52 protein-coding genes, 2 tRNA genes and 1 other RNA gene (1 of these 55 cut by a window edge) are annotated in these 55,670 nt (G+C 71.6%); 21 read left to right on the top strand and 34 right to left on the bottom strand.

Translation table 11 applies throughout. The annotated features are described in order from the left end of the window. The first annotated feature begins 99 nt into the window (after window positions 1–99). Window positions 100–1,377, top strand: coding sequence for a cytochrome P450 (locus JK364_RS38965; protein WP_201856139.1), 1,278 nt, complete (start codon window positions 100–102; stop codon window positions 1,375–1,377). Window positions 1,378–1,487: 110 nt separating this feature from the next. On the opposite strand, the gene JK364_RS38970 is transcribed toward JK364_RS38965, so the two are convergent. Further along, window positions 1,488–1,862, bottom strand: coding sequence for a nuclear transport factor 2 family protein (locus tag JK364_RS38970; protein WP_201856140.1), 375 nt, complete (start codon window positions 1,860–1,862; stop codon window positions 1,488–1,490). A gap of 98 nt (window positions 1,863–1,960) precedes the next feature. Here JK364_RS38970 and JK364_RS38975 point away from each other — a divergent pair, with 98 nt between their 5' ends. Continuing rightward, a complete protein-coding gene (locus JK364_RS38975; protein WP_230993167.1) occupies window positions 1,961–3,844 on the top strand; it encodes a S9 family peptidase in 1,884 nt (627 codons plus the stop codon). Here the strand turns inward: JK364_RS38975 and JK364_RS38980 are convergent. The 14 genes from JK364_RS38980 to JK364_RS39045 all read right to left on the bottom strand — a co-directional run bounded on the left by JK364_RS38980 (window position 3,732) and on the right by JK364_RS39045 (window position 19,627). Further along, window positions 3,732–4,652 (bottom strand): SURF1 family protein, encoded by a 921-nt coding sequence (locus tag JK364_RS38980; RefSeq protein ID WP_201856141.1) that lies wholly within the window; start codon window positions 4,650–4,652, stop codon window positions 3,732–3,734. The genes JK364_RS38975 and JK364_RS38980 overlap by 113 nt on opposite strands. A 193-nt stretch (window positions 4,653–4,845) precedes the next feature. After that, the gene (locus tag JK364_RS38985; protein WP_230993168.1) at window positions 4,846–6,030 is read right to left on the bottom strand and encodes a DUF4232 domain-containing protein; all 1,185 of its coding nucleotides are present in this window, start codon (window positions 6,028–6,030) and stop codon (window positions 4,846–4,848) included. Window positions 6,031–6,131: 101 nt separating this feature from the next. Beyond that, on the bottom strand, window positions 6,132–6,707 hold the full coding sequence (locus tag JK364_RS38990) for a SigE family RNA polymerase sigma factor (RefSeq protein WP_030829843.1): 576 nt from the start codon (window positions 6,705–6,707) through the stop codon (window positions 6,132–6,134). 493 nt (window positions 6,708–7,200) lie between these two features. Next, the gene (locus JK364_RS38995) at window positions 7,201–8,325 is read right to left on the bottom strand and encodes an aspartate-semialdehyde dehydrogenase (protein WP_201856143.1); all 1,125 of its coding nucleotides are present in this window, start codon (window positions 8,323–8,325) and stop codon (window positions 7,201–7,203) included. After that, a complete protein-coding gene (locus JK364_RS39000) occupies window positions 8,322–9,602 on the bottom strand; it encodes an aspartate kinase (protein WP_201856144.1) in 1,281 nt (426 codons plus the stop codon). Before JK364_RS39000 ends, JK364_RS38995 begins: the two co-directional genes overlap by 4 nt. Before the next feature lie 369 nt (window positions 9,603–9,971). Then, complete coding sequence (locus JK364_RS39005) at window positions 9,972–10,637, bottom strand: DUF5063 domain-containing protein (protein WP_201856145.1); 666 nt, start codon at window positions 10,635–10,637, stop codon at window positions 9,972–9,974. Next, the gene (gene recR / locus JK364_RS39010) at window positions 10,630–11,229 is read right to left on the bottom strand and encodes a recombination mediator RecR (RefSeq protein ID WP_201856146.1); all 600 of its coding nucleotides are present in this window, start codon (window positions 11,227–11,229) and stop codon (window positions 10,630–10,632) included. The genes JK364_RS39005 and recR overlap by 8 nt, the downstream gene beginning before the upstream one ends. A 234-nt stretch (window positions 11,230–11,463) precedes the next feature. Beyond that, on the bottom strand, window positions 11,464–11,799 hold the full coding sequence (locus JK364_RS39015; RefSeq protein WP_137978608.1) for a YbaB/EbfC family nucleoid-associated protein: 336 nt from the start codon (window positions 11,797–11,799) through the stop codon (window positions 11,464–11,466). Between the two features lie 129 nt (window positions 11,800–11,928). Continuing rightward, entirely contained in the window at window positions 11,929–14,637 is a 2,709-nt protein-coding gene (locus JK364_RS39020) for a DNA polymerase III subunit gamma and tau (protein ID WP_201856147.1), read from the bottom strand. 75 nt (window positions 14,638–14,712) lie between these two features. After that, window positions 14,713–14,809, bottom strand: an RNA gene (ffs, locus tag JK364_RS39025) — signal recognition particle sRNA small type. A 215-nt stretch (window positions 14,810–15,024) separates the two neighbouring features. After that, window positions 15,025–16,467 carry an MFS transporter gene (locus tag JK364_RS39030; RefSeq protein WP_201856148.1) on the bottom strand — a complete coding sequence of 481 codons (1,443 nt, stop codon included), beginning with the start codon at window positions 16,465–16,467 and terminating at the stop codon, window positions 15,025–15,027. A 153-nt stretch (window positions 16,468–16,620) separates the two neighbouring features. Then, entirely contained in the window at window positions 16,621–18,006 is a 1,386-nt protein-coding gene (locus tag JK364_RS39035) for a lysophospholipid acyltransferase family protein (RefSeq protein ID WP_201856149.1), read from the bottom strand. Continuing rightward, window positions 18,003–18,779, bottom strand: a complete 777-nt coding sequence (locus JK364_RS39040; protein ID WP_307841509.1) for a phosphatidate cytidylyltransferase — start codon at window positions 18,777–18,779, stop codon at window positions 18,003–18,005. Before JK364_RS39040 ends, JK364_RS39035 begins: the two co-directional genes overlap by 4 nt. Window positions 18,780–18,847: 68 nt before the next feature. After that, window positions 18,848–19,627 carry a CDP-alcohol phosphatidyltransferase family protein gene (locus JK364_RS39045; RefSeq protein ID WP_230993169.1) on the bottom strand — a complete coding sequence of 260 codons (780 nt, stop codon included), beginning with the start codon at window positions 19,625–19,627 and terminating at the stop codon, window positions 18,848–18,850. 482 nt (window positions 19,628–20,109) lie between these two features. Between JK364_RS39045 and JK364_RS39050 the strand changes: the two genes are divergently transcribed. The 3 genes from JK364_RS39050 (at window position 20,110) to JK364_RS39060 (ending at window position 22,128) form a co-directional block, all read left to right on the top strand. Next, window positions 20,110–20,194, top strand: a tRNA-Ser gene (locus JK364_RS39050). 257 nt (window positions 20,195–20,451) lie between these two features. After that, window positions 20,452–21,507: a hypothetical protein gene (locus JK364_RS39055; protein ID WP_201856150.1), complete on the top strand. Its 1,056-nt coding sequence runs from the start codon at window positions 20,452–20,454 to the stop codon at window positions 21,505–21,507. A gap of 462 nt (window positions 21,508–21,969) precedes the next feature. Further along, window positions 21,970–22,128, top strand: a complete 159-nt coding sequence (locus JK364_RS39060; RefSeq protein ID WP_201856151.1) for a hypothetical protein — start codon at window positions 21,970–21,972, stop codon at window positions 22,126–22,128. Window positions 22,129–22,195: 67 nt separating this feature from the next. Here JK364_RS39060 and JK364_RS39065 read toward each other — a convergent pair whose 3' ends face one another. Next, complete coding sequence (locus JK364_RS39065) at window positions 22,196–22,363, bottom strand: hypothetical protein (protein WP_201856152.1); 168 nt, start codon at window positions 22,361–22,363, stop codon at window positions 22,196–22,198. 224 nt (window positions 22,364–22,587) lie between these two features. On the opposite strand from JK364_RS39065, the gene JK364_RS39070 reads away from it, so the two are divergent. Together JK364_RS39070 and JK364_RS39075 are read left to right on the top strand one after the other, a co-directional pair. Further along, window positions 22,588–23,754: a sensor histidine kinase gene (locus JK364_RS39070; protein ID WP_201856153.1), complete on the top strand. Its 1,167-nt coding sequence runs from the start codon at window positions 22,588–22,590 to the stop codon at window positions 23,752–23,754. Then, complete coding sequence (locus tag JK364_RS39075) at window positions 23,742–24,419, top strand: response regulator transcription factor (RefSeq protein WP_201856154.1); 678 nt, start codon at window positions 23,742–23,744, stop codon at window positions 24,417–24,419. The genes JK364_RS39070 and JK364_RS39075 overlap by 13 nt, the downstream gene beginning before the upstream one ends. Window positions 24,420–24,610: 191 nt before the next feature. On the opposite strand, the gene JK364_RS39080 is transcribed toward JK364_RS39075, so the two are convergent. Together JK364_RS39080 and JK364_RS39085 are read right to left on the bottom strand one after the other, a co-directional pair. Then, the gene (locus JK364_RS39080; RefSeq protein ID WP_201856155.1) at window positions 24,611–27,148 is read right to left on the bottom strand and encodes an FtsX-like permease family protein; all 2,538 of its coding nucleotides are present in this window, start codon (window positions 27,146–27,148) and stop codon (window positions 24,611–24,613) included. After that, on the bottom strand, window positions 27,145–27,921 hold the full coding sequence (locus tag JK364_RS39085) for an ABC transporter ATP-binding protein (protein WP_201856156.1): 777 nt from the start codon (window positions 27,919–27,921) through the stop codon (window positions 27,145–27,147). The genes JK364_RS39080 and JK364_RS39085 overlap by 4 nt, the downstream gene beginning before the upstream one ends. A gap of 348 nt (window positions 27,922–28,269) precedes the next feature. On the opposite strand from JK364_RS39085, the gene gdhA reads away from it, so the two are divergent. Next, window positions 28,270–29,616: an NADP-specific glutamate dehydrogenase gene (gdhA, locus tag JK364_RS39090; protein ID WP_201856198.1), complete on the top strand. Its 1,347-nt coding sequence runs from the start codon at window positions 28,270–28,272 to the stop codon at window positions 29,614–29,616. Window positions 29,617–29,727: 111 nt separating this feature from the next. On the opposite strand, the gene JK364_RS39095 is transcribed toward gdhA, so the two are convergent. From JK364_RS39095 to JK364_RS39140, 10 genes are all read right to left on the bottom strand, one after another. Next, window positions 29,728–30,843, bottom strand: coding sequence for a PP2C family protein-serine/threonine phosphatase (locus JK364_RS39095; RefSeq protein WP_201856157.1), 1,116 nt, complete (start codon window positions 30,841–30,843; stop codon window positions 29,728–29,730). 113 nt (window positions 30,844–30,956) lie between these two features. Continuing rightward, complete coding sequence (locus tag JK364_RS39100; protein WP_201856158.1) at window positions 30,957–31,736, bottom strand: IclR family transcriptional regulator; 780 nt, start codon at window positions 31,734–31,736, stop codon at window positions 30,957–30,959. A gap of 112 nt (window positions 31,737–31,848) precedes the next feature. After that, the gene (locus JK364_RS39105; protein WP_201856159.1) at window positions 31,849–32,307 is read right to left on the bottom strand and encodes an SRPBCC family protein; all 459 of its coding nucleotides are present in this window, start codon (window positions 32,305–32,307) and stop codon (window positions 31,849–31,851) included. A gap of 92 nt (window positions 32,308–32,399) precedes the next feature. Further along, window positions 32,400–32,957: an NAD(P)/FAD-dependent oxidoreductase gene (locus JK364_RS39110; protein WP_201856199.1), complete on the bottom strand. Its 558-nt coding sequence runs from the start codon at window positions 32,955–32,957 to the stop codon at window positions 32,400–32,402. A 225-nt stretch (window positions 32,958–33,182) separates the two neighbouring features. Continuing rightward, window positions 33,183–34,607, bottom strand: coding sequence for an amidase (locus tag JK364_RS39115; RefSeq protein ID WP_201856160.1), 1,425 nt, complete (start codon window positions 34,605–34,607; stop codon window positions 33,183–33,185). After that, complete coding sequence (locus JK364_RS39120) at window positions 34,604–35,041, bottom strand: SLC5/6 family protein (protein ID WP_201856161.1); 438 nt, start codon at window positions 35,039–35,041, stop codon at window positions 34,604–34,606. The genes JK364_RS39115 and JK364_RS39120 overlap by 4 nt, the downstream gene beginning before the upstream one ends. Beyond that, complete coding sequence (locus tag JK364_RS39125) at window positions 34,945–35,883, bottom strand: sodium:solute symporter family transporter (RefSeq protein ID WP_201856162.1); 939 nt, start codon at window positions 35,881–35,883, stop codon at window positions 34,945–34,947. The genes JK364_RS39120 and JK364_RS39125 overlap by 97 nt, the downstream gene beginning before the upstream one ends. Further along, window positions 35,880–36,050 carry a hypothetical protein gene (locus JK364_RS39130; RefSeq protein WP_201856163.1) on the bottom strand — a complete coding sequence of 57 codons (171 nt, stop codon included), beginning with the start codon at window positions 36,048–36,050 and terminating at the stop codon, window positions 35,880–35,882. The genes JK364_RS39125 and JK364_RS39130 overlap by 4 nt, the downstream gene beginning before the upstream one ends. Before the next feature lie 133 nt (window positions 36,051–36,183). Next, the gene (locus tag JK364_RS39135) at window positions 36,184–38,559 is read right to left on the bottom strand and encodes a terpene synthase family protein (RefSeq protein ID WP_307841510.1); all 2,376 of its coding nucleotides are present in this window, start codon (window positions 38,557–38,559) and stop codon (window positions 36,184–36,186) included. A gap of 192 nt (window positions 38,560–38,751) precedes the next feature. Continuing rightward, complete coding sequence (locus JK364_RS39140; protein WP_201856164.1) at window positions 38,752–39,846, bottom strand: acyltransferase family protein; 1,095 nt, start codon at window positions 39,844–39,846, stop codon at window positions 38,752–38,754. Between the two features lie 315 nt (window positions 39,847–40,161). Here JK364_RS39140 and JK364_RS39145 point away from each other — a divergent pair, with 315 nt between their 5' ends. Continuing rightward, window positions 40,162–40,617, top strand: a complete 456-nt coding sequence (locus JK364_RS39145; RefSeq protein WP_201856165.1) for a tellurite resistance TerB family protein — start codon at window positions 40,162–40,164, stop codon at window positions 40,615–40,617. Window positions 40,618–40,736: 119 nt separating this feature from the next. Here the strand turns inward: JK364_RS39145 and JK364_RS39150 are convergent, their stop codons facing one another. Both JK364_RS39150 and JK364_RS39155 read right to left on the bottom strand, forming a co-directional pair. Then, complete coding sequence (locus JK364_RS39150) at window positions 40,737–41,684, bottom strand: M56 family metallopeptidase (protein WP_201856166.1); 948 nt, start codon at window positions 41,682–41,684, stop codon at window positions 40,737–40,739. Between the two features lie 3 nt (window positions 41,685–41,687). Further along, entirely contained in the window at window positions 41,688–42,098 is a 411-nt protein-coding gene (locus tag JK364_RS39155) for a BlaI/MecI/CopY family transcriptional regulator (protein WP_037956803.1), read from the bottom strand. 183 nt (window positions 42,099–42,281) lie between these two features. On the opposite strand from JK364_RS39155, the gene JK364_RS39160 reads away from it, so the two are divergent. Continuing rightward, window positions 42,282–43,676 carry a cytochrome P450 gene (locus tag JK364_RS39160; protein ID WP_201856167.1) on the top strand — a complete coding sequence of 465 codons (1,395 nt, stop codon included), beginning with the start codon at window positions 42,282–42,284 and terminating at the stop codon, window positions 43,674–43,676. A gap of 57 nt (window positions 43,677–43,733) precedes the next feature. Here the strand turns inward: JK364_RS39160 and JK364_RS39165 are convergent, their stop codons facing one another. Beyond that, a complete protein-coding gene (locus JK364_RS39165; protein WP_201856168.1) occupies window positions 43,734–45,314 on the bottom strand; it encodes an SDR family oxidoreductase in 1,581 nt (526 codons plus the stop codon). Between the two features lie 409 nt (window positions 45,315–45,723). Here JK364_RS39165 and JK364_RS39170 point away from each other — a divergent pair, with 409 nt between their 5' ends. Next, complete coding sequence (locus tag JK364_RS39170) at window positions 45,724–46,023, top strand: type II toxin-antitoxin system VapB family antitoxin (RefSeq protein WP_014061825.1); 300 nt, start codon at window positions 45,724–45,726, stop codon at window positions 46,021–46,023. A 131-nt stretch (window positions 46,024–46,154) separates the two neighbouring features. Continuing rightward, the gene (locus tag JK364_RS39175; protein WP_201856169.1) at window positions 46,155–46,859 is read left to right on the top strand and encodes a LytR C-terminal domain-containing protein; all 705 of its coding nucleotides are present in this window, start codon (window positions 46,155–46,157) and stop codon (window positions 46,857–46,859) included. 12 nt (window positions 46,860–46,871) lie between these two features. On the opposite strand, the gene upp is transcribed toward JK364_RS39175, so the two are convergent. Beyond that, complete coding sequence (gene upp / locus JK364_RS39180; protein WP_201856170.1) at window positions 46,872–47,507, bottom strand: uracil phosphoribosyltransferase; 636 nt, start codon at window positions 47,505–47,507, stop codon at window positions 46,872–46,874. 177 nt (window positions 47,508–47,684) lie between these two features. Between upp and JK364_RS39185 the strand changes: the two genes are divergently transcribed. The 4 genes from JK364_RS39185 (at window position 47,685) to JK364_RS39200 (ending at window position 49,277) form a co-directional block, all read left to right on the top strand. After that, window positions 47,685–47,852 (top strand): hypothetical protein, encoded by a 168-nt coding sequence (locus JK364_RS39185; RefSeq protein ID WP_201856171.1) that lies wholly within the window; start codon window positions 47,685–47,687, stop codon window positions 47,850–47,852. Window positions 47,853–48,043: 191 nt separating this feature from the next. Further along, complete coding sequence (locus tag JK364_RS39190) at window positions 48,044–48,580, top strand: tRNA adenosine deaminase-associated protein (protein ID WP_165556255.1); 537 nt, start codon at window positions 48,044–48,046, stop codon at window positions 48,578–48,580. Window positions 48,581–48,598: 18 nt separating this feature from the next. Next, entirely contained in the window at window positions 48,599–49,099 is a 501-nt protein-coding gene (gene tadA / locus JK364_RS39195) for a tRNA adenosine(34) deaminase TadA (RefSeq protein ID WP_201856172.1), read from the top strand. Between the two features lie 91 nt (window positions 49,100–49,190). Beyond that, window positions 49,191–49,277, top strand: a tRNA-Ser gene (locus JK364_RS39200). A 98-nt stretch (window positions 49,278–49,375) separates the two neighbouring features. Here the strand turns inward: JK364_RS39200 and JK364_RS39205 are convergent. Next, entirely contained in the window at window positions 49,376–50,728 is a 1,353-nt protein-coding gene (locus tag JK364_RS39205) for a DUF6777 domain-containing protein (protein ID WP_201856173.1), read from the bottom strand. Between the two features lie 343 nt (window positions 50,729–51,071). Here JK364_RS39205 and JK364_RS39210 point away from each other — a divergent pair, with 343 nt between their 5' ends. Then, window positions 51,072–51,956: a universal stress protein gene (locus JK364_RS39210; protein ID WP_201856174.1), complete on the top strand. Its 885-nt coding sequence runs from the start codon at window positions 51,072–51,074 to the stop codon at window positions 51,954–51,956. 96 nt (window positions 51,957–52,052) lie between these two features. Here the strand turns inward: JK364_RS39210 and JK364_RS39215 are convergent, their stop codons facing one another. Continuing rightward, on the bottom strand, window positions 52,053–53,078 hold the full coding sequence (locus JK364_RS39215) for a 6-phosphofructokinase (RefSeq protein ID WP_201856175.1): 1,026 nt from the start codon (window positions 53,076–53,078) through the stop codon (window positions 52,053–52,055). A 229-nt stretch (window positions 53,079–53,307) separates the two neighbouring features. Here JK364_RS39215 and JK364_RS39220 point away from each other — a divergent pair, with 229 nt between their 5' ends. From JK364_RS39220 to JK364_RS39235, 4 genes are all read left to right on the top strand, one after another. Further along, a complete protein-coding gene (locus JK364_RS39220; RefSeq protein ID WP_201856176.1) occupies window positions 53,308–53,472 on the top strand; it encodes a hypothetical protein in 165 nt (54 codons plus the stop codon). A 161-nt stretch (window positions 53,473–53,633) separates the two neighbouring features. After that, window positions 53,634–54,467 carry an RNA polymerase sigma factor SigF gene (locus tag JK364_RS39225; RefSeq protein WP_201856177.1) on the top strand — a complete coding sequence of 278 codons (834 nt, stop codon included), beginning with the start codon at window positions 53,634–53,636 and terminating at the stop codon, window positions 54,465–54,467. A gap of 188 nt (window positions 54,468–54,655) precedes the next feature. Continuing rightward, complete coding sequence (locus JK364_RS39230) at window positions 54,656–55,486, top strand: RNA polymerase sigma factor SigF (RefSeq protein ID WP_020870119.1); 831 nt, start codon at window positions 54,656–54,658, stop codon at window positions 55,484–55,486. Window positions 55,487–55,552: 66 nt separating this feature from the next. Further along, window positions 55,553–55,670, top strand: the beginning of a protein-coding gene (locus tag JK364_RS39235) for a hypothetical protein (protein WP_201856178.1). 731 nt of this gene lie beyond the right edge of the window; 118 of the gene's 849 nt are visible here — the first part of the coding sequence; it begins with the start codon at window positions 55,553–55,555; the stop codon falls past the right edge of the window.

Below are 55,670 nucleotides of genomic sequence, written 5' to 3' on the forward strand. Positions count from 1 at the left end.
CCGCGCGGGGGCGGCGCACACGCCGCTGTGGCGCATCACACCGGGGCGCGTCCGGCATCGGAGCACGGCCACCCGGGCATGGCAGGGCAGTATTGCGCCATGTCGAATCTCCGCTCAAACATCGTCGCCTGGCTGGGCCGCAAGTACTTTTCGAGAATTCAGAAGAACGGCTTCGACTTGTCCAAGATGTCGTTCCTCCCGGACGCCACACTGGCACCGATGAGGCGCGACGGCCTCGACCCCATCGCCGATCTGTCCCGAACCAGGGCAAAGGAACCCATCAGCAAGATATGGCTACCTTTCGGCATCAATGCCTGGCTTGTCACCGGATATGACGAGACCAAGGCGGTGCTCGGAAAGGCGAAGGGCTTCAGCTCCGATTTCACCAACCTCGCGGAACGGAACATCGGCGTCGCCCCGCAGCAGAATCCAGGAGGTCTCGGCTTCAGCGATCCACCGACGCATACGAGACTGCGACGCCTGCTGACGCCCGAATTCACCATGCGGCGGCTCAGCAGGCTCACTCCGCGCATCCACTCCATCGTGGAGGAGCGCCTCGACGAGATGGCCGCGGCCGAGGGCCCGGTGGATCTCGTACAGGCTTTCGCGCTTCCCATTCCCGCGCTGGTCATCTGCGAACTGCTCGGTGTGCCGTACGAGGACCGCGATGACTTCCAGCGCCACAGCACGGCGCGGTTCGACCTCTTCGACGGGGCGAACGCCTCCCTCGGCGCGATGTCGGACTCGCTCTCCTATCTGCACGGGATCGTGCGGAAGCAGCGTGAGACGCCCGGCGACGGGCTGCTCGGCATGCTGGTGAAGGAGCACGGCGACGAGCTCGACGACCATGAGCTGGCCGGGCTCGCCGACGGGGTACTGACCGGCGGTCTGGAGACGACCGCGAGCATGCTGGCGCTCGGCACGCTGGTGCTGCTCCAGGCCCCCGAGCACTTCGCCGCGATACGTGACCAGGACGATGTCGTGGACCCGTTCGTGGAGGAGCTGCTGCGCTATCTCACCGTGGTGCAGGTGGCCTTCCCGCGGTTCGCCCGCGAGGACATGGAGATCGCGGGCACCCGGATATCCGCCGGTGATCTGGTGCTGTGCTCACTGAGCGGGGCCAACCGGGACGAGAAGCTGGGCCCGGACATGGAGCGGGTCGATCCGCACCGGCAGGCCCCCTCTCACCTGGCCTTCGGCTACGGCATCCACCGCTGCATCGGCGCCGAGCTGGCCAAGATGGAACTCCGGGCCGCCTACCCCGCGCTCGTACGGCGGTTCCCGGAGATGCGGCTCGCGGTACCGGCGGAGAAGCTCTCGTTCCGGAAGCTCTCCATCGTCTACGGCGTGGAGGAGCTGCCAGTGCTGCTGAAGTAGCCGAGCCCGGGGAGGGGACGGGGTGAACGGGAGGGGCAGGGGGCCGGAGGGGTGGGAGGGTATCGGGTACCGGGAGGGGTATCGGGTACCGGCGGGTATCGGGAGGGTTTTCAGAAGCGCTCGACCAAGTGCTCGCGCTCACGCGGGGGCTCGTACGACGTCGGCCAGAAATCGGTGATGGTCTGGATCCGGCCGTCCGCCGAGGCGGTGAAGAAACTGATCGCCTGTGTCTCCTCCTCGTCCACGCTGAAACTCACCCAGGAGACCGCCTGATCGCCGTCGGTGATGACGCGCTCGACCTTCAGGCTCCACTCGCCCACGTGCTCCGCGTTGAAGCGGACCACGCCGTCCCGGCCGAGCACCCGCTCGCGGGTCTGCGGCAGCTCGTAGCGGACGTCGTCGGCGAGGGTGGCGCCGAACGCCCGCCAGTCCCTGGCCTGGGCCGTTGCCCAGTACGTCTCCACCGTCGCGCCTATGTCGGCCATCAGCTCCCCCTCGGTATGCGGCCTGCCGTCCATCCCGTCGGGAACGTTATCCACAGGCGCGGGACGACGCCAGCGCGCATGTCGGGGTGCGGCGCAGAATGGTGGGCATGACTGAGAGCACGGAGTCCATGCCGGACTGGGAAAAGCGCTTCCGGGCGCCGCGAGTGGGGCTGCCCGACTGGGCGGAAGACGCCCCGGACCACTCGCTGTTCGTCTCGAACGCCACGGGTACGTACGAGCTGTACGCATGGGACCGGGCCACCGGTGCCCAGCGGCAGGTCACGGACCGGCCGAACGGGACGACCGACGGGGTGCTGTCGCCGGACGGCCGGTGGATCTGGTGGTTCTCGGACACCGACGGCGATGAGTTCGGGGTGTGGCTGCGCCAGCCGTTCAGCGGCGGCGAGGGTGACGAGGGTGACAAGCGCCCGGCCGACGAGCCCGCGACCCCGGGCCTGGAGCCCTCCTACCCCGCAGGGCTCGCGCTGGGCCGCGACGGCACGGCGGTCGTCGGGCGGTCCACCGACGAGGACGGCTCGACCATCCATGTGATGCGGCCGGGCGGCGAGTCCGAGGAGATCTACCGGCACCGCGAGTCCGCCGGAGTGGGCGATCTCTCCCATGACGGGACGCTGATCGCGATCGAGCACACCGAGCACGGCGACGCGATGCACTCGGCGATCCGGGTCCTGCGGCCGGACGGGACGTCCGTCGCGGAGCTGGACGACACCAAGGGCGGCACCGAGGAGCTGGGCCTGTCCGTGATGGGCTTCGCGCCCGTCGAGGGGGACACCCGGCTGTTGGTCGGGCATCAGCGGCGCGGCCGGTGGGAGCCCATGGTGTGGGATCCGACGACCGGTGTGGAGACGGCACTGGCGATCGACCTGCCCGGTGACGTCGGGGCCGACTGGTTCCCGGACGGATCGGCGCTGCTGGTCGAGCACAGCCATCAGGCCCGCAGCGAGCTCTGGCGGTACGACCTCGCCGCCGGTGAGCTGACCCGCCTGGAGACCCCGGCGGGCACGATCTCGGGCGCCACGGCGCGGCCGGACGGCACGGTGGAGTTCCTGTGGTCGTCGGCCGAGAAGCCGCCCCAGGTGCGGTCGACGAGCGGGCGGACGGTGCTGGACCCGCCCGGATTCACCGCCCCGGAGTCGGTGCCGGTCAGCGACGTCTGGGTGGACGGCCCCGGCGGGCGGGTGCACGCACTGGTGCAGAAGCCCGCGGGCGAGGGCCCCTTCCCCACGGTCTTCGACATCCACGGCGGGCCGACCTGGCACGACAGCGACGCCTTCGCGGCCGGCCCCGCGGCCTGGGTGGACCACGGCTTCGCCGTCGTGCGGGTCAACTACCGCGGCTCCACCGGCTATGGGCGGGCGTGGACGGACGCGCTCAAGCACCGGATCGGGCTGATCGAGCTGGAGGACATCGCGGCCGTGCGGGAGTGGGCGGTGGCCTCCGGGCTCGCCGACCCCGAGCGGCTGGTGCTGGCCGGCGGCTCCTGGGGCGGCTATCTCACGCTGCTGGGGCTCGGGACCCAGCCGGCTTCCTGGGCGCTGGGGCTCGCCGCGGTCCCGGTCGCGGACTATGTGACGGCCTACCACGACGAGATGGAGGCCCTGAAGGCGATGGACCGCACCCTGCTGGGCGGCACCCCGGAGGAGGTGCCGGAGCGGTTCGAGGCGTCATCCCCGCTGACCTATGTGGAGGAGGTGCGGGCGCCGGTCTACATCTCGGCCGGGGTGAACGACCCGCGCTGCCCCATACGGCAGATCGACAACTATGTGGAACGGCTCGAGCGGCGCGGCACCCCGCATGAGGTCTACCGCTATGACGCGGGGCACGGCTCGCTGGTCGTCGAGGAGCGGATCAAGCAGTTGCGCTTGGAGATCGAGTTCGCTCGGCGTCATCTGGGGTCGGGTCCGCACCCGGCGCCGTCGGAGCCGTCGGAGCCGTCGGAGCCGTCGGCTCGGCCGGTGTGATGCCGAGGGCCAGATCGCGGGCCGTCTCGGCCTCGCGGCGGAACAGCCGGAACCACATGAAGACCACGAAGCCCGCGAAGACGAACCACTCACCCGTGTAGCCCAGGTTCTGGAACGCCTTGATGTCGAGCCCGGTGCCCTCCGCCGCCGTGGGGGGCACCGGCTTCAGGGCCCCGGGAGCCTCGGCGGAGGTGACCCAGGCGTCGTACACCTGGTACGGCACCAGATTGACCAGAGAGGCAGCGCTGATCATGCCCAGCTGACCGCGGGGGAGACCGCCGCTCGTGCTCACCCCGTCGCCGCCCTGGTGCTCGGACGCCTGCAGCGCACCGGTGACGGTCACCTCGCCGGAGGGGGGTGCGGGCACCTTGGCGGTGACCGCCGGATCGTCGGCGTCGCCGGGGAGCCAGCCGCGGACGACGGGCAGCGCCTTGGCGCCGCCCTCGCCCCTGCCCCCGCCCTTGGCCCCGTCCTTGCCCTCATCCACGCGCAGCAGAGTCAGCACATAGAAGCCGTCGCGGCCGTCCAGCCGCCGGTCGGGCACGAGGAGTTGATGTGCGGTGTCGTATCGTCCGGTGGCGGTGGCCCGCTCCCCGGAGGTCTTCGCGGTGACCGGCAGCAGATCGCCCAGCGGCCGGGCCGCGGCCTTCCGCGCGGCGGAGGCCTCGTCCTGCTGCTGGTTGTGCGTATTGACACGCGTCTCGAAGCGGCTGAGCTGCCAGCTGCCCATGAAGAGACAGACCGGGATCGCCAGCAGGGTGAACACGTTGATCACCCACCAGCGGGGCGTCAGCAGAAACCGATACACACCCCCACGGTACGGGCTTCGCGTCCCGGCCCCGGCGGCGGGGCCGCCCCACAGAGCCCCGTGCCGCGGCCCCAGGATGCCCGCAGGGCGCGCCCGGACCGTGGCGGGACCTCCCGGGCTCGAGGCCCCGGGAGGCCGCTGCTCCGCGGCTCCGGAGAGCCGTCGGCGGGCTTTGGAGGGAGGGCAGCGGGCTCTAGGACGCCAGCAGACCGGTGCGGTAGATCGTTCCGGCGCAGGCGCCGCCGATCGTCACGCTCGCCGAGGCCGGGTCGCCCGCCTCCGGCGTATGGCTGACCAGGACGCTCGCGTCCTGCGGCTCACCGCCACCGCCGCCACCGCCGCCACCCGGGGTGCCGCCCGGATCGCCCGTGCTGGGGTCGTCCTGCGGCCCGTCCTGGGCCGCGTCCGTGGACGGGTCGGGGGTCGGGGTGCCGGTGGTGGAGCAGCCGCTGGTGCCGCCGCCCGACGTCGGGATCCAGGCGAACTTCACCTCGTACGCCTGGCCGGGCTTGAGGATGAGCGTGCCCGGCTGGATGGAGGGGTCGGGCAGCCCCGCCGCCGCGTCCCCCGCCGTATGGTCCACGACCAGGATCCGCGAGGCGTCCGCACCGCCCTGGGCACTCGCGCCCACCGAACCGCTGCCCTCGACCGTGCAGGCCCGGTCCGAGATGTTCACGACGCGGAACGAGCCGTAGACCCGCCCCTCGGCGTCGGCCGCCGCGACCGATCCGGCGCCACCGCTGGTGAGCTGGGCGCGGCTGCAGGTGGGGGAGGTGGCGTTCAGCGTGTTGGTGGGGTCGGGGACCGTACCGCCGGAGCCGCCCTCCTCGCCCTTCGGCGGCTTGTCCTTCTCCTTGTCCTTGCCCTTGTCGCCCTTGTGCTCCTCGACCATGTCGGAGGGCCCGTCGGCGTCCTTGCCGCCACTGCCCTCGCCATGCCGGCCGCCGCTGGTCTCAGGGGTGCGGTGGCTGCTGGCGGCGTTGGCCGGGCGCTCGTTCGAGCTGTCGCTGGTGGTCGCGACGTGCACCAGCGCCGGTACGGCCGCACAGCCCAGCACCAGCGCCGCGGCGGCCCCGATCAGGGCCTGGCGCCGCCGCGCACGGCGGGCGGGCACGGCACGCCGCAGATGGTCGAGGGAGTCGGACGACGGCTCGAGCTCGTCGACGGCGCGGTGCAGCAGCCGCCGCAGCGCCTCCTCGTTCTCACCGCTGGGCTCGTCGTCGTCCAGCTGAACGCGGAGCGGCGTCACCCGCCCCGGCCCGGCCCCGGCGGACTCACGGGCCTCCGGGGACTTCCCGGATCCGGCGGACTCCCCGTCAGCCGTGGACTCCGCGGCCTCCGCCGCCTCCGCGGGCTCCGTCGCCTCTACCGGCTCCATGGGCCCCGTGGTCTCCCTGGACTCCCCTGGCTCTCTGGATTCCGGCTCGTGGCCGTGCCGCCGGCCGGAATCCCCCGGGTCCGGCGTAGATGTGTCGTGGTTCATGCCGGAGCCTCCATGGCGACGCGGAGCGCCGCGATGCCGCGCGAGCCGTACGCCTTGACCGAGCCGAGCGAGATACCCAGCGTCTCGGCCACCTGGGCCTCGGTCATATCGGCGAAGTAGCGCAGCACGAGAACCTCGCGCTGACGGCGCTGAAGTCCCCTCATCGCCTTGATCAGTTGATCGCGTTCCAGCTGTTCGTACGCCCCCTCCTCGGCACTGGCCATATCGGGCATCGGCTTGGAGAGCAGCTTCAGCCCGAGGATGCGCCGGCGCAGCGCGGAGCGGGAGAGATTGACGACCGTCTGCCGCAGATAGGCGAGGGTCTTCTCGGGATCCCGGACTCTCTTGCGCGCCGAGTGCACACGGATGAACGCTTCCTGCACGACGTCCTCGCAGGACGCGGTGTCGTCGAGCAGGAGCGCGGCGAGACCGAGCAGCGACCGGTAATGGGCGCGGTAGGTCTCGGTGAGGTGATCGACTGTGGTGCCCGCTGCCATCGCGTCGTCAGTGTCCTCGCGCCCTGTTGTGATGTGCGCGGGGCGGGCCGTCGGCCATGGCGCGATCACCGGCATGCCACCTGGGGCACGCGGGGGGCGTACTGCCGCGCCGCCATGCCCTGGAACCGTTGCGATGCCGAATACCTCTGCCACGCCTGTTGGACACGCCGCCCCCTGTCAGGGTTGTACGCGTGAGGCACCGCTTTTGACGATGCGTTCAATGCCCCCATGCGCACCAACTCTTCCCCAATGCCCCAGTTATCCCAGTGCCCACTGCGGGGCGGCTGGAAAGACGCTCCCCGCCCACTGCCGGTTGCGGCGGGCGGGGAGCGAATACGTCGATCACATCAACGGCCCAGCTCAGCTGGTCCAGGCCAGTGACACGAGCACAGGATATTCACAATCTGCCGGACGACGCACTGGTGAAACGTCACTTTAAGACGATCGCTCACGTTACGGCGCCCCGGCCCCCTCTTAACTCAGTGGCGGGCCCTGCCCCAGTAGCGGGTCTCAACCCAGTAGCGGGCCTGACCCACTGGCGGACCCTGGGTCACTGGCGGACCCTGGGTCACCGCGCGGCGGCCCCGCCCGCCAGCTCTGCCGCGACGACCTCCGCGATCTGCGCGGTGTTCAGCGCCGCGCCCTTGCGCAGGTTGTCGCCGCAGACGAACAGCTCCAGCGCCTTCGGATCGTCCAGCGACCGCCGCACCCGGCCGACCCAGGTGGGGTCGGTGCCCACGGCGTCGGCGGGAGTCGGGAACTCGCCCTCCGCCGGGTTGTCGCACAGCACCACACCGGGGGCGCCCGCCAGGATCTCGTGCGCCGCCTCGACCGTCACCTCGTTCTCGAACCGCGCGTGCACGGCCAGCGAATGCGTGGTGATCACGGGCACCCGTACACAGGTCGCGGTGACCCTCAGCTCCGGCAGCCCCAGGATCTTGCGGGACTCGTTCCGCACCTTGAGCTCCTCGGAGGACCAGCCGTCCTCCTTGAGCGAACCGGCGAACGGCACCACATTGAGCGCCATCGGAGCCGGGAACGGCCCGGTGTCGCCCACCGCCCGCCGTACGTCCCCGGGGTGGGTGCCCAGCTCCGTACCGGCGACCAGCGCGATCTGCTCGCGCAGGGCGTCGATGCCGTCCTTGCCCGCACCGGAGACCGCCTGGTACGAGGAGACGATCATCTCGCTCAGCCCGAACTCGGCGTGCAGCGCGCCCATCGCGACGATCATCGACAGGGTGGTGCAGTTGGGGTTGGCGATGATGCCGCGCGGGCGGACCCGGGCCGCGTGCGCGTTCACCTCCGGCACCACCAGGGGGACATCGGGGTCCATCCGGAAGGCTCCGGAGTTGTCGACGGCCACCGCGCCCTTGCTCGCCGCGATGGGCGCCCACTGTGCCGAGACCTCGTCGGGGACGTCGAACATCGCGACGTCGACGCCCTCGAACGCCTCCTCGCTCAGCGCGACGACCTCGACCTGCTCACCCCGGACGGTCAGCTTCCGGCCGGCCGAGCGGGGCGAGGCGATCAGCCGGATCTCGCCCCAGATGTCGGCGCGTTCGGAGAGGATCGAGAGCATGACGGTGCCGACCGCGCCGGTGGCCCCGACGACCGCGAGGGTGGGCTTGTCGCCACCGCCGACCGCGAGGGTGGTGGGCTTGTCGCCCCGGCCGACACCGCCATGGCCGGTCATCGTCCGGTCCCTCCGTAGACCACCGCTTCGTCGGTCTCGCTGTCCAGGCCGAAGGCGCTGTGCACGGCCACGACCGCGTCCTTCACATCGTCGGCGCGGGTGACGACCGAGATGCGGATCTCGGAGGTCGAGATCAGCTCGATGTTGACCCCGGCGTTCGACAGCGCCTCGAAGAAGGTCGCGGTGACCCCCGGGTTGGTGCGCATACCGGCACCGATCAGGGAGATCTTGGCGATCTGGTCGTCGTAGCGCAGCGAGTCGAAGCCGATCAGCGACTTCGCCTTGGTCAGCGCCTCCATCGCCCGGTGGCCGTCCGTCTTCGGCAGCGTGAAGGAGATGTCGGTCAGTCCGGTCGACGCGGCGGAGACGTTCTGCACCACCATGTCGATGTTGATCTCGGCGTCGGAGATGGTGCGGAAGATGGCCGCGGCCTCACCCGGCTTGTCCGGCACCCCGACGACCGTGACCTTGGCCTCGGACGTGTCGTGCGCGACCCCGGAGATGATCGCCTGCTCCATGCCTTCTTCTCCTTCTCCCGCTTCCGGCCGGTTGCGCACCCAGGTGCCCTGGTGACCGGAGAAAGACGACCGTACGTGAATGGGGATGTTGTACCGGCGCGCGTACTCCACACAGCGCAGGTGCAGCACCTTGGAGCCGCTCGCGGCGAGCTCCAGCATGTCCTCGTACGGAATCTCGTTGATCTTGCGAGCCTTCTTCACCACGCGCGGATCGGACGTGAAAACGCCGTCCACGTCGGTGTAGATCTCGCACACCTCGGCGTCAAGGGCCGCGGCCAGCGCGACCGCGGTGGTGTCGGAACCGCCCCGGCCGAGGGTGGTGATGTCCTTGCTCTCCTGGGACACGCCCTGGAAGCCCGCGACGATCGCGACCGCGCCGAGTTCGAGGGCGTCACGGATGCGGCCCGGCGTGACGTCGATGATCCGTGCTTTGTTGTGAACCGCGTCGGTGATGACTCCCGCCTGGCTGCCGGTGAACGACAGCGCCTCGTGACCGAGGTTTTTGATCGCCATCGCCAGCAAGGCCATGGAGATCCGCTCTCCCGCGGTCAGCAGCATGTCGAACTCGCGCCCAGTAGGAATCGGGGATACCTGCTCGGCGAGATCGATCAGCTCGTCCGTCGTGTCGCCCATCGCGGAGACCACGACGACCACCTGGTGGCCGTTCTTCTTGGCTTCCACGATTCGCTTGGCGACCCGCTTGATGCCTTCGGCATCGGCAACGGAGGAGCCTCCGTACTTCTGCACGACAAGGCCCACGTGCGCTCCTCGCAGCTCTCAATAATGCGGTCGGCTCAGTCTAACGAGCGGCCGGAATATGCCCTCCCAATATCACATAGCGAGACGAATGCCTCGCAAGTGATCAGGGGAGGACGAGGGGCATCACACGGCGCAACGTCCACACACCCGCGAGATCCCCGCATCCCTCCCACCCGCTCAGCGACGAACCCTGCCCGCTTACCGCGGAAGCACACGGGAACGTAACCCAGCTCACAGGATCGGACGGCCTGCCGGACCGTCCGGCGGGCCGTCCGGCGGACCGCCAGGCGTGCCGTCCTGGCCGGCCGCTCCGCGGGCCGCGTCGCGGGGCGTCTCGTGGGCCCGCCCCGCGGCCGTCTCGAGCGTGCCTCAGCGCGGTCCCGAGTGCAGGCCGAGCGGTCCCGCGATCTCCGCCGCCATGACCCGGCCGGCCTCCTCCGCGAGCTCCTCGTCACCGCCCGCACTGCTGTCCGTGTCCAGGCCGTCCAGCTCGTCCAGCGGGCTGTCCAGCCGTACGTGCGCGACCAGCGACTGCAGCGCGCGCAGGGCCGCCGAGGCGGTCGTCCCCCAGTTGGAGAGGTACGAGAACTGCCACCACCACAGCGCCTCGCTGATCCGGCCCTCGCGGTAGTGCGCCATCCCGTGCCGCAGATCGGTGACGATCCCGGCCAGGTCGTCGGAGATCCGGCAGGCCACGGGCTGGCTGCGCGGCACGTACGGGTCGAAGACCTCCGAGTAGATGTCCACCGGCTCCAACAGCTGGGCGAAGCGCTCACGCAGCTCGTCGACGTCCGGCTCCGGGCCGACGTCCGGTTCGTACCGCTCGTCCGGGACGAAGTCCTCGTGCGCGCCGAGCCGGCCGCCCGCGAGAAGCAGCTGCGACAGCTCGAGCAGCAGGAACGGCACAGCGCTGTCCGGCTCGTCCCCCTTGGCGACTTCGGTGACCGCGACGATGAAGCTCTCGATCTGGTCGGAGATCTGGACCGCGAAGTCGTCCGGGTCCGGGTGGGCGTCGTGCAGCGTTGCGTCAGACATCGAGAAGTCTTCTCCCTTCGAAGGCACGACCCAGCGTGACCTCGTCGGCGTACTCCAGGTCTCCACCGACAGGGAGGCCGCTGGCCAGGCGGGTGACCTTCAAACCCATGGGCTTGATCATGCGCGCGAGGTACGTGGCGGTGGCTTCGCCCTCCAGATTCGGATCGGTGGCCAGGATGAGCTCGGTGACCGTACCGTCCGCGAGCCGCGCCAGCAGCTCCCTGATCCGCAAATCGTCCGGGCCCACGCCCTCGATGGGGCTGATCGCCCCGCCGAGCACGTGATAGCGGCCCCGGAACTCACGCGTCCGCTCGATCGCGACAACGTCCTTCGGCTCCTCGACCACGCAGATGACCGCGAGGTCGCGACGGGGGTCCTGGCAGACGCGGCACTGCTCGGCCTCGGCGACGTTCCCGCAGACCGCACAGAACCGCACCTTCTCCTTGACCTGCGTCAACGCTTGCGCGAGACGGCGGACATCGGTGGGCTCGGCCTGCAGGATGTGGAAGGCGATCCGCTGCGCGCTCTTGGGACCGACGCCGGGCAGCCTGCCCAACTCGTCGATGAGGTCCTGGACCACGCCCTCGTACACGCCTTCATCCAATCTCGCGCCGACACGCGGTGGCCGTACTTCACATGAATATTCGGTTGCGCCGTGCCCTCACGGCCAGGGGGCGTCACGCTCTTGCGGCCGGGCCGCCGCGACTCCTACGCGGTCGCCGCGACTCCTACGGTCGGTCCCGGGGAGCCCGGGAACCCGGGGGACCCGAGACCCTGGGGCACCCGAAGACTCCGGAGAACCCGAAGGCCCCGGAGAACCCGAAGGTCAGAACGGGAGTCCGGGCATACCGCCCAGCCCCTGGGCGAGCGGGCCGAGCTTCTGCTGCTGGAGCTCCTGCGCGGCGTGGTTGGCGTCACGGACGGCCGCGACGACCAGATCCGCGAGGGTCTCCGTGTCCTCAGGATCCACGGCCTTGGGATCGATGACCAGGCCCTGCAACTCACCGGAACCGGTAACGGTCGCCTTCACCAGGCCACCGCCCGCGGAACCCTCGACGTGGGTGCGGGCCAGCTCCTCCTGGGCCGCGGCGAGGTCCTGCTGCATCTTCTGAGCCTGCTGCAGCAGTTGCTGCATGTTCGGCTGGCCACCACCGGGGATCACGGCTTCGCTCCTGGCGCTCGACAGTCGTTCTCTTCGATAGCCCGAGCCTACGTGCTCCCAGAGCGCCTTGCTCTACGCCGTACGGAGGAGACGCGGCGACGTGAGACACGGGTGCGGAGCCCATGCCTCCTACTCGTTGACGATCTCCTCGATCACCGTGGCACCGAGCTCGCGGACGATCAGGTCGTGCCCGCTCAGCGCGGTCTCGTCCAGATCCGGATCGTCCTCGGCCGGCATGTCGTCCTCGATCGAGATCCGCGGCGGCTCGGGCTCCCGGTACACCGCCGCCTCGGGGGGCGGGCCCGCGTCCGCGGAGCCGGGCGGTGCGGAGGACGCGGAGGGCGCGGCCGGGGGTGGGGAGGCGGGAGCGGGCCGGGGCGCGGACTGGCGGGCCGGGGCGGACTGGCCACCGCCGCCGGGGCCGGGGCCGCTGCCGGAGCCCGGGCCGCTTCCGCCGCCGAAGCCGCCACCGCCGGTGGCGCCACCGCCACCGGAACCGGAACCCGCACCGCCGCCGCCGTAACTGCTGCCTCCGCCGTAGCCGCCAGGACCGCCCTGGCCACCGGCGCCACCGAAACCACCCGGACCACCGGCGCCACCGAAACCGCCCGGACCACCTGGGCCGCCGCCCTGCTGTCCGGCGCCGCCCGAGGGGTCGACGATCGACTCGATCCGCCACTGCACCCCTATGGCGTCCTGGAGCGCCTGCCGCAGGACGTCCTCGCTGCCGCCGCCCACAAAGCTGTCGCGCGCACCCGCGTTGGAGAAGCCGAGCTGGAGGGTGGTGCCGTCGAAGCCGGACACCGTCGCGTTCTGGCTCAGCAGGATCCAGGTGAAGCGGCGGCGGTTCTTGACCGCCTCAAGGATGTCCGGCCACATCTGCCGCACCTGCACGGCGCCCTGCGCCATGCTCGGCGCGCCCGGTGCGGGTGCGGAGGGCGCGGGGCCCGCGGCGGGGGCAGAAGGCGCGGTCGGGGCGCTCGGGGTGGTCGGCGCGGAGGGCGCCGCCGGTGACTGCGCGGAGGGGCCGCCGCCCTGCCCCGGCGCGGTGGCCGTGGGCCAGCCGCCGGGCTGCCGCGCGGGCGCCCCGGCGCCCTGTCCACCGCCACCACCAGAGGAACCGCCCGCACCGGACGCGCCGCCGGACGCACCGGACGCGCCACCGGCACCGGCACCGCCACCGGACGGTCCGCCCGCACCGGAAGCCCCGGAGCCGGGCGCGGATGGGGCGGGCCAGGCTCCGGGCCGCGATCCGCCGCCCTCGGCGGCCGGGGCCTGGGCCTGGGCCTGGGCACCCGACGGCCACGCTCCGGGCCGCTGCCCGCCACCGTCCTCCGGGGGCGCGGCCGCGGCCGGGGCACCGCCCTGCTGTCCACTGTCCACGGCGCCGCCCTGGCCACCGTCCGCGGCAGGCCGCGCCCCGGCAGGCCACCCACCAGGCGCCTCACCACTCCCCGAACTCCCCGAACTCTCCGGGGCCTGCCCCTGGCCGGGCCCGCCCCCGGTCATAGCCGCGCGCGCGGCGGCCGGACCGGACGGCCCCCCGGCGGGAGGAGCGACCGGAGCGTGAGCGTCGGGCCCCGGTACGTACCCCATGGCGGGCCCGGGCCCCCCGACGCCACCACCGCCGACGCCGGCACCGACACCACCACCGGCTCCACCGCCCAGGCCACCCGCGAGGGCCCCGCGCTCCAGCCGCTCCAGCCGCGACTGGACGGACCGCTCATCGTCGAAGGCGGCGGGCAGCAGCACCCGGGCGCAGATCAGCTCCAGCTGGAGCCGCGGCGAGGTGGCGCCGCGCATCTCCGTTAGACCCTCATTGACCAGGTCCGCCGCGCGGCTCAGCTCGGCGCCGCCGAAGACCGACGCCTGCGCCTGCATCCGCTCCACCACATCGGCCGGAGCGTCGATGAGCCCCTTCTCCGCCGCGTCCGGCACGGCGGCGAGGATCACCAGATCGCGCAGCCGCTCCAGCAGGTCGGCGACGAAGCGCCGGGGGTCGTTGCCCCCTTCGATCACGCGGTTGACGACCTCGAACGCCGCCGCCCCGTCGCTCGCCGCGAAGGCGTCCACGATCGAGTCCAGCAGCGAGCCGTCCGTATAACCGAGCAGCGAGGTCGCCATGGCGTACGTCACGCCGTCGTCGGCCGCGCCCGCGAGCAGCTGGTCCATCACCGACATCGAATCCCGCACGGACCCGGCCCCGGCCCGCACCACCAGCGGCAGCACCCCGTCCTCGATCGGAATCGCCTCGCGCCCGCAGACCTCTCCCAGATAGTCGCGGAGCGTCCCGGGCGGCACGAGCCGGAACGGATAGTGGTGGGTACGCGACCGGATCGTGCCGATGACCTTCTCCGGCTCGGTGGTCGCGAAGATGAACTTGAGGTGCTCCGGGGGCTCCTCGACCACCTTCAGCAGGGCGTTGAACCCCGCCGAGGTGACCATATGGGCCTCGTCGATGATGTAGATCTTGTAGCGGCTGGACGCGGGCCCGAAGAACGCCTTCTCCCTCAGCTCACGGGCGTCGTCCACACCACCGTGCGACGCGGCGTCGATCTCGATCACATCGATCGACCCCGGCCCGTTCCGCGCGAGGTCCTGGCACGACTGGCACTCGCCGCACGGCGCCGGGGTGGGGCCCTTCTCACAGTTCAGACAGCGGGCCAGGATGCGCGCGCTGGTCGTCTTGCCACACCCGCGGGGACCGCTGAAGAGATACGCGTGATTGACCCGGTTGTTGCGCAGCGCCTGCTGCAGCGGGCCGGTGACATGCTCCTGCCCGATGACCTCCGCGAAGGTCTCGGGGCGGTAGCGGCGGTACAGCGCGAGGGACGACACGCTTACGACGATATCGGGGACCACGGACAACGGGCCCACCCCCGCTTCCCCACAGCCCTTCACATCCCCACAGACGCAAGGGGCCCCTCACGCACCCGCCAGAGCCCACTTACCCTTGCTGCCTTCCGGCCCTGGGGGAGTTCGGTGAGATAGCGCCACGTGAGGGGCTGCGCCCCACCCTAGCGGATAGACCGGGGTGCGAACGACTCCGCGGGTGCCCCTCCCGGTCGTGGACCGTTTTCGGCCAGGATTCGGCCGAAGGCCGGTGGGGCACAGCCCCGGGGCGGCACCGGTGCGGCACGGCCCCGGGGCAGGGCGGCCCCGGGGCAGGGCGGCCCCGGGGCAGGGGCGCGGCACAGCCCCGGGACGGGGCGGCACCGGCAGGCGTCATCCGGTGGCTTCCGGCTCGCGATGGGTGGCGAGGTACGTCCCGGCGCTGATCACGGGGATCACGGCCAGCACCCACCAGACACGGTGGTAGTCCCCCAGGATCGTCGCGCTGGTCGGCGTCCCCAAGACGGCCACGAACACGCTGACGCCGAGCAGGGCGCCCAGCTGCCGGAAACTGTTGTTGATCGCGGTGCCGACGCCGAAGCGCTCCGGTGGCAGCGCCTTCGCCGCGGCGCTGTTGAGAGTGGAGAGGGCCAGGCCGACCCCGATGCCGTTGAGCACGAGGGTGGGAAGCCAGTGCGCGGCCCAGTGCGGTGAGGCGCCGGTGCGCAGGGCGAGAGCGGCGGCGCCCGCGGCGTAGAAGAGGGCGCCGGTGACGAAGACCGGGCGGTAGCCGAATCGTTCGGCCAGCCGGCCGGCCAGCGGGGCCACGAGCGCGGTGACGAGCGCGCTGGGGCTGACGGCCAGTGCGGACTTCAGCACGGAGTAGTGCCAGACGTTCTGGAGGAACAGCAGGCTGGAGAGCAGTACGGCGAAGAAGGCCACGGAGAAGACCAGTGTGGCGACGTTGGACGCCTGGAAGTTGCGAATCCGGAACAGGCTCAGGTCGAGTGCCGGCCGTGCGGCGCGCCGGGACCGGAGGATCAGCACCGGGATCAGGCCGACACCGGCCACAGCGGTCGCCAGGACACGCGGGTCGCCCCACCCCAGGCGCGGGCCGTAGATGACGGCGAAGCTGAGCAAGGCGGGCGCCGCGGCGCTGATGGCGACGCCGAGGGGGTCGGGGAAGCCTCCGTTCCGGGAGCCGCGGGTCTCGGTCAGCAGGCGCACGCCCCAGGCCGCGGTGAGCAGGCAGACGGGAACGTTGAGCAGGAAGACCCAGCGCCAGGTGGTGTATTCGATCAGGAGCGCGCCCAGGGTCGGGCCGATTGCGGTGGCGACGGCCGCCATGGCACCCCAGGTGCTGATGGCCGCGGCCCGGCGTTCCAGCGGGAAGGCCGGCAGGAGAAGCGCCAATGAGGCCGGAACGATGATGGCGCCGAAGACACCTTGGGCCGCCCGTGCGGCGATGAGAACGCCGAGCCCTGGGGCGAGACCGCACAGGGCACTGCTGAGCGCGAAGCCCACGAGACCGATCTGGAACAGGCGTTTGCGGCCGTAGGTGTCGGCCAGTTGCCCGGCCGGGATCAGGAACGCGGCGAAGACCAGGGTGTACGCGTTGAGGACCCATACGAGGCGGGTGATCTCGGCGTCGAAGCTGGTGCTGATCGTGTCGAAGGCGACATTCACGATCGTGGTGTCGAGGAAGACGATGAACACGCCGAGGCTGGTCAGCGCCAGGATGCGGCGGGCGTCCCGGTCCGGTACCGACGGGGCGGAGGCGACCGGGGGCGCCGCTCGCGGAGCGGACGGGATGGGCGGGGTGGACGGGCTGGACATCGGCGCGCGGCTCCTCATACGGCGGTCGGGGTCGTCCTCACACGGCTGTGCACGGCTGTTGACGGCTGTACGCAGCGCTCACGGCTGTCGGGTCCGGCGGCCGCGCACGCCGCGTCGGCAGGGGGCGCGATGGCCGTCCGACGGGGGTACGGGTCACCGCCACGAGCCGATGACCAGCGTGAACAACGCGATGAAGGCCACCCCCACGAAGATCAGGTACTGCGGGAAGAAACGCCGCCAACGCTGGGTGAGCACGCCGATCAGCGTGAGCACGACGCCGACGCCGACGATGCGCTGCCCCCGGGCGGCCGTGGAGCGCAGCACCCACTCGCCCGCGGGGACCCCGGCGCGCCCCGCCTCGGCCGCGTACACCTTGTAGGGGATGCCGCTGGCGGGCTGGTGCCGTACCGCGCGGGCGCCCTCCGAGCGGATCTCCTTCTGCGCCGTGGTGTGCATACGGGTGGTGGTGAGCGGCTGGGGCAGGTCGACGGAGGTCCCGGAGTACAGGGCGAGCGCGACCAGACCGCCGGCGACGCTGGCCACGGCGGCGCTCACGGTCAGCCGCAGCCCCGCCCTGGGCGCGGCGACACACAGCACGGCGAGGGCGAGCTCCGGCAGCAGCGGCCAGCTCAGCGCCTCGGTGAAGGACCAGGCGGCGACCAGGCCCAGGCCCGTCCAGGACATCGCCAGCCGGGCGATCCGACGCCGGACCCGGCTGTCACGGGGCCGGCACTCGGCAAGGAGTTCGAGGACCGCCGTGCGGGCGGTGTCGGCGTCGGGGTCCGTCAGCGGGCGCCCGATCCGCACCCGGACGGCGTGCGGACGCAACCGTCCGCGTTTGGGCAGCAGTTCCGCGGTGCCGGACAGGGCGACGGGCACCACCGGTACACCGTTGGAGACGGCCAGTTCGACCGCGCCCCGGCGGAACGTGCCCACGCGGCCCGCTCCTCGGGTGCCTTCGGGAAAGACGACGACCGCGTGTCCGGCGCGCAGCATGGGACCGGCGATGTCCTGGAGGTCGGAGTAACCGCCACCGTGGCGGCGTACGGGAAAGGCGGCGGCCAGCACCGAACACACCAGGCGGCGCACACGGTTCCGGAACCAGTAGTCGGCGGCTGCCGCCACGCGGGGAGCACGGGCGACGCCGAGGGCGGCCAGGAGCACTGCCGTGTCCGCGTGCGAGGAGTGGTTGGCCACCACCACACAACCGCTCTTCGGCAGCTTCCCCTTGACCGTGAGCCCACCGGTGAGGAAGAGGACGGTCCGCCAGAACCGCCGGCGCAGCCACGCCGCCACCAGAAGTCGGAACGCGGGCCGCGGAGGCCGCCCGGCGGCCCGCGCCGCGCCGGCGGCCTCGTCGGCGGCTCCGCCTGAGACCCCGCCCGAGACCCCGCCGGGGACCTCGCCGGGAACCTCGCCTGAGAGTCCGCCGTGGACCTCGCCCGAGACCTCGCCGGTAACGAGTCGTCCGGGCCGCGTATCGCCTCCCGTATCGCTCCGCACCGTGGATAACGATCCGGTCGGCGCGTCCTTCGTCATGGCAAGGCTCCCAACAGGAGAAGGGTCACGAGAAGCGAGTCGATGCGATCCAGGAGCCCCCCGAATCCGGGCAGCCAACGGCCGGCGTCCTTGACCCCGGCGCCTCGTTTGATCATGGATTCGAGCAGGTCGCCCAGTGCGCAGCCGCACAGCACGGCGAGCCACCGCAGCGGGGTCCAGGCGTCCATGGCCCACAGGGCCAGACCGGACAGTGCGGCGGAGCCCACAACTCCGCCCCAGGTCTTGGCCGGTGAGAGCGAGGACAGCGGACGGCTCAGGGGTCCGGAGCGGCCGAGTGCCCGCCCGCCGCACCAGCCGCCCACATCCGCGAAGGCCACGCTGACGCAGACCGCGATGGCGAGGTCCCCCAGGAACACCAGTCCGGTGAGGGCGAGTGGCAGCCAGATGAGGCCGAAGGTCGTCCTGACCGCGCGGTCGGCGCCATGGGCCACGTCCTGGCTCACCAGAGGCGGCAGCGCGGCGGCGCAGAGCAGGACGCCGGCCATGGGCAGTGTGAGCGCTCCGGGTCGCAGCCAGGCGATGAGGGGCAGAAGCACCCCGGCACACAGCAACAGGGCGCCGTCAGCGCGGCGCAGGCCCACCAAACGCACGTACTCGACGGAGCCCACCACGGCGAGCCCGGCCGCGAACAGGGCGGCCCCGGGCGCTCCGAAGCCCAGCGTCCCGCAGACGATCAGCGCGGTGACGCACCAGGTCCGCCAGCGACGGCGCAGTTCGACGTTGCGGACGAAGATCAGGGCGAGGCCGCTCACGGTGAGCGTCCCGGCGAGGAGCGGTACGGCCCGAGCCAGCTCCGGTGGAAGCGGACCCGCGAAGGGGGTCACAACCGACCGCTCAGAGGATCGTGGTCACGATCCCCGCCGTCACGACCGCTCTCGCCGAGGGCATTCTCGCCGTCACGACCGCTCTCGCCGTCACGACCGCTCTCGCCGTCACGACCGCTCTCGCCGTCACGACCGCTCTCGCCGTCACGACCGCTCTCGCCGCCATGACCGCTCTCGCCGCCACGATCGCCTTCGCCATCACGGCGGTTGCAGAGCGCCACGACCTGAAACAGCCGCACACCGGCGGTCAACGCGGATCCGACCACCATCACCACCGCGGCGGGCACATACCACCCGGACGCCGCGGCGACCGCTACGACGAGGCAGCGCTCGGTCTTCCCCATCGGACCGCCGTTGATTCTGCGTACCCCGGCCGCGGCCCCGGCGATGGAGATCCATGACGGTGCCGAACTGGCCAGCAGCGCACCGAGTACAAGCGAAGGCGATATGTGTGGCAGAAATCCCAGAATCACCAGGAGATCCGCCGCCCGATCACCGATTTCATTCAGCAGCGAACCCAGGCGGGTCTGCTTTCCAGTTTCCCTGGCAATGGAGCCGTCGAGGTTCGCGCAGGCCAACCGAGCCGTCAGAAATACCACAACGGGAACTACGGCCCAGGGAGCGGGCAGCAGAGCAAAAGATGCCGCGGCAGCGCCTGCGCAGAGCATTCCCGCAAAGGTGACCGCATTGGGAGAGACGCCGCTCCGGATCAACTTCCGCCGGAGCAGCGTTAATCGGCGGGCGAACCACGGTTTAAGCGCGTACAGCCCATTCATGGCCAGACAATAACAAGCAGATGAACAAATTGACACCACCAATCCCCAGAGCTAGTGGATGCACCAGAGATACGCTTACGGCGCTAGTGAATACACCAGGGCTCACGCTTTACAGACATCCTCAATCCCCGTTTCCGCATCGGATTCCCCGGCCCGCACCGACCCGCTCCCCCGACAAATCCCCGAATGAACGGCGGGGCAGCTTCGGTCCGACGATCCGCGCTTTTCCCCGAAATCGCCCCCTACGGGCCACACACCCATCTCCGCGCCCACTCCCACAGCCAGATCCAGAGACAACCACCCCGGACGTAAGCCCGAGGCCCCGCCCACCGACCGCCATCCGAAGAAACGCGTCTGGCTTATCTCGATTTCGCCGGAAATTGACTCTCTCCCGACCGGCAATGTGGCGTGCCCCACAAGGCCCCCGGTGGGCGCCATCGGCCGTGTCAGCGCACCTCCCCAAGTGGGGTAGAGTGTCCCACGGAGGATTCGCCTAGAGGCCTAGGGCGCACGCTTGGAAAGCGTGTTGGGGGCAACCCCTCACGAGTTCGAATCTCGTATCCTCCGCCTCCGCCCGCGAGGGCAGATGAGGGCCCCGACCGGTTCGCCGGTCGGGGCCCTCATCGTTTTCCGCCCATCCGCCCGCGCCGCACCGCGGGGTCTGCGAGCGCCGGAAACCATTTGGCGGTACACCAGGTGACCAAGTGATCACTCCTGGTTACAAATGAAACGTCATTTCGCCATCTCGTCATCCCGGTCGGTCGGCATGGCCGCTGGGTGCCGGTGATGCGCCGCTTCACTCCAGTGCTGAGGAAGGCGTAACGATGAAGATCATTTTGCGGACCGGCGCCGTGGCCGCCGCGGTCGGTGCGGGACTCTCCCTCGCGGTCCTGCCGGCCGGACCGGCCAGCGCCGCCGACGACATCCAAGTGGAGTGCAACGACATCCCCGGCCTGGTGGACGCGATCAACCAGGCCAACGCCAACGGTGGTCGCATCACCCTCGCGCCCCGCTGCACCTACACACTGACCGCACCCGACAACCCGGATGACGGGCTCCCGGAGATCACCGGGGACGTGACCATCTCCGGCAACGGCTCCACCATCCGACGCGATCCGGAGGCCGCGGAAAACTTCCGCATCTTCCACGTGGTGTCCGGTGGCACGCTCACCCTGAAGTCACTCACGGTCAGGGGCGGCGTCTCCAGCAACTTCGGCGGCGGCGCCCTGAACGAGCAGGGCACGCTGAACCTGAACGACACGGTCTTCAAGGACAATTCCGCAAACACTGGTGGTGGCGTCTCCAACAACGGTGGACAGCTCCACCTCGACCGCACCACTGTCGAGCGCAACAGCGCAGCCATGTTCGGCGGCGGAGTCCTCAATACCGCCAACGGCACCATGACGATGAAGGGCGGGTCCCTGCTCAAGAACCGGGCGGCCACCAGCAATGGTGGCGGTTTGGAGAACCAAGTGGGCACCGCGTCCCTGGAGTCCGTATCGGTCCGGGGGAACACGGGCATTGAGGGTGGCGGCATCCGCAACGTGAACGGCTCCACCCTGAACCTGAAGTCGACCACCCTCAGGGACAACATCGCCGTGCGAGGCGCGGGCCTCTCGAACCTCTCCACCTCCTTCGGCACCGCCACCGCCACATTGGTCGACAGCCGGGTCACCCGCAACACGGCGATCACCGCCGGCGGCGGCATCGACAACCAGGCGGGTCAGGTGACGCTCACCAACACCAAGGTCGTCGACAACGAGCCGGACAACTGCGCCCCCGAAGGCAGCGTCCCCGGCTGCACCAACCCCACCGCCGCCATTGACCCGCCCCCCACCCAAGGGCTCCAGTCCGACGACGACATCAAAGACCCGGAGTGAGCTGCCTGGGCCGAGGCGTGGTCACGAGCCCCTGACCACGACGCCGAAGAAGGGGGGACCCACTCGCTGGGTCTCCCCTGCTGTGCGCCATCTCTGTATTCCGAGTATTCCGAGTATTCCGAAAAACGCTTGGCCGGCCGCCCTTCGGGGGCGGTACGTTGGCCGCCATGACCAGCTGTCGAAAGGGTTATGCCGCGTAGGCGCCCATCAGCCCTGCGGGGCGATATTCCGGTCCGTCTCCTGAGGCGTCGGCGGTATCCGCCGATCGACCGTCTCTCGGGGGCGTGCGCCGCCGATCTGCGTCGGCTCGAGCGCACCCGCTTCTGGTCCGAGGCGATCGAGGAAGCCTTCTGGCACTGGAGAGCCCTGGCCCACGGTCCTCTCAGAGGTGTGACCGACGCGTTCTGGGGGCCTCGGTGCGAGATGTACGAGTGTGGCTGCGATCCCGGACACTTTCGCGACGTGCTCGAGACCGCGCTCCACGCCCTGCCCAAGAAGAGCGCGCGCGAGCTGCGGGTTCTCGTCCTGGCTCTCGACGCCAAGATCACGGCGAGGGCCAGGATCGTTCGCGTGGACGCTCCGGACAGTCGGTGGTGGCGGGGGATGTCCGAGGTGAGGTAGGTGCCGGTGCACCGGCTCAGGCGGTGCGGCAACTCAGGCGGTGCGGCAGCTCAGGCGGTGCGGCGGCTCAGGCGGTGCGGCGGTCGCGGTTCAGGTAGAGGGCCGTGGCGGTGGCGATGGCGGTGAGGCCGGTGATCGCGCTGATGATGATCTGCTGGATTCCGCCGAAGGCGAAGCTGGAGGCGACGTTGACGACGGCGGCGACGGCCAGGACCAGCCAGAGCAGGGCCTTCATGAGGGGGTCCTTTCGAAGGGGCCCTTGGTGGGCCGGTGGGTCGGGGGTTCGTTTGTCTGGGTCGGGGGTTCGTTTGCTGAGGTCTACGATTCCGGGTTCGCTTCGCCCGCTCGATGGGCCGCTCCCCCGGATCCGGGGTGTAGCGGGCTACACCCCCACCGATTCACCTACCGGCCGACGCACTCCGCTCCCGCGGGCCCGGCCCGTCGCTTAGCCTGACGGCCATGCGGGAGACGGTGCGGCGGGCGGGGTGGGCCTCGGTCGAGTTGCTGCGAGCGGCCGGGCTGGCCCTGGCCTCGTACTTGTCCATCGGGGTGGTGATCTTCGCCGCCGTGGCGATGGCCACCGTCGTGGGGGCGGGGGTGCTGCCCGAGTCGGTGCTGTTGCTGCGCAGGACGGCCGGGTACAAGCGGCGGCTGGTGGGTGCCTGGACGGGGGAGCCGGTGCCCGAGGCGTACCGGCCGCTTAACGGGGAGGCGTTCGCGCGGGCGCGGGCGGCGGTCGGGGATCCGGCCACGTACCGCGATCTGCGCTGGCTCGTGGCCCACGCGGGTTACGGCTGGCTGCTGGCCTGCTGTGCGATGCCGGTCTGGGTGATCGGGCTGCTTGTCGACGGGGTGTGGTGCGGGATGCTGAGGCAACGGGCCGTGGTGCTGCCGCTGATCGAGCGGCTCGTCGACCTCGACGCGGCGTGGTCGCGGGCGCTGCTGCTGCCGTCGCCGGAGGCGCTGCGCAGCGCCCGGCTCGCCGAGCGGGTGGAGGAGCTGTCCGAGACCCGGGCGGGCGCCGTGGCCGCGCACGGGGCGGAACTGCGGCGCATCGAGCGGGACCTGCACGACGGTGCGCAGGCGCGCCTGGTGGCGCTCTCGATGCGGGTGGGGCTGGCCCGGCGCGCGTACGACAAGGACCCCGACGCGGCGCACAAGCTGCTGGAGGACGCGCAGGACCAGGCGGAGGAGGCCCTCACCGAGCTGCGCCATGTCGTGCGCGGCATCCATCCGCCGATCCTCACCGACCGCGGACTCGTGGGCGCCGTACGGGCGCTCGCGGCGGGCAGCGGGCTCGAGGTGTCCGTACGGGACGACGGGGTGGAGGACGGGCCCAGGGCCCCGGCGGCGGTCGAGGCGGCCGCGTACTTCGTGATCGCGGAGTCGCTGACCAACGCGGCCAAGCACAGCGGGGCGCGACAGGCGTCGGTCGGCCTCGTCCGGATGCCCGATAGGTTGAGGGTCGCGGTACGGGACGAGGGGCGCGGCGGGGCCGATCCCTCGGGCGGCAGCGGGCTGCTCGGCATGCGGCGCCGGGTCGCGGCGCTCGACGGGACCGTGGAGATGACCAGCCCCGTCGGGGGGCCGACGCTGATCGAAGTGGAGCTGCCGTGCGTGTGGTGATCGCCGAGGACAACGCTCTGCTGAGGGAGGGCATGGTCCTCCTGCTGAACTCCGCCGGACACGAGGTGGTGGCCGTCGCCTCCAGCGGCCCCGAGGTGCTGCCCGCCCTCCTCGAACACCGTCCGGACGCGGCCGTGCTCGACGTCCGCATGCCGCCGGGCTTCCGCGACGAGGGGCTGCGCGCGGCGCTCGCGGCGCGGCGGGAGATGCCCGGCCTGCCGGTGCTGGTGCTCTCGCAGTACGTGGAGGAGACCTACGCGGCCGAGCTGCTGGCCGACGGCGCGAGCGGGCTCGGCTATCTGCTGAAGGACCGGGTGGCGCGGGTCGAGGAGTTCCTGGACGCGCTGGAGCGGGTGGTCGCGGGCGGTACCGCGCTGGACCCGGAGGTGGTCAAGGAGCTGATGACGCGGCGCCGGGACGATCCGGTGGACTCCTTGACGCCGCGCGAGCGCGAGGTGCTGCACCTGATGGCGGAGGGCCGGGACAACGCGACGATCGCCCGGACGCTGGTGGTCTCGGAGCGCGCGGTCAGCAAGCACATCGGCAATGTCTTCGCCAAGCTGGGCCTGCCGCCGAGCGACAGTGGGCACCGGCGGGTGCTGGCGGTCCTGGCGTATCTCAACAAGGGGGCGACGGGGCAGGGGGAGTCGGCGGACAGGCGGTAGTGCGGGGCGCGGGTCCGGTGCGAGGCTCGGGTCCGGTGCGGGGCCCGGGTCCGGCGGCGTTCGCGGCCGCGTGAGCCGTGGCTTTCCCCGCCCCGCCCCTTCCCGAAAGAGGGGGCTCCGCCCCCTCACCCCCGCCGGAGCTCCGCCCCGGACCCCGCTCCTCAATCGCCGGAGGGGCTGGGAACGGCCCCTCAATCGCCGGAGGGGCTGGGAATGTACCGTCCCCGCAGCGTTCCCCACACCGGGGGCAGCGAGCCCGCCGCCGCCGTCGCCGCGACCACTGAGACGATCGCCGCGGCCTGTATCGGCGGCAGGTACGGCAGCGTGCCCGCCGTGGCCGCGCTGAAGGCCAGGAGTGGTACGGATGCCACGGCCGCCCCCACCACCAGGCCGGTCACCACCGTGGCCGCCGCCTCCAGCCGCAGCATCCGGCGCAGTTGGCGGCGGCCGGCGCCCGCTAGCCGCAGCAGGCGCAGTTCGGGGCGGCGTCCGGTGGCGATGAGGGCGAGGGTGCTCAGGACGGCGATCACCGTGAAGGCCCCGATGGCCGCGACCACCGCCACCGACACCACCTCGGCCAGCGCCTGGTCCGCCGCCTCGCCCTTTACGGGTGCCGGGTCCCGCTCCACCCGGGCCCCGGGCACCGCCCGCGCCAGCGCCTTCGTGAGCGCCTTACGGTCGGCATCGGGCGCGGTCGCGACCAGGACCCGCCCCGCGCCGGGCATCGATGTGTGGCGCAGCAGCTCATCGCGGGAGAGGAGGAAGTCCCCGAGCGCGATGGAGCGTTCGTACGTCGCCACGACCCGCAGCCGCGCCTGCTGGCCGTCCCCGAACCGCAGGGTCACCGTGGAGCCGGGCCGGGCGCCGAGGGAGTCCGCCCGGTCCGCGCCGACGGCGACCGTGCCGGGGCGCAGCCGGGTGAGGTCCCCGTTCCGCACGCCCGCGTCGAGGGTGCGCGTCAGCCGCTCCGGGGTGACGCCGAAGACGGGCAGCCGCTCGAGTTCGGGCGAGCCGAGCTGGCTCCGCGCCAGCAGCACCGTGCCGGGGACGGCCTCCGTCGCCGCCCGCACCCCGGGGAGCTCTCGGATCCGCTCCACCGCACCGGCCGTAAGGCCGCCGTCCGCGCGTACCGCCAAGTCGGCGCGCAGCACCTGACGGGCCTGGGCGTCCCCCGCGTGGGTCATGGTCGCGCCCCCGGAGAGCTGAACCGCGGCGAACGCGGTGACCAGCACGATCGGGGTGATCGCCGCGCCCAGCCGGTGGGCGGACGCGGCGCAGTTGGCGGCGGCGAGGCGGCCGCCGGGGCCGAACAGCCGCAGCGGGGCGCCGAGCAGCCGCATCGCCCCCTCGGCGATCCACGGCCCGAGCACCGCGCATGCGATCACCATCGTCACCGCCGCCGCACCGGCCGCGGCCGCCGCGGTCGCGCCCTGCTGGAGGGCGGCCGTTCCGGCCGAACTCGCGCCCATGCCCAGCAGCACCAGCCCGGTGATGCCCCGTGCCCTGCCGGGTGCCCGCTCGCGCAGCGCCTCCGCCGGGCGCGCCGTGGCGGTCCTGGAGCAGCCGATGAGCGCCGCGATCCCGGCCACCAGGACGGTGACGGCGGCGGTGACCAGGGGCGCGGGCCACAGCAACGGGGGCAGCGCCAGCTCGAGTCCGGTGGGCAGCGCGCCCCGCGCGTCGAGCAGCGCGCGCAGCCCCAGGTACGCGGGGGCCGCACCGGCCGCGCCCACCAGCGCCGCCCAGGCCGCGACCCGCCCGACCTCCCGGCCCACCGCACCGCGCAACTGCGCGGGTGTGGCGCCGACCGCCCGCAACAGGCCCAGTTCATGGGAGCGTTGCCGCAGCGCCTGGACGATGGTCGACGACACGACGAGCAGCGCCACGAGGACGACGGCTCCGGCCACGGAACCGAGCGCCGCCAGCAGCTCGCCGCGGGCGGGCGCGGCGGCCAGGAACTCGGCCTCGCCGCGCTCGCCTCCGGTCAGGACGCGCACGGCGGCCGGGTCGCCGTCCGCGCGGTGCCCGACGTCGGTGACACCGGCCGTGTCCAGGGCCTTCCGCACCCGCCCGGCCAGCTCCGCCTGGTCCGTGCCGGGCCCGGCGACGACCCCGATGGCGTCCAGGGCTTCCGGGTGGCCGGACAGGCGCCGGGCCTCGGCGCCGGTGAACCACACGGCCGTACGGGGGCCGTCGGCGACGCCCACGACGGTGTACGACGCGTCCCGGCCGTCCACGCGCAGCGTCAGCCGCCCGCCGAGGCGGCCCGCTCCGCCGCCCACCACCACCTCGTCCGCCCGCTGCGGGGCGCGGCCCGTCCGTAGTGCGTACGGCGCCAGGCGGGCGGTCTCCCAGGGGCGGCCGGTGGCGGTCCGGTCCGCGAGGCCCACCGGGAGTTCCACGTCGGCGACGGCCGTCCGCACCCCGGGCACCCCTCGCACCACGCTCAGCGCCGTCCGGGGGATCCGGACCCGCTCGGTGAGCCCGGCGCTCGCGGTCTCGCGCTCGCCCAGGGACGACGCGCTGAAGCGGGTGGTCTGGTCGCCGGCCACGACGAGATCGGCCCCGGCGTACCGCTCCACCCGTGGCTGCGCGCTCCAGGCCGAGAGGAGGGTCAGCCCGAAGGCGCCGAGCAGCAGGGAGGTGAGGGCGAGCGCGGCGAAGACCGCGGTCCACGCCTTACGGTGGGCACGGGTGGCGCGCGCGGCCAGTAGGGCGGCCACCTTCATGCCGTCCGCCCTCCCAGGTCCTTGAGGACGCGGCGGATGTCGGCCGCCTCCGGCCGCTCCTGCCGCCAGACCAGCTTCCCCCGCATCAGGAACAGCGCCTCGTCGGCCCAGGCGGCGGCGAACGGGTCGTGGGTGACCATGACGACCGTATGGCCGTCACGGTCGACTGCCTGCCGCAGGAGCGTCAGCACCTCCTCCGCGGCGGCGGGGTCGAGCGCCCCGGTCGGCTCGTCGGCGAAGACGATGTCGGGCGAGGTCACCAGCGCGCGGGCGACCGCCACCCGCTGGCTCTGCCCACCGGACAGTTCGTACGGCATGGCGCCGCCCCGGTCCCCCAGCCCGACCGCGGCGAGGGCCCGCAGGTCCCGGCCGTCGACGGCGTGGCCGCCGAGCATCAGCGGCAGGGAGACGTTCTCCGCGACGCTCAGCGACGGCACCAGGTGGTGCGACTGGAAGACGAAGCCGATCCGCTCCCGCCGCAGCCGGGTCAGCGCCGCCTCGTTCAGCGAGGACAGCTCCGTACCGCCGATGCGCACCGTGCCCGCCGTCGGCCGGTCCAGCCCGGCGGCACACTGCAGCAAGGTCGACTTCCCGCACCCCGAGGGGCCCATCACCGCGAGGAACCGTCCGCGCTCCACCGTCAGATGGATGGGGTACAGCGCCACGGCCCCCGGCTGGTACTCCCGGGTGACCCCGTCCAGGGTCAGCGCATGGTGCCAGGTCCCCGTCCGCTCCGCGGTGGCCGTCGTACGGCCGCGCCACTGCCGGTTCATCTCTTCGCCCCTCCGTCGCGCCGGGCGGATCAAACGGGTCCGCCGGTCACGAAGAACGCTAGAAACGGGCGCGGGCGGGCGGGAGAGAGCGCGGTCCCGGACCGGGAGGGGTACGGGACTCCGGCCCGGGGGTGGAGCTGGCTCCACCCCCTCTCGATCTCCGCAGGTCCTCCCGGGTCCATCCATCGGGTTGTCCCCCGGTCCGTCCCCCAGGTCTTCCCCGGCCTTCCCGGTTCGCGGGCGACTCCCCGGGCGCGCCGCCGTGGTGAACCCCGCCGGGGACAAGATCCTGGACCCCCGCAGGACCGGCATATGAGACAGAAGCCCACAGAGAGGCAGCACGCACCCATGGACGTCAGCGCCCGTATCGAGGCCGTCTACGCGCAGATCGTGCACCGCAACCCCGGGGAGTCCGAGTTCCACCAGGCGGCGCGCGAGGTGCTGCCGACCCTCGCCCCCGTGCTCGGCGCGCATCCGGAGTATCTGGAGGCCCGGATCGTGGAGCGGCTGTGCGAGCCGGAGCGGCAGCTCGTCTTCCGGGTGCCATGGGTCGACGACGACGGCGAGGTCCAGGTCAACCGGGGCTTCCGGGTGGAGTTCAACAGCGCGCTGGGCCCCTACAAGGGCGGCTTGCGCTTCCACCCCAGCGTCGATCTGGGCATCGTGAAGTTCCTCGGCTTCGAGCAGATCTTCAAGAACGCGCTGACCGGCCTCGCCATCGGCGGCGGCAAGGGCGGTGCGGACTTCGACCCCAAGGGGCGCTCGGACGGCGAGGTCATGCGGTTCTGCCAGTCCTTCATGACCGAACTCCACCGCCATCTGGGCGAGCACACCGATGTGCCGGCCGGGGACATCGGGGTGGGCGCCCGCGAGATCGGCTATCTCTTCGGCCAGTACAAGCGGCTGACCAATCGCTTCGAGGCCGGTGTGCTGACCGGCAAGCCGGTCGCCTGGGGCGGCTCACCCGCGCGTACCGAGGCCACGGGGTACGGCACCGTCCACTTCGTCCAGGAGATGCTGCGCACCCGCGAGAGGGATTTCGACGGCCTTACGGTCGTCGTCTCCGGGTCCGGCAATGTGGCCCTCTACGCCGTCGAGAAGGTCCACGCCCTCGGCGGCCGGGTGGTGGCCTGCTCCGACTCCTCCGGCCATGTGGTCGACCCGGAGGGTATCGACCTCGCCCTGCTCAAGGAGATCAAGGAGATCCGGCGGCAGCGGATCTCCGCCTATGCCGACGCCAAGCCGGGCGCCATCTTCTCCGGCCGCGGCTCGGTCTTCGAGCTGCCCTGCGAGGTCGCCCTGCCCTGCGCGACCCAGAACGAGCTGACCGAGCAGAGCGCGATCGCCCTGGTCAAGAACGGTGTGCTGGCCGTGGCCGAGGGCGCCAACATGCCCTGCACCCCGGCCGCGATCGAGATCTTCCGGGAGGCCGATGTGCTCTTCGGCCCCGGTAAGGCCGCCAACGCGGGCGGGGTGGCCACCTCCGCGCTGGAGATGCAGCAGAACGCCTCCCGTGAGCGCTGGACCTTCGCCCAGACCGAGGCCCGCCTCGCCGCCGTCATGACCGAGGTCCACACCCTGTGCCGGGCCACCGCCGACCGCTACGGCTGCTCCCCCGACGACTATGCCCTGGGCGCGAACGCCGCCGGATTCGTACGGGTGGCGGAGGCGATGGCCGCCCAGGGCGTCGTCTGAGCCGATCGGCCGAGCCGATCCGCCGAGCCGATCCGCCGGAGGCGCTGAGCGGGTCATACGGACCACGGGCCACGCCCACGGCACATCCGCTCACGCCCACCGCACATCCGCTCACGCCGACGGCACATCCACCGCCCTGCGCACCGCGCCCAGCACCGGCTTGCGGAGCAGCAGCAGCGCCGCGTCGTCGTGGAGCCGGCCGCCCACATGGGACAGCAGTTCGTCGTGGAGCGAGGCGAGGGTGCGGGACGGCTCGTCGCAGATGTGCCGCGGCACCCGTTCCAGCAGCGGGAAGTACTCCCGGCCGCGGTCCCGCGCCTCGATGACCCCGTCGGTGTAGAGCAGCAGCTGGTCGCCCTCGGCGAACGGCACCACCTGGAGGCTCGGCAGTTCGCCGCCCAGGGAGGCCAGGCCGAGCGGCGGGGCCGGGCGGGTGGGCTCCACGGCGATGATCCCGGTCTCGCCGACCAGCAGCGGCGGGGCGTGTCCGCAGTTGACGAGCTCCATACGGCCCTCACTGGGGTATCCGGCGACCACGGCGGTCACGAAGTCGTCGGGCGCCAGGTTGCGGGACAGACTGCGCTCGATCCTGGCGACGACGTCGAGCAGGTCCGGCTCGTCGTAGGCGGCCTCGCGGAAGACGCCGAGCACCAGGGCGGCGGTGCTCACCGCGGGCAGTCCCTTGCCGCGTACGTCGCCGACGATCAGCCGGACCCCGTGCGGGGTCGGCAGCAGGGCATAGAGATCGCCCCCCACCCGTGCCTCCGCGGCGGCGGCGCTGTAGCGGACCGCCACCTGGAACTGGCCGACCCGGGCGGGCACCGGTGTGAGCAGGGCGTTCTGGGCGGCCTCGGCGACCGAGCGGACGGCGGCCAGGACCTGCTCACGGCGTCTGCGCAGGGCGCTGGCCCCACAGCTGGCCAGGGCCACGGCGGCGGGTGTGGCCAGCATGATCGCCTGGGTGCGCACCGGTTCGTCGCCCTGGGTGCCCAGCAGCGCGCCCACCGCCACGGCGAGCACCCCGATCCGGATCACTCCGTACGGTCCGGAGTGGGCGGCGGCGAGCGCCGGGCCGACGGCGAGCAGTGGCAGCCAGGCCAGCCCCTGCGCGGTGACGAGGGCGAGCAGGGCCACCCCACAGATGATGATGACGGGGACCGCGGGGGCTATGCGCCCAGCGCCGTCCGGCTGGTCCGGGTCGTACGGGCGGAGTCGGGCCGGGAACATGACCTGCTTCGCTGCTCTCTCTCCACGGGGGCAAGTGATACGGGGGCATCCGAGAGGGTGTCCGTTTCATCCAGAGAAACAGCGATTCGATAGATTCGGCAAGGCCCGCGTTTTCAGATAGTGAGCGAGAGGCTCCTGCTCACCCGGCTCGCCGTCGGCACCAGGCGGCGACGGAACAGATCACGGTGCGGATCCAGCTCCGTCAGCCGGGCCAGCCGGTCCGCCCGCAGCGAGATCCCGAGCGAGCCGAGCCGGTCCCCGTAGTAGATCGGCACCGCGAAGCAGACCGTGCCCAGGGCGTACTCCTCCAGGTCCGCGACCAGGGGACTCCCCGTCGGGGAGTCGAGGCGGCGCAGCAGGTCGTCGGAGCGGGTGACGGTGCGCGGGGTGAGATCGACGAGCGGATGGCGGGAGAGATAGTCGTGGCGGGCCTCGTCGTCCAACTCGCGCAGCACGCACTTGCCCAGCGCGGTGGCGTGCCCGGCGTCCTCGTACCCCACCCACAGATCGACCCGGGGCGCCTGCGGGCCATCGACGATCTCCGCCACCCGGATCTCGCCCTCGTCGTAGAAGGTGAGATACGCGGCGGCCGAGAGCTCATCGCGCAGCGCGGCCAGGGTGGGCCGCACCCGGGCGAGCATCGCCTGCTCCCGGCTGCCGGACTCGAGGGCGCGCAGCTTGTCGCCGATCACGAAGCCGCCGTCGTCCAGCCGGGACATATAGCCCTCGTGGACCATCGTCCGCAGCAGGTGATACGTGGTCGCGAGCGGCAGCCCCGTCTCCCGGGCGAGCCGCTTGGCCGGCGCACCGCCCTCGTGCGCGCCCACCGCCTCCATCAACCGGAAAGCCCGCTGAACGGATGAGATCAGCGTAGGCGCTGTTCGGGCACCCATATATCCAGCTTGCTCCTGATGTGACCGGATGAGCAAGATCTGATCTCACGTTCATGGATCGGTTTGGATCTGTTCGGTGCGGTTCGGTGCGGTTCGGTTCGGTGCGCCGCGGTCAACCGGGGGAGATCCGGCCGCGCCAGGCGCCTTCCGCCTCACCGCGCCGCTCGATGAAGTCCTTGAACCTCCGCAGGTCCCCCTTCACCCGCCGGTCGAGCGTCCCGGTCAGGTCCGCGGCCTTCTCCGCGATCCCGCTCGGCTGGAAGACCAGGGCCAGATTGACCCGGGTGTGGCGCTCGTCCAGGGGCTCGAAGGTGACCAGGCCCTGCTGCTGGACATCACCGGAGGTGGTGCGCCAGGCGATGCGCTCGTCGGGAAGCTGATCCACGATCTCGGTGTCGAACTCCCGGTGCACACCGGCAATGGAGGTCGCCCAGTGGTTATGGCGATCGTCCACCTGGGTGACCTGGTCCACGCCTTCCATGAACCTCGGGAACTCGGTGAACTGGGTCCACTGGTTGTACGCGGTGTGGAGCGGAACCCCAACCTCGACGGACTCCCGCACGGTGCTCATCGGTGACTCCTTTCGACGTTCTCGCGTCGCGCACCACGGCGGGTTTCCGGGACCGCCGGGCCGAAACATGGGCAGCCGGGGACCGAAGCCGATCAGCGCAACGGGTGCAGCGGGGCCAGTTCGGCCGGGGAGGTGCCGGTCGCGATGGCGTCCGCCAGCAGCCGTCCGCTGAGCGGGCCGAGCGCCACGCCCCACATTCCGTGCCCGCAGTTGACGTAGACGCGCGGCGAGCCGGTCGGGCCGATCAGCGGCAGTCCGTCCGGGGTGCAGGGGCGGGCGCCGACCCAGGTGTCCGTACGGGCCTCCCAGTCGATGCCCCGCAGCAGCGGACGGGCCGCCGCGATGATCGCCTGTATGCGGCGCGGGTCCACCGGCCGGTCCGCGGGGGCCAGTTCCATCATTCCGGCGATCCGCACCCGGCCCCCGCCCAGCGGGGTGCAGACGACCTTCTGGGCGGCCAGATAGGTGGGACGGGTGGGGGCGCCCTCGGCCGGAACGCTGAAGCTGTAGCCGCGTCCCGGCCTGGACCGGCACCCGGACCCCGAACGGGCGGACCAGCGGGTCCAGCCAGGCGCCGGTGGCCACGACGGCGACGTCCGCGCGGAGTTGGCCCCCGGAGGTGGTGACGGCCACGCCCGCCCGCCCGAGATCCCGGCTCGGACGCGTCGTCCTCGATGGTGACCGGGCCACCGGCCAGCCCGGCGGCCCTGGTGGCCAGCGAGAGCAGACCGTCCGAGGCGTCGCCGTACGAGGAGTCGTCGTACGAGGAGTCGTCGTACATGGCTCCTCCGCTCATCAGCGCAGCTGGTCGCCGGGGCACTACCCGGCCCCGTTCACTCTGATGCTCGAAGGCACGGATTATCCAGAGGTGTGCGCTACTCGATCCCCGCCGGGCGCCGCCGCCAGTGCCCGGTGGCCCGCTCGAAGGCGTGGCCGACCTGGAGGACCGCGAAGTCCGCCCGGTGCGGCCCGACGATCTGCACCCCGACGGGGAGCTCGCCCGGCGTGAACCCGGCCGGTACGGACAGCGCCGGACTGCCGGTCGAGCTGATCAGATACGCCGAGCGCATCCAGTCCAGATAGTCGTCCATGGCCACCCCGGCGATCTCGGTCGGGTACTCGATGCCGACGTCGAACGGCGCCACCTGGCTCACCGGCAGCAGCAGCACGTCATAGCGGCCGAAGAACTCCCGGACGCGGTGGTAGAGCAGGGTGTGCAGCACCTCCGCGCGGCCGATGTCCGGGCCGGTGAGCTTGCGCCCCTGCTCGGCGTTCTCCCGGATCGCCCGCTTCAGCCCGTCGGGGTGGCGGTCCATGAGCGGGCCGAAGGCGACCTCGAAGACCGAGGCGCGCAGCGTACGGAAGACCTCCTCGGCCTCGGTCAGGTCCGGGCAGGTCCGCTCCACGACACAGCCGAGGCCGGTGAAGACCTCCGCCGCCGACTCGACCACCGCGGCCACCTCGGGCTCGACCGGAACCAGCCCCCCGAGATCCGGCGACCAGGCCACCCGCAGCCCCGTCAGATCGCGGTCCAGGAGGCGGGCGAAGCGGGCGCCGGGCTCCTCCAGGGCGATCGGCGACCGCGCGTCGGGCCCGGCGATGGCGGACAGCAGCAGGGCGGTGTCGGCCACGGTACGGGCCATCGGCCCCTTGACGCCGAGGGTGCCCCAGGCGGTCAGGGAGGGCCAGTTGGGGACGCGCCCGGGCGATGGGCGCAGCCCGACGACATTGCAGAACGAGGCCGGGTTGCGCAGCGAGCCGCCGGTGTCGCTGCCGTCCGCGATCGGGATCATGCCGGAGGCCAGCGCGGCCGCCGCGCCCCCGCTGCTGCCGCCCGCGCTGCGGCCCAGGTCGTGCGGGTTGTGAGTGGCGCCGAATATGGGGTTGAAGGTGTGCGAACCGGCCCCGAACTCGGGCACGTTGGTCTTGCCGAGGGTGATCGCCCCGGCGGCCCGTATCCGTTCGATCAGCAGATCGTCCTCGTCGGGCACGCCGTCGGCGAGCGGCGAGCCATGGCTGGTGCGGATGCCCGCGGTGTTGTGGAGGTCCTTGTGGGCGATGGGCAGCCCGTGCAGCGGCCCGAGCTCCTCCCCCGCCGCGATCCGCTCATCGGCCCGCCGGGCGGCCTCGCGGGCGCGGTCCGCGACGAGGGTGACGATCGCGTTGACGGCCGGGTTGACCCGTTCGATACGGGCCAGATGGGCATCGAGCAGCTCGCGCGCGGACAGCTCCCGGGAGCGCAGCAGCGCGCTGAGGTCCAGTGCGGTCCTGAAGCAGAGATCGTCATCCGTCGTCGTCACGGTCGCTCGCCTTCCTCGATGGTCATCGCTGCGCGGGTCCGGGTCTTCGGACCAGGGTTCTTACGGGCCCCACGGTCCTCATGGGCCCCAGGGGCGGACTCCATGGTTGGGGAAGCGGCCGGGCGGCGGAAGAGCGCCGTCACGGCGACCGCCACCAGCAGATTGACCGCCAGCGCGACCAGGCCCGCGTTCACATGGCGGGTCTCCACCTCGGCCAGGGTCAGCCAGGTCACCACCGCCTCACCGGTCACCAGGCCCGCCAGCGCCCCCGGGGCGGTCAGCAGCCGCCGGCGGCCGATCGCCGCCAGCAGCCCCGGCACGATCTGGATGAAGCCGCTCACCGTGAGCAGCTGAAGGTCGGCCAGCAGCCCCGGCCGCAGAATGCCGAGGGTGAGCGCGATGGCCAGGACGACCACGCTGTGGTTGACCGCCATCCGGGCCGCCTCCCGGCGGGCGGGCAGCAGATTCCGCGGATGGCCCGCGGTCCGCCCGCCGCCATCAGCGGCGGCCAGTGGTGCGGGGTGGCCATCAGCCCGCCCGCGAGCGCCGAGGTCAGCACGCTGGTCGTCCACCACATCCGGTCGCGCTCCCCGGAGTGCACGGTCAGCATCTGCGGCTGGACCTCGTGCACCCGCCGGAACACCTCGCCCAGACCGCCGGTGTAGTGCAGCGGGATGGCGATGGCCAGGACGAGCATGACGCCGAGGGTCAGCACGTCCTTGAAGTACACGCTGTTCTTGAGCCCCCGGATGCCCGACCACAGCACGAACCCCGCCGTCAGCACGGAGGCCAGCACCATGCTCAGCCGCCCGGCGGCCGTACTGCCGGTGACCAGCCCGACGACCATGCCGAGCCCGGTGATCTGGAGCTGGAGGTACGGGATCAGGAAGACCAGGCCGATGACGGCGATGACCTTGCCGTACAGCGGGCTGCCGTACCGCTGGGTGAAGTAGTCGGCCTGGGTCAGATAGCCGTGCCGCTCGCCCAGCCGCCACAGCCTGGGCTGGATGAAGTAGAGCAGGAGGAAGGCGAGGGCCAGATAGACCATCGCGTACGTGGCCGCGTTGCCGCCCGCGTACGCGACCCCGGCGACGCCCAGGAAGCTGAAGGTGGTGAACACCTCGCCCGCTTGCGGGAACCACATCGCGAGAGTGCCGAAGTTCCGCTGCCCCACGGCCCATTCGGCGAGATCGGTGGTGCGGCCGGTCCGGCCGAGGAAACCGCACAGGGCGAGGGCGCGCATACCCAGCAGGGAGACCGCGAGGACGACGTTCACCGCCGCTCACCACCCGCCCGCTCACGGGGGCGCCACAGGCCCCATTCGACGGCGGCGAGCGCGGGGGTGAGCGCGAGCACCCAGGCACAGATCCAGACGTACAGCGACGGCATCCCGAACCAGACAGGCCACCCCGCGCGCCGGGCATCGTGCTGGACGGCCAACAAGCGACCGCCCCGCCTTGTCCCGTTGTCCCGGCGGACAAAGGCGGGGCGGTCGGCCCGAGGTCTCGTTCCCGAGGTCCTTACGGTCCTTCCCGAGACCCTTACGGTCCCTCCCGAGGTCCTTTCCGAAGGCCCCTTACGGATGTGATCCGGCGGCTCCGGCGGGCACCGGAACCCGCGCGGCCGAGGTGCCGAGCCCGGTGGGCCCGTGCCACGGGGCCACCGGCCGCGCCCCGGCTCCGGTCCCGGCGCCCGTCCCTGCCCCCACCGGCCGCCGGTGGGCGCGGAGCAGCTCCTCCTCCCGGTAGCGCGGGACCTCGCGGTGCCAGTTCAGGATCCCGGACATCCAGTCGCGCAGCTCCTCCACATAGCCGTCCATCGCCTTCCGGGCCTCCGGCTCCAGGCCGAAGTCGTCGTACAGCACCGGGAACTCATGCGCCGCGACATGCTGGAACTGCCGCATCCGGGACGTCATCAGATCGTTCACGACGACGATCCCGGTCGGATAGTCGCAGTCGAAGAAGTTCTGGACGACGAGGACGCCGTTGTGGACCTCGCCCTCGAACTCGATCTCCTTCTGGTACGAGAAGACGTCGTTCAGCAGCGTCGCGTAGTCCATGGCGGCGTTCTCCAGCGACCGGACCGGGCCGCTGCGGTAGATCTCGGGCGGCACCCGCCGTTCGCGCGCCAGTCGGCACAGGCTCATGGTGAGGTCGGAGCCGAAGGTGTGCCGGCGCATCTCGATGTAGTCGACCGGGTCGGGGATCCGGTTCTTCGTGTGGTTGGCCAGCTCCCACAGCCAGCTGGCGGTCATGTTCTCTATAGCCTTACGGAGTTCACCGCGCGCCGAATCCTCCATCGGGCCCGCCGTACGGCTCCACAGATCGGCCAGCGACCGCTCCAGCGCGTTCGCCGGGGCCGGGGTGGGGCCCGCGTCGAGCGGCATGAACGCCCCGAGCCGGGCGTTGCAGACCCGGGCTCCGGCCAGGTCGTGAGCGCGGCCGAAGACCGCCGGGTAGTAGTCGTCCGCGTACGTGCCCCAGACCAGCCAGCCCGACGCCAGATCGAGCTCGTCCGGGGAGCCGTCCGGGTGGATACCGGCCGCGCACAGCGGGAGGTCGGCGGCGAGCATCCGCCGCTCGTCCCAGACGTGCGAACCGGGGATGCCGGGCTGCGGTCCGAGGATGCCCATCCGATGTGCCCAGCCGGCCAGGTGGTCGCGGGCGATGGGCAGATGCTGATTCAGCCGGAGGGTGAACGGCATGAAGAAGTCCGGCAGCAGGGAGGGCCCGGTCTTCTGGAACGGGACATGGCTGAACCTGCGGGTCCGGGCCGCCTCCGCCCGGCCCGTGGTCAGCGGCAGGCTGGCCGCGGAGGTGCCGAGGCCGCTGAGCGCGAAGGGCGACCACGCCGGGGCCCGGTCCGGGCCGTTCGCACCGTCCGGGCAGTCCGCCCCCCGCATGCCGTCCGCACCGTCCAGGCCGTCCGCACCGTCCGCACCGTCCAGGCCGTGCGCACCGTGCGCGCCGTTCATGTACCGGCTGGAGCGCAAATGCCACTCATGGCCGCCGGACTGCCAGTCCTGGAGCCCCTTGACGTAGGCGAGGACCCCCGCAGCGGCCGCCGGGTCCAGGCCGTGCTCGGCGAAGAGCGGTCCGAGCTCGGTGAGGGCGGTGTCCTCGAACTGCTGCAGCCGTGAGGTGAGCAGCTCGTTGACGGAGTCGGCCGCCTCCTGGGTGGTGCAGCACAGGAACGTCTCCAGGACCAGGACACCATTGCTGAGCTCGCCCTCGTCCTCGATCTCCCGTTGGTACGAGAACAGGTCGTTGCGCAGGTGCACCGCGTCCGCGAAGGCGTCCCGCAACACCCGCATCGGCCGCGACTCGGCGATCACCGCCGGTACCTCGGCCCCCACGGCGTGCTCCACCAGCCCGGCCGACCAGGGCGCGCCGCCGACCTTACGGCGCATCTCGATGTACTCGACCGGGTTGGGGACCCGGTGGATGTTGATGTTCGAGAGCTCCCAGAGCGATTCGTTGAGGAGGTTCTCGGTGCTCTCCCGGAACCGCGCCCGCCAGTCCGCCGACATCGAGGGCACCGTCCGCGCCCACAAGTCCGCGAGCCCCGCCTCGACCGGGTTGGTGGGCTCGGGGGTCCCCGCGGCCGGGTCCATCGGCATGAAGGCGGGCAGCCGGTCGAGATACGCCTTACCGGCCGCACGGTCCAGGGAGCGCTTGAACGTCTCCAGGAAGTGGTCGTCGAAGAAGAACACCCACACATACCAGTCCGTGACCAGCGAGAGCTCCGTGTCGGAGCAGTCGGGGTGGGTGTACGCGCACAGCAGGGCGTAGTCGTGGGCGTCGAGATCCTTCTGCTCCCAGATCCCCGAGCCCTCGAGCATGCCCATCTCGCGGGCCCACCGGCTGGAGTGCTCCCGTGCCGCCCGGACATGGGGGTTCAGCCGCGCCGGATACGGCATATAGAAGTCGGGGAGTTGAAAGGGCTGTGTCACTGCTGGGCCGGCACCTCTCCGTGCGTCGGTGGCCCGTAGTCGTCATCCGGCTACGGACTGGGGTCGGCTACGGGCTACCCATACCGCAACTGGCCTATCCGAAAGCCCAATTAGTCACACAAGTGCGCTCCCGTGACCGGCGCCCCTTGCCGCGTACCGCCTCCGGCGAGGGGCGCTGGTCGACGGCGCCGATCATCCGTCGCGTCTCCGGAAGGCCCACGCCATCCGCGGCTCCATCGCGAACCGGAACGCCCGCTGGACGGGCGGCGTGCACAAGGCCGTCACCACGGCCACCGCCACCGCCGTCACCACGATCTCCCCCAGCGGCCGGTGCAGCCACGGGTGGTCGTACCAGTCCCAGAAGCGGGAGCCCTTGGCGAGGAAGCCGTGCAGCAGATAGCCGTACAGCGTCCCGGCGCCGAGCACCGTGAACCACATCCGGCGCCGGGGCACCCAGGCGAGGAAGCACACGGTGAGCACCATGGAGCAGCCGAAGAGGGCGAAGGTCATGACCGTCCCGACCCACCACGGCGCACCGAGTTCCTGCGCGCTGTCCCGGCGGTAGAACCACGCCGGGTTCATCCGCGGCACGGCCCAGTAGGCGAAGACCACGGCGGCGGCGACCACCGGCACCGACAGCCATCTGACCTCGCGCCGCCGCAGCATCCGGAAGTGCTCCGGCCGCAGGTGCAGCCCCAGCACGAAGAACGGCAGGAACTGCAGCACCCGCTGCAGATCGAGGTCGTCACCGATATTCGGTGAACAGGCGGCGAGCGCGGCGATGGTGAGAGCCAGCGCCACCGGCCACCGCACGATCCGCCACAGCGGTGTGGTCAGCCGCCAGACGAAGAGCGCGACCAGAAACCAGGTCAGATACCAGGGGTCGAGCAGACTGATCGGATAGGACGGATCGTCGTCCGCCCACCGTTTGAAGAAGGTGTACGCGACCTCGAAGAGGACGTACGGAACGGCGACCCCCGTGATCAGCCGCTTGAGCCGGTCCGGCCGGAGATCGAAATTCCGCGAGAAGTACCCGGAGATGACAATGAACGCCGGCATATGGAACGTGTAGACGGTCATATAGAGCGCGGCTGCCGCTCTGCTGCCGCCTCGCAGGGGCTCCCACGCATGCCCCATCGCGACCAGCACGATCGCCAGGTATTTGGCGTTGTCGAAGAACGCGTCACGTTGTTTCGGCGCGGGGGACGGGGCCGGTGCCGTCTCGGGGGGCGGGGACGCCGGTGCGCGCCGCGCGGGCAGTACCGGAAGTAAGTGCGAGACGTTCATCACATACGCCCTCCCGGGGAACCTGCGGGGAAAATCCGGCCTCTTTCTGAGTTTCGGCGGAGGGTTGCGGAGTGGAACATTCCACGCACCATAGTGGCGCTCGCGAGTTCGCGCCCCAAAAGGCTCAGCTCTCGCGTACAAGGGTTTACGTCCAGCCCAGCGCATCCGTCACCTCCTCAACTTGGGAACTTCTTTACCTCTCCGGTCAGTTCACAGAGTGATGAAGAGGGGCCGATCCGCCCGGCCTTGACCGACCCCGCCTGCTAGCTTCTACACAACTGTAGATCCTAACGACCCTATGGAGTGTGACTGGCCATGGCCCTGTGGGACCGCATCAGGGAATCCGCCCAGACGATGCAGACTCAGCTCGTCTCGAAGAAGAACGACTTGAAGAGCGGCGCCTTCCGCGACGCGAGCATGGCGATGTGTGCCCTGGTGGCGGCGGCGGACGGCTCGGTCGACCCGTCCGAACGGCAGCGCGTCGCCCAGCTGATCGCCACCAACGAGGTGCTGCAGAACTTCCCGGCCGACGATCTGCAGCGCCGCTTCAACGACTACGTCAACAAGCTCACCACGGACTTCGAGTTCGGCAAGGTGAGCGTGATGCAGGAGGTCGCCAAGGCCAAGAAGAAGCCCGCCGAGGCGCGCGCCGTGATCCAGATCGGCATCGTCATCGGTGGCGCGGACGGCAACTTCGACAAGACCGAGCAGGCCATGGTCCGCGAGGCGTGCTTCACGCTGGAGCTCCCGCCGGCCGAGTTCGACCTGTAAGGCGAGTTCGACCTGTAAGGCGAGTTCGACCTGTAAGGCGAGCCGAGGCGTTGAAGCCCCGCAAGCCATGAGCCGCGGCCTTACGGCCGCCCCGCCGGCCGTAAGGGCGCGCCCCGGAGCTACAGCGGGGTCGCGGCGTGCAGGACGAGGACCAGGGCGACCGCCGCGTTCGCCGAGGACAGCGCGGACGCGGCGGTGCCCACCGCCGCGATCCACAGGGCCAGCCCCGCCGCCGTCCACGTCGGCGGCCAGTGCCGGGACGGCGGCACCGGCTCCAGCAGCGCCGCGACCCTGCGCGGCACCGGCCCCGGCGCGGCGAACCCGGCGAGCGCCGGCCCCGGCGCGCCCCGGGAGACCAGGGCGGCCTTGCCGACCGCCCGCGCCGTGACCCGGCGGTCGCCGACCTCCTGAGCCGCTTCCTCGTCCGCCCAGCGCTCGGCGCAGTAGTCCACCGCGGCCCGCAGCGGCCGCAGCAGCGGGTTGGCCCGCGCGGCGAGCCGCGCGGCCAGCAGATAGCGGTGGTGGTGCGCGGTCAGATGGGCGCGCTCATGCGCGATCAGGGCCCGCCGCTCGCGGGTGCTGAGGCTGTCCAGCATCCCGGTGGAGACGACGATCCGGCCCGGCTTCCCCGTTCGCCCGGAGGTCCCGGGCAGCGCGTACGCGTACGCCTTGTCGTCGGGCAGCACCGCGACCGGCGACTCCGGCAGCCCGGCGAGCGCGAGCCGGGCGTCCCGCCGCACCCGGCCGTGGCGCAGACAGGTGGCCGTGCAGGAGACGGCCACCGCCGCCAGCGCGCCGATCGCCGCCTTCCCGGCCACCACGTCAAAGGGCACCGCCGCCCGTACCTCGGGGTCCGACCAGCTGTCCGGCAGCGGGTTGCCCGGCAGTTGCGCCGTGCCGACGACCATCAGCAGCCCCAGGCACAGCGTGGAGCACACCGCGAGGACGGTGCCGACGAGCGTCAGCAGCCGGGTGGCGGTGCGCGGATGGAGATGTTGCTCGGCGAGCCGGGCGATCGGCAGCGCCGTCAGGGGCAGAACCAGCGGGAGGAAGACGAAGACGCCCATCGGTCAGTCCTCCGGCTCCTCCGCCACGTCGCTCAGCAGGTCGCGCAGCAGCCGCTCGTCGTCCTGGGTCAGCCCGGTCACAAAGCTGGCCAGGACCGCCTCGCGGTCGTCCTGGCCGTCCAGCACCCGGCGCATCCGCAGCGCCGCGAGCCCCGCCTCGTCCGACGCCGCCCGCCAGACGAAGGAGCGGCCCGCGCGCTCACGGGTCACGGCCTGTTTGGCGTGCAGCCGGGACAGGATGGTCATGACCGTGGTGTAGGCGAGCTCGCCCTCGATCCGCTCCTGCACCCATGCGGCGGTCACCGGCCCCGGCGCCCGGCTCAGCGCCACGAGCACCTGCGCCTCCAGCTCGCCCTGGCCACGCCGACGGGGGCGGCGGGGCCAGCCGGGCCCGCCGGTCCGGTCGTGGTCCATCACACCGTCTCCTTCCCCACCGCACGCGCCCGGCGCGCGGCGCTCCATCGTAGCGAGCGGGCCACGGTCCCGCGTTCGCCCCTTTGGCCTGTTCGCCCCTTTGGCCTGGCTGTACGCGCGGGCCCGGCCCGTCTCACCGATGCTGAGCAGGGGGACGACCCCGACGAAGGAACGCAGTCAGCCATGACGCAGACGCAAGGCTCGCTCGTACGGCGGATCACCGACTACGCCCATCGAGCCGACCCGTACCCGATCTACGCCGAGCTGCGCAAGACGCCCGTGGTGCGTGACGAGGAGGGGCCGTACATCGTCTCCACCTACTGGGAGATCCACGGTCTGCTGCACGACCCCCGGCTCAGCTCCGACGCGCGCAACCTGGACCCCCAGGCCGCCTCGCAGCCGCCCGAGGAGCCCGAGGCGGACGACCCGGGGCTGCCGCCCAGCTTCCTGAAGCTGGACCCGCCCGAGCACGACCGGCTGCGCCGGCTCGCGACGGCGCCCTTCGGTCCGCCGCACACCCCGCGCCGGCTCCACGAGATGCGCGGTGAACTCACCCGTATCGTCGGCGAGCTGATCGACGGCTTCGAGGGGCGGGACCGGATCGATCTCGTCGACCACTTCTCCTACCCCTTCCCGGTGACCGTGATCTGCCGGCTGCTCGGGGTGCCGCGGGAGGACGAGCCCCGCTTCCACGCCTGGGCCGACACCCTCGCCGCCAGTCCGGACCCCGACGACCCGGACTCCGGCCCCGACCCGGACCCGGACGCAGGCGCGGGGGCGGGCGCGGACGCGGACCCGGACGCAGGCGCGGACGCGGACGCCGCCGAGCGGCGGCGGATCACCCGGCGGGCCCGTACGGAACTGGCGACGTATCTGTCCGAGCTGATCGAGGAGCGCCGCCGCGCACCCGGCGACGACATGCTCTCGGCCCTGGTCGGCGAGGAGGGCCCGGAGGGGCGGATGAGCCGGGTGGAGCTGCTGAGCACCGCGGCGCTGCTGCTGGTGGCGGGGCACGAGACCACCGTCAACCTGATCACCAACGGGATGCTGACCCTGCTGCGCAACCCCGATGTGCTCGCCCGGCTGCGCAAGGATCCCCATCTGGTCGTGCCGCTGGTGGAGGAGCTGCTGCGGTTCGATCCGCCGGTGCAGATGCTTCCCCGGCGCACCCCGCTCTCGGAGATCGACATCGCGGGCGTGACCATCCCCCAGGGGGCGTCCGTGTGGCTGCTGCTGGCCTCGGGCAACCGCGATCCACAGCGCTTCCCCGACCCCGACCGGTTCGATCCCCAGCGCAGGGACAACCAGCACCTCGGCTTCGGCAGCGGCATCCACAGCTGTTTCGGCGCCCCGCTGGCCCGGCTGGAGGCGCAGATCGCGCTGACCGAGCTGGCCCGCCGGCTGGACGAGCCCCGGCTGCTGGAGGACCCGCCGACCTACCGGCGCAACGCGGTGCTGCGCGGGCCACGGCATCTGCCGCTCGCCTTCGAGGGGCTGCGGCCGAGCGGGTCTCCGAACGGATCCCGGAACCGCTCGCGGAACCGTTCTCGGAACCGCTCCCCGAACGGGTCCCGGTGACGGCGGGGTTCACCGTACGCGGGACGGCGGAGTCCACCGCGCGCGGACCAGCGGGGCTCACCGTACGCGGAACGCGGACGCTCTCGTCCCGGCCGCGTCCGTCCCGCCCCTGCCCGTCCCGGCCTCGCCCCTCTCGGCCCGGGCGGCGATGTTCCGGGCCATACCGCCGAAGACGAGCGCATGGCACGGCGCGACCGACCACCAGTACAGATGCCCGGCGAGGCCGCGCGGATGGAACAGCGCCCGCTGCCGGTACACCGTCCCGCCCCGCGCGTCCCGGTCGACCACCATCTCCAGCCAGGCCAGGCCCGGCAGCCGCATCTCGGCCCGCAGCCGCAGCAGCCGGGGCGGCAGGACCTCCTCCACCCGCCAGAAGTCGAGGCTGTCCCCCACTCTGAGCCGCGCCGCGTCCCGGCGGCCCCGGCGCAGCCCGACGCCGCCCACCAGGGTGTCGATCCAGCCGCGCAGCGCCCAGGCCGGCGGCAGCGAGTACCACCCGTTCTCCCCGCCGATCCCCTCCACCACCCGCCAGACCTCCTCCGGCGAGGCGTCCACCGCGCGCTCGCGGCGGTCCTGGTAGAGGCTGCCGCCCGACCAATCGGGGTCGGTGGGCAGCGGATCGCTGGGGGCACCGGGGGTGGCGGCGGAGGACCAGCGGGTGGCCACCTCCGCGTCGCGGATCCGCCGCAGGGCCAGCTCCAGCGCCCGGTCCACGCCGAGCGGCCCGCCCGGCGGGTCCGGCACATAGCGGGTGATGTCCCGTTCGGCGCACACCACTTCATGGCGCAGCGACTCCACCAGCGGGCGGGCGATGGCGCCGGGTACGGGGGTGACCAGGCCGACCCACAGACTGGACAGCCCGGGGGTGAGCACCGGTACGGGCACGATCAGCCGCCGCCGCAACCCGGTCACCCGCGCGTACCGCCGCATCATGGCGCGGTAGGTGAGGACGTCGGGGCCGCCGATGTCGAAGGCCCGGTGCACCTCGTCCGGCAGCGTGGCGCAGCCGACCAGCAGCCGCAGCACATCGCGGACGGCGATGGGCTGGGTGCGGGTGCGCACCCAGCGGGGCGTCACCATCACCGGCAGCCGCTCGGTGAGATAGCGCAGCATCTCGAACGAGGCGGAGCCCGAGCCGATGATCACCCCGGCCCGCAGTACGGCCGTCGGCACCCCGGAGCCCAGCAGCACCCGGCCCACCTCGGCCCGGGACCGCAGATGGGGCGAGAGCGCGCGCTCGGGGACGCCCTCCGGGGTCAGTCCGCCGAGGTAGACGATCCGGCGCACCCCGGCGGCGCGGGCCCGCTCGCCGAAGATCCGGGCGGCGCGGCGGTCGGTCTCCTCGAAGCCGGATCCGGTGCCCAGCGCGTGAACGAGGTAGTACGCGACGTCCACGCCCTCCACGGCGGCGCGCACGGACTCCTCGTCGGTCACATCGCCGCGTACGGTCTCCACCCGCCCCGCCCAGGGCTGGTCGCGCAGCTTCTCGGGCGAGCGGGCGACGCACCGCACCTGATGCCCAGCGGCCAGCAGTTCGGGCACCAGCCTGCCGCCTATATAGCCGGTGGCCCCGGTGACCAGACAGCGCCGCGGCTCCGGCGCACCGTAAGGGGCCGACGGGCGCTGGGGAACAGCCATGAGGCCATGGTGCGCGGGCAGGACAAAACCTGCGAGGTGGGCTCCCTTCGGCGGCATTGTCCGTATCAGGTGTTGGAGGTCGCTCTCAGGTCTCCCCGACCTTCGAGCCTCTCAGCCCGGCCATCTAGAAGACGCTCTCTCCGGGGGACTGACGTCCCCTGTCGTGAACGCCTCTCCGGTCGAGCTCCCTCGCTCGCCCCGCAGGCTGTTATTTACGTTACTCCGGGCCCCCATGAGCGCCTAGCCCCTTTCGAGCATTTTTTCCAATTTTCCGAGTGCGGCGGAGCCCGGCTCCGGACCGGCTCCGGCTCGGCTCCGGCTCGGCTCCGGACCGGCTCCGGACCGGCTCCGGACGGGCACTCGGGCGCCTTGGCTGCGCCGGGAGGGGCTTGCCCGGTAGGCTTTCCGTGTGATCTTCAAGCGCATCGGAAACGGTCGGCCCTATCCCGACCACGGCCGGGAAAGTACCCGCCAGTGGGCGGATGTCGCCCCACGCCCGGTACGTCTTGACCAGTTGGTCACGACGAAGCAGCAACTCGACCTGGAGACGCTGCTCGCCGAGGACTCCACGTTCTACGGGGACCTCTTCGCCCATGTCGTGAAATGGCAGGGCGACCTCTATCTGGAGGACGGGCTGCACCGGGCGGTGCGCGCCGCGCTCCAGCAGCGCCAGGTGCTTCACGCGCGCGTCCTGGAACTCGAGGGCTGACCGCGCCCCGCCCCCGGTGACCGATCGCCGTTGATCGACTTCCGATCTCCGTTGACCCTTTCGGGTTGGTCTGAGCACCAACCATTGATCATTTAGTAGGCATCGCCACCTGGCCGCACTACGCTGCGCACATGAGCATGCTGACCCCTCCCGGCATGGGCGGAAAGTACCGCATCACGGGCGATCGCTACCCGCGGATGAGCCGGCCCCGGAACCGCCGGCGGCTGATGTTCACCGCCTTCGGCTCGGTTCTGGCGCTCGGCCTGGTCGGGTGGGGAACACTTCAGCTCATCGACGTCTTCTCCGGCGACAGCGGCGGTCAGAAGGTCCGCGCGGCGCACGGCACCGGGGACTGCGAGCGCGGCGACAAGCACCCCGACGAGAACGCCAAGTCAGGCCGGTCCGACAGCGGCCAGGGCGGCCAGGGCGGTCAGCACGGCCGTACGGGCGGGAAGCTCCCGAAGCCCGCCCAGATCACGGTCAACGTCTACAACGCGACCACGCGCTCCGGCCTCGCCAAGGACACCGCCAAGGAGTTGGAGAAGCGCGGCTTCAAGATCGGGAAGGTGGGCAACGCCCCGACCCAGTACGACAAGAAGGTCAAGGCCACCGGGATACTGCTCGGCGCGCCCGGCGCCGGCGACGGGGCCTTCAATGTGCTCGGCACGCAGCTCGCCGACGCCCAGACCAAGAACGACGCGCGCGACGGCAAGGACATCGACCTGATCATCGGCAACGACTTCAAGGACCTGGTCGGGCAGAAGGACGCCGACAAGGCGCTCGCCGCCCTGGCCAAGCCCTCACCCGCGCCCTCCGGATCGCCCTGCCGGTCATGAGTCGGGTGGGGCTCAGCCCGCGGTTCCGTACATCCGGTCGCCCGCGTCGCCGAGCCCCGGCACGATGTACCCCTGCTCGTTGAGCCGCTCGTCGACGGACGCGGTGACCACCGTCACCGGCGCCCCGGCGAGCTCGCGCTCCATGAGCTCGACGCCCTGGGGCGCCGCCAGCAGACACAGCGCGGTCACATCGTCGGCGCCCCGCGATATCAGCTCCCTGATCGCCGCGACGAGCGTCCCGCCGGTGGCGAGCATCGGGTCCAGGACGTAGACCTGACGGCCGGAGAGGTCCTCGGGCATCCGGGTGGCGTAGGTGGACGCCTGGAGCGTCTCCTCGTCGCGGATCATGCCCAGGAAGCCGACCTCGGCGGTGGGCAGCAGCCGCACCATGCCGTCGAGCATCCCGAGACCGGCCCGCAGAATCGGCACGACCATGGGGCGCGGATGGGACAGCCGTACCCCGGTCGTGGCCGTCACCGGGGTCTCGATGTCGACCTGCTCGGTGCGCACATCGCGCGTGGCCTCGTACGCGAGCAGGGTCACCAGCTCGTCGGCGAGCCGCCGGAAGGTGGGGGAGTCGGTGCGCTTGTCGCGCAGCGTGGTGAGTTTGTGCGCCACCAGCGGGTGGTCGACGACGTGGATCCGCATGGCGACGACACTAACCGAGCCCCCGGAGCCCGGCTCCCGCCGGTGACGCCCTGGTGCGCCTCCCCGCGCTCGACCGTCTGCCGCCGTACGGGCATCAAACTTCGGATTCGGGGGAAAGTGGGCAACAGCGCTCGGGCTCCCACCGGGCGATACCTCAGCCCCGAGGAGTGAGTGACCATGGCCGACGCGACCGCGAGGGAAACCGCCGCGGACCGCCGCCGCCGTCGCGACCGCTTCCTGCGCGCGCTGAACGAGGCCCGGGCGGTACGGAACCAGGTGCGTCCCCGGCTGGCCCGCGCGGCCCGGATGCGCCGGGCGATACACATGCGGACGTTCTCCTGGTGAGCTCCGGTGAGCTCTGTTGAGCTTCCGCCGAACCGCCGGAGCCGGTTTCCGCGCGTTTCGATTCCGTCCGCGTGAGCCACATCTCTTTGGACTGGTGCACGACGCAGCGTGGAAGACCTCTCGCGAAGCGACGGTTTCTGCCACGATTCCGATTGGGGCGGGACACTGTCCCGCCCGCCCCCGGCACGCCTATGACCAGTGGGAGAGTCACGGTGTACTTCGCCGCATTGCTCGCGCGCACCGCAGAAGGGTGGGAAGCGAGCGACACAGAGCTCGATGACGTGGAAACCTTGACGGACTTGATCGAACTGGCCCGTCTGGCCTCCAAGGACGACGACACGGTATTGGCCTTCATCGAGCACGAAGACGCGTGGTTCGGCGTCGTCCGTGTGGACGGCGAGGACGACCCGCACATCTACGTATCGGACGCGGCAGCGGCCGCCCGCACCTCGTACGGCTCGATGCTCACCGACGAGCTGCTCGGCCGGGACCCCGACGACGATCTGGACAGCCTGGTCGACCTGGACGGCACCGAGGACGGCGAGCCGGACCGGGACGACGAGGACGCGGACGACGCCCCGGTCCCGATCGGCCCGCTCGGCGACGCCGACATCCTGGCCGACCTCGGCATGGACGAGAAGGAGCTGAAGGCCCTCGACGGGGACGCCCTCGAATCGATCGCCGAGATGCTCGGATGCAGCATGGAGGGGCTGGAGGCGGTGCGCTGACCGCCGCACACTGAAGTCATGACCGATCCGCTGACCGGCCTCCTGCCCGGCCCCGACCCCGACCCCCTGCGCGACCCCTGGCGCGAACCGATGCGCCTGGCGCTGGAGGAGGCGGTACGGGCACCCGAGACGGGAGATGTGCCGGTCGGCGCCGTCGTGCTGGGCCCGGACGGCTCGGTACTCGGCCGCGGCCGCAACGAGCGCGAGGCCCACGGCGACCCCACTGCCCACGCCGAGGTCCTCGCCCTCCGAGCCGCCGCCCACCACCTCGGCGGCTGGCGGCTGACCGGCTGCACCCTGGTGGTCACCCTGGAGCCGTGCACGATGTGCGCCGGCGCGATCGTCCTGTCCCGGCTGAACCGGCTGGTCTACGGCGCCGTGGACGAGAAGGCCGGCGCGGTCGGCTCCCTCTGGGACGTGGTCCGCGACCGCCGCCTCAACCACCGGCCCGAGGTCATCGCGGGCGTCCTGGCGGAGGCGTGCGCGGCCCCCCTGACCGCCTTCTTCCGCAAGCCCTGAGCCCCCTTGAGCGCCCCCTTGAGCCCCGCCGCACGGGCCGGTCCCGGAACCGATTTCGGTTCCCGGCCACCCGTCCGCTAGGCTCTCTCTCGGTAGCGTGTCCGAGCGGCCGAAGGAGCGCGCCTCGAAAGCGCGTGAGGGGGCAACTCCTCCGTGGGTTCAAATCCCACCGCTACCGCTCGAAGAACGTAGGGCCCGGCTCATCGCGAGCCGGGCCCTACGTCTTTGTGTGCGCGGGTGTTGTACCGGTCCGGGGTTGCGCCGGGGCCGGTCCCGTCAGGGGCCGGACGGGGGCGGCTGCTGCGGGGGCTGTTGCTGGTTGGGGTCGGGCTGGGGCTGCTGGGGCGGGGGCTGGTTCGGGGGCGGTTGGTTGGGCGGCGGTTGGTTGGGCGGGGGCTGGTTCGGAGGGGGCTGGGGCGGCGGAGGCGGGTTCGGCGGGGGCTGGTTCGGGGGCGGCTGATTGGGCGGGGGCTGGTTCGGAGGGGGCTGCGGCGGCGGCTGCTGCTGGGGCTGGTCCTGCGGCTGCTGCTGGCCCGGGTCCGAGGGCTGATCCTGGGGTTGCTGCTGCGCGGGGTCCGACGGCTGATCCTGCGGCTGGTCCTGGGGTTGCTGCTGGCCCGGGTCCGAGGGCTGGTCCTGCGGCTGCTGCTGGTTCGGGTCCGTCGGCTCGTCGGAGGGCTGCGACTGCTGCGAGGGGGTCCCGGACGGGCGCTCGGTCTCCAGCGGGGTGAACCGGTCCGACGGCTTCATGGTGACCTTCGGCGCCTCCCGCAGCTTCGGGGCGTGCTGCTCGCCCGGCATCGCCAGGAACGAGGGGTAGTCGGCGCGGGCCAGCACCGTGTCCCGCGGGTCGCCGCTGCCGTCGCCGTCACCGAGCGGCCGCTTCAGCAGCTCGGCCTTGCCGATCCCCACCAGGACGAGGTGCTTGGCGTTCTTCGTGGCCGGCCGGATGACGGTCACCGTGCTCTTGGAGAAACCGTTCCACTCGGGCCCGGTGAAGGTCGGCTTGGCGTTGCGCGGCGGTGCCGAGACCTTTACTGGATTTCCGGAGTCGCACTTCACGACGGGCAGACCGCGCTCATCGACGAAAACCGCCGTTCCGGCCTGGAGAACGGCGGACACCGGCTTCACCCCACCGCGGTAGCCGTAGGTCTTCGCGTAGGTGTCGGAGCGCAGGGTGACGCTCGTGAGCCGGTTGACGAAATCGGGGATGCCGTCGGGCGAGATGTGCTGGACCTTGCTCCAGGCGGCGCCCTTCTTCTTGTCGGCGTCGAGGTCATGGAGCAGCCCTTGCCGCTCGCAGGGCTGCCGGTTCCGGGCCCCGGCGTAGAGACCGGGGGTGTCGCCACGGAAGGCACGGCCTCCGTTGGACGGCGAGACCACGTGTTTGCGATCCCGGCCCGCGGAGGAGGTGAACGCGGGGACCGAGGTCTTACCGACAGGTTCCCGCCGGTATTCGACCGTCGAGGCGTATCCGGGGGCTTCGCCGGGCGCCTCTTTGGAGGCTTCCCCGGATGCCTTTTCGGAGGAGGAGACCATCCCAAGGACCACCACGACGGCGACCACGACGACGAAACCGACGACGAATGCTGAACGACGCGAGGTGAGGTGCCATGAGATCGAGCGCATTTCCCTCTCCTTCCCTTACCTCGCCCCCCATCCTGCGCTCGCTCCGCACACCCTCGCTTCCCCCGAAACCTTGACATCTCACCCCACCTTTGGGGGACTTGGGCCGGGTTTGCCCGTCGCCGCTCGCAGAACCGCCCCCGATCCGGGGTGCACCCGGACCGGGGGCGGTCACTACCCCTCGCGGTCTGTGCGCGGCGAATCCTCCGACCATGTCGGATCTTCGTCGCGTATCTAGACTAAACGGACGCGCTCCAGTTGGCAGCGGAACGGACAGGAGATACGGACCGGAGTTCCAGACCGGGGTGACGGACCGGGGTGACGGACGGCAGCCGAGGAGGACCGGATGAGCGGCCCTGTCGTGGCGGGAGTCGACGGCTCCCGGCGCAGCCTTACGGCGGCCGAGTGGGCCGCGCGGGAGGCGGCGCGGCGCGGGGTCGCGCTGCGCCTCGTGCACGCCTGCCCGCCGCTGCCGCGCAGGGTCTCGCCGGTGCCCGGGGTGGACGCCTGGCAGAACGTGGGCGAGCAGATGCTCGGGCAGACGGTGGCCGACTTCCGGGCGCGCCTTCCGGAGCTCGGGATCGACGGGGAGCACACCGCCGCCGAACCGGCCGAGGCGCTGCTCACGGCCGCCGCGAGCGCCGGGCTGCTGGTGGTCGGGGCCCGGGGCTGGGGCGGCTTCGAGGGGCTGGCGGTGGGCTCCGTGGCGCTGCGGGTGGCGGCGATGGCGGACTGCCCCGTCGTCACGGTGCCGGATGAGCGCCGTACGGGCGCCGGGTGGGACGGTACGGACGCGGACGAGGTGCAGCTCGGCTTCGACGCGCACGCCCCGGCGGAGGCGCCGACCGCCTTCGCGTTCCGCGCCGCCCAGGAGCGGGGCGTCCCGCTGCGGGTGGTGCACGCGTGGGCGCTGCCCCCGGCCTCCCCGTCGGCCTGGATGCTCACGGTGCTGGAGGAGGACCGCGCGATGTGGGAGGACCAGGAGAGCCAGGTGGTCTCCGACGCCCTGCGGCCGTGGCGGGAGGGCTGCCCCGAGGTCACCGTGGTGCCGGACGTCGTTCTGCTCAACCCGGCGGAGGCGCTGGTCAGAGCCTCGGAGCGGGCCGGGCTGCTGGTGATCGGGCGCCGTACGGCCACCCGGCCCACCCAGCTGCGGCTGGGGCCGGTGGCCCATGCCGTGCTGCACCACGCCCACTGCCCGGTGACGGTCGTACCGCACCCCGGGCCCTGAGCCCGCCCTCCCCGGCCCGCCAGAGCCCTGGGCCCCCTCCCGCGCGCCGGAGCCCGCATCCCCGCCCCGAGCCCGCATCCCGCATCCCGCAGGCGCTCAGCCGAAGAACACCCCGAATTCCGCGTACAGCGCGGGATCGACGCCCTTGGTGCCCACCGTGGCCTCCGCGAGCGGTATCCGCACGATGTCCGTGCCGCGCAGCGCCACCATCGTGCCGAAGTCCCGGTCCTTGACCGTGTCGATCGCGCGCAGCCCGAAGCGGGTGGCCAGCCAGCGGTCGAAGGCGCTGGGCGTCCCACCGCGCTGGATGTGGCCCAGGACCGTGGTGCGGGCCTCCTTACCGGTGTGATCGGCGATCTCATGGGACAGCCACTCGCCGATACCGGACAGCCGGACATGGCCGAACTCGTCCAGGCTGGAGTCCTTGACCACCATCTGGCCCTCCTTCGGCACGGCCCCCTCCGCCACCACCACGATCGGCGCGTATCTGATCGTGAAGCGGTTCTCCACCCAGGCGCAGACCTGGTCGATGTCGAAGGGCTGCTCGGGGATCAGGATGACGTTGGCACCGCCCGCGATGCCCGAGTGGAGGGCGATCCAGCCGGAGTGCCGTCCCATGACCTCCACCACCAGGGTGCGGGTGTGGGATTCGGCGGTGGTGTGCAGCCGGTCGATCGCCTCGGTGGCGATATTGACGGCGGTGTCGAAGCCGAAGGTGTAGTCGGTGCCCGCCACATCGTTGTCGATCGTCTTGGGCACCCCGACCACCTGGATGCCCTCGCCCGCCAGCGCCGCGGCGACCCCCAGCGTGTCCTCGCCGCCGATCGCGACGAGCGCGTCCACCTCGTACTCGGCGAGCGTCTCCCGCACCCGGTCCACCCCGTCCTCGCCGGCCAGGGGGTTGGTCCGGGAGGAGCCGAGGATGGTGCCGCCGCGCGGCAGGATGCCGCGCACGGCCGGGACGTCCAGCGGCACGATGGCCCCTTCGAGCGCGCCGCGCCAGCCGTCCCGCACCCCGACGAACTCGAAGCCGTGGACCTCCACGCCCTTCCGGACGATGCCGCGGATCGCGGCGTTGAGCCCGGGGCAGTCACCGCCGCCGGTCAGCACACCGACACGCATCTCCGCTCCCTCCGCCGACGGCGCGAGCCGCTGCCGTCGCCGCTCCTTCCGGCACCACTCTTGGCCCCCTCTTCCTCCAGAATCCACCCATATGTAGCGCAGTGCCCACAGCGGCGTAGGGGTGTCCCCACAACACCGATCTGTTCATCCGACTGATACGACTGATGCGCCAGAGGTGTGGATAGACTCTCGCAACTGCACGAGGGCACAGCGGGGAGAGGCAGCACAGATGGCCCAGGCGAAGAAAATCGCGCTCTACATGCTGATCGTCTTCGTGCTGTACACGATCATCAAGACGCCGGCCCGGGCAGCCGACCTTGTCCAGGTCGGTTTCGAGGGCATATCGGACGCCGCCACGAGCGTCGGCGAGTTCATGACGGAACTGACCAACTAGCCTCGCCCCCTTCCGCTCCCGCCCCCGAACCCTCACTCCCCCTAGCCCCTTATCGGGCGATTCCTCCACCAACACGTGGTAAAGCGGTGCTTGCACACAGTGCACATGTCTTGTGATGCTATGACCGCTTTTGCCGGGTGAGTACATCGTGAAGGGGTGGCGTGACCGTGTCGGCCCGTACCGCGCCCAGAACCCCGCCCCAGGGCGATGGCGGCAGCGAAAGCGGCAGAAGCCGCGGCGCTGACGCCAGAGCGCTCACCCAGGTGCTCTTCGCCGAGATCTCGGGCCTCACCCCCGGAACCCCCGAGCACGCCCGCGTGCGCGCCGCGCTGATCGAGGCCAATCTGCCGCTGGTCCGCTACGCCGCGGCCCGCTTCCGCAGCCGCAACGAGCCCATGGAGGACGTGATCCAGGTCGGCACCATCGGCCTGATCAACGCGATCGACCGGTTCGACCCGGACCGCGGGGTGCAGTTCCCGACCTTCGCCATGCCGACCGTCGTCGGTGAGATCAAGCGCTACTTCCGCGACAACGTCCGCACCGTCCATGTCCCGCGCCGGTTGCACGAGCTATGGGTGCAGGTCAACGGCGCGACCGAGGACCTGACCGTGCTGCACGGCCGCTCCCCGACGACGGCCGAGATCGCCGAACGGCTCAAGCTCAGCGAGGAGGAGGTGCTGGCCTGCATCGAGGCGGGCCGCTCGTATCACGCCACCTCCCTGGAGGCCGCCCAGGAGGGCGACGGACTGCCCGGACTGGTCGACCGGCTCGGCTACGAGGATCCCGCGCTCGCCGGAGTCGAGCACCGCGATCTGGTGCGCCACCTCCTCGTACAACTGCCCGAGCGCGAGCAGCGTATCCTTTTGCTCCGTTACTACAGCAATCTGACGCAATCTCAGATCAGTGCCGAGCTCGGCGTCTCCCAGATGCATGTGTCCCGGCTGCTGTCCCGGAGCTTCGCCCGGCTGAGATCCGCAAACCGGATCGAGTCCTGATCCTTGCGAGGGACCTCCACCCCGGGACTGCAAGGCTGTAATGTCGACATGGCGCTACAGCGTGTTGCCGACATGTGACATTCTGCAGGAACCGCGTTTGCCGCGGCCCGACCTCCGGTATTCAGGGGGAGGCTGCGTCGGACGCGAACCGCGCAGCTGGGATCCGTCCGCGACCTCTAGGGGGTGGCATGTCCGTAGAACTGGGCAGCTCGAAGGTGCTCAACAACGACGCACCGCTCATGCCTGACGACTGCGACGCCATCGACACCCGCACCCTCTCCCGCTCCCTCTTCCTGCGGCTCGCCACACTCGACAAGGACAGTGCGGAAGCCGGCTACGTCCGTGACACCCTCATCGAGCTGAACCTCCCGCTCGTCCGTTACGCGGCGGCCCGGTTCCGCAGCCGTAACGAGCCGATGGAGGACATCGTCCAGGTCGGCACCATCGGCCTGATCAAGGCGATCGACCGCTTCGACTGCGAACGCGGCGTGGAGTTCCCGACGTTCGCCATGCCGACCGTCGTGGGCGAGATCAAGCGGTTCTTCCGCGACACCAGCTGGTCGGTGCGGGTCCCACGGCGGCTGCAGGAGCTGCGCCTGGCCCTCACCAAGGCCAGTGACGAGCTGTCACAGAAGCTCGACCGCTCCCCGACCGTCACCGAGCTCGCCACGGCGCTGGGCGTCTCCGAGGAGGACGTGGTCGACGGGCTCGCCGTGGGCAATGCCTACACGGCCAGCTCGCTGGACTCCCCGTCCCCCGAGGACGACGGCGGCGAGGGGTCGCTCGCCGACCGGCTCGGGTACGAGGACAGCGCACTGGAGGGCGTGGAGTACCGCGAGTCACTCAAGCCCCTGCTGGCCAAACTGCCGCCGCGCGAGCGCCAGATCATCATGCTGCGCTTCTTCGCCAATATGACGCAGTCGCAAATCGGCGAAGAGGTCGGGATCTCCCAGATGCATGTCTCCCGGCTGCTCACCCGGACCCTGGCCCAGCTGCGCGAGGGCCTGATCTCGGACTGAGCCGCCACTGGCCGGTCCCCTGCCGGATCCCTGTACACCTGACGGGTCGTCAGCCACACTGGCCCGATGCGATACGCATGGAGCCGGACAACGGGCCGCCGAGGCACGGCAATCGCCTCCTCGGCGGCCGCGCTGTGCCTGGGGGCACTCCTCAGCGGCTGCGGCGGTGGCGGTGGCGGTGGCG

The organism is Streptomyces endocoffeicus (genome assembly GCF_016741935.1).
Lineage (GTDB): Bacteria > Actinomycetota > Actinomycetes > Streptomycetales > Streptomycetaceae > Streptomyces > Streptomyces endocoffeicus.

What these genes read in the sequence shown, in the direction of transcription:
- JK364_RS38965 (WP_201856139.1), top strand. Translation starts at nt 100, where the DNA reads ATGTCGAATCTCCGCTCAAACATCGTCGCCTGGCTGGGCCGCAAGTAC.
- JK364_RS38970 (WP_201856140.1), bottom strand. Translation starts at nt 1,862, where the DNA reads ATGGCCGACATAGGCGCGACGGTGGAGACGTACTGGGCAACGGCCCAG.
- JK364_RS38975 (WP_230993167.1), top strand. Translation starts at nt 1,961, where the DNA reads ATGGTGGGCATGACTGAGAGCACGGAGTCCATGCCGGACTGGGAAAAG.
- JK364_RS38985 (WP_230993168.1), bottom strand. Translation starts at nt 6,030, where the DNA reads ATGGAGCCGGTAGAGGCGACGGAGCCCGCGGAGGCGGCGGAGGCCGCG.
- JK364_RS38990 (WP_030829843.1), bottom strand. Translation starts at nt 6,707, where the DNA reads ATGCCGGTGATCGCGCCATGGCCGACGGCCCGCCCCGCGCACATCACA.
- JK364_RS38995 (WP_201856143.1), bottom strand. Translation starts at nt 8,325, where the DNA reads ATGACCGGCCATGGCGGTGTCGGCCGGGGCGACAAGCCCACCACCCTC.
- JK364_RS39005 (WP_201856145.1), bottom strand. Translation starts at nt 10,637, where the DNA reads ATGTCTGACGCAACGCTGCACGACGCCCACCCGGACCCGGACGACTTC.
- JK364_RS39030 (WP_201856148.1), bottom strand. Translation starts at nt 16,467, where the DNA reads ATGTCCAGCCCGTCCACCCCGCCCATCCCGTCCGCTCCGCGAGCGGCG.
- JK364_RS39035 (WP_201856149.1), bottom strand. Translation starts at nt 18,006, where the DNA reads ATGACGAAGGACGCGCCGACCGGATCGTTATCCACGGTGCGGAGCGAT.
- JK364_RS39045 (WP_230993169.1), bottom strand. Translation starts at nt 19,627, where the DNA reads ATGAATGGGCTGTACGCGCTTAAACCGTGGTTCGCCCGCCGATTAACG.
- JK364_RS39055 (WP_201856150.1), top strand. Translation starts at nt 20,452, where the DNA reads ATGAAGATCATTTTGCGGACCGGCGCCGTGGCCGCCGCGGTCGGTGCG.
- JK364_RS39065 (WP_201856152.1), bottom strand. Translation starts at nt 22,363, where the DNA reads ATGAAGGCCCTGCTCTGGCTGGTCCTGGCCGTCGCCGCCGTCGTCAAC.
- JK364_RS39070 (WP_201856153.1), top strand. Translation starts at nt 22,588, where the DNA reads ATGCGGGAGACGGTGCGGCGGGCGGGGTGGGCCTCGGTCGAGTTGCTG.
- JK364_RS39080 (WP_201856155.1), bottom strand. Translation starts at nt 27,148, where the DNA reads ATGAAGGTGGCCGCCCTACTGGCCGCGCGCGCCACCCGTGCCCACCGT.
- JK364_RS39085 (WP_201856156.1), bottom strand. Translation starts at nt 27,921, where the DNA reads ATGAACCGGCAGTGGCGCGGCCGTACGACGGCCACCGCGGAGCGGACG.
- gdhA (WP_201856198.1), top strand. Translation starts at nt 28,270, where the DNA reads ATGGACGTCAGCGCCCGTATCGAGGCCGTCTACGCGCAGATCGTGCAC.
- JK364_RS39095 (WP_201856157.1), bottom strand. Translation starts at nt 30,843, where the DNA reads ATGTTCCCGGCCCGACTCCGCCCGTACGACCCGGACCAGCCGGACGGC.
- JK364_RS39100 (WP_201856158.1), bottom strand. Translation starts at nt 31,736, where the DNA reads ATGGGTGCCCGAACAGCGCCTACGCTGATCTCATCCGTTCAGCGGGCT.
- JK364_RS39105 (WP_201856159.1), bottom strand. Translation starts at nt 32,307, where the DNA reads ATGAGCACCGTGCGGGAGTCCGTCGAGGTTGGGGTTCCGCTCCACACC.
- JK364_RS39120 (WP_201856161.1), bottom strand. Translation starts at nt 35,041, where the DNA reads ATGGCGGTCAACCACAGCGTGGTCGTCCTGGCCATCGCGCTCACCCTC.
- JK364_RS39140 (WP_201856164.1), bottom strand. Translation starts at nt 39,846, where the DNA reads ATGAACGTCTCGCACTTACTTCCGGTACTGCCCGCGCGGCGCGCACCG.
- JK364_RS39145 (WP_201856165.1), top strand. Translation starts at nt 40,162, where the DNA reads ATGGCCCTGTGGGACCGCATCAGGGAATCCGCCCAGACGATGCAGACT.
- JK364_RS39150 (WP_201856166.1), bottom strand. Translation starts at nt 41,684, where the DNA reads ATGGGCGTCTTCGTCTTCCTCCCGCTGGTTCTGCCCCTGACGGCGCTG.
- JK364_RS39155 (WP_037956803.1), bottom strand. Translation starts at nt 42,098, where the DNA reads ATGGACCACGACCGGACCGGCGGGCCCGGCTGGCCCCGCCGCCCCCGT.
- JK364_RS39160 (WP_201856167.1), top strand. Translation starts at nt 42,282, where the DNA reads ATGACGCAGACGCAAGGCTCGCTCGTACGGCGGATCACCGACTACGCC.
- JK364_RS39165 (WP_201856168.1), bottom strand. Translation starts at nt 45,314, where the DNA reads ATGGCTGTTCCCCAGCGCCCGTCGGCCCCTTACGGTGCGCCGGAGCCG.
- JK364_RS39175 (WP_201856169.1), top strand. Translation starts at nt 46,155, where the DNA reads ATGAGCATGCTGACCCCTCCCGGCATGGGCGGAAAGTACCGCATCACG.
- upp (WP_201856170.1), bottom strand. Translation starts at nt 47,507, where the DNA reads ATGCGGATCCACGTCGTCGACCACCCGCTGGTGGCGCACAAACTCACC.
- JK364_RS39185 (WP_201856171.1), top strand. Translation starts at nt 47,685, where the DNA reads ATGGCCGACGCGACCGCGAGGGAAACCGCCGCGGACCGCCGCCGCCGT.
- JK364_RS39190 (WP_165556255.1), top strand. Translation starts at nt 48,044, where the DNA reads ATGACCAGTGGGAGAGTCACGGTGTACTTCGCCGCATTGCTCGCGCGC.
- tadA (WP_201856172.1), top strand. Translation starts at nt 48,599, where the DNA reads ATGACCGATCCGCTGACCGGCCTCCTGCCCGGCCCCGACCCCGACCCC.
- JK364_RS39205 (WP_201856173.1), bottom strand. Translation starts at nt 50,728, where the DNA reads ATGCGCTCGATCTCATGGCACCTCACCTCGCGTCGTTCAGCATTCGTC.
- JK364_RS39210 (WP_201856174.1), top strand. Translation starts at nt 51,072, where the DNA reads ATGAGCGGCCCTGTCGTGGCGGGAGTCGACGGCTCCCGGCGCAGCCTT.
- JK364_RS39215 (WP_201856175.1), bottom strand. Translation starts at nt 53,078, where the DNA reads ATGCGTGTCGGTGTGCTGACCGGCGGCGGTGACTGCCCCGGGCTCAAC.
- JK364_RS39220 (WP_201856176.1), top strand. Translation starts at nt 53,308, where the DNA reads ATGGCCCAGGCGAAGAAAATCGCGCTCTACATGCTGATCGTCTTCGTG.
- JK364_RS39230 (WP_020870119.1), top strand. Translation starts at nt 54,656, where the DNA reads ATGTCCGTAGAACTGGGCAGCTCGAAGGTGCTCAACAACGACGCACCG.